51 protein-coding genes, 1 tRNA gene and 1 pseudogene are annotated in these 55,943 nt (G+C 72.1%); 23 read left to right on the forward strand and 30 right to left on the reverse strand.

Going from position 1 to position 55,943, the window contains the following annotated elements; genetic code table 11:
• Window positions 1–164: 164 nt before the first annotated feature.
• Window positions 165–839: a DUF461 domain-containing protein gene (locus tag ACIODU_RS23840; RefSeq protein ID WP_356432487.1), complete on the reverse strand. Its 675-nt coding sequence runs from the start codon at window positions 837–839 to the stop codon at window positions 165–167.
• Window positions 840–1,465: 626 nt separating this feature from the next.
• Between ACIODU_RS23840 and ACIODU_RS23845 the strand changes: the two genes are divergently transcribed.
• The 6 genes from ACIODU_RS23845 (at window position 1,466) to rlmB (ending at window position 6,869) form a co-directional block, all read left to right on the forward strand.
• The gene (locus ACIODU_RS23845) at window positions 1,466–1,948 is read left to right on the forward strand and encodes a CarD family transcriptional regulator (protein ID WP_006380568.1); all 483 of its coding nucleotides are present in this window, start codon (window positions 1,466–1,468) and stop codon (window positions 1,946–1,948) included.
• A 350-nt stretch (window positions 1,949–2,298) separates the two neighbouring features.
• A complete protein-coding gene (gene ispD / locus ACIODU_RS23850) occupies window positions 2,299–3,045 on the forward strand; it encodes a 2-C-methyl-D-erythritol 4-phosphate cytidylyltransferase (RefSeq protein ID WP_356432485.1) in 747 nt (248 codons plus the stop codon).
• Window positions 3,035–3,592 carry a 2-C-methyl-D-erythritol 2,4-cyclodiphosphate synthase gene (gene ispF / locus ACIODU_RS23855; RefSeq protein WP_401769813.1) on the forward strand — a complete coding sequence of 186 codons (558 nt, stop codon included), beginning with the start codon at window positions 3,035–3,037 and terminating at the stop codon, window positions 3,590–3,592. Before ispD ends, ispF begins: the two co-directional genes overlap by 11 nt.
• 186 nt (window positions 3,593–3,778) lie before the next feature.
• The gene (locus tag ACIODU_RS23860) at window positions 3,779–4,183 is read left to right on the forward strand and encodes a PPOX class F420-dependent oxidoreductase (protein WP_356432481.1); all 405 of its coding nucleotides are present in this window, start codon (window positions 3,779–3,781) and stop codon (window positions 4,181–4,183) included.
• 138 nt (window positions 4,184–4,321) lie between these two features.
• A complete protein-coding gene (gene cysS, locus ACIODU_RS23865; RefSeq protein ID WP_401769814.1) occupies window positions 4,322–5,725 on the forward strand; it encodes a cysteine--tRNA ligase in 1,404 nt (467 codons plus the stop codon).
• Between the two features lie 187 nt (window positions 5,726–5,912).
• Complete coding sequence (gene rlmB, locus ACIODU_RS23870; RefSeq protein WP_161309248.1) at window positions 5,913–6,869, forward strand: 23S rRNA (guanosine(2251)-2'-O)-methyltransferase RlmB; 957 nt, start codon at window positions 5,913–5,915, stop codon at window positions 6,867–6,869.
• Between the two features lie 1,068 nt (window positions 6,870–7,937).
• Here the strand turns inward: rlmB and ACIODU_RS23875 are convergent.
• Complete coding sequence (locus tag ACIODU_RS23875; RefSeq protein ID WP_401769815.1) at window positions 7,938–9,464, reverse strand: glycosyltransferase family 2 protein; 1,527 nt, start codon at window positions 9,462–9,464, stop codon at window positions 7,938–7,940.
• 172 nt (window positions 9,465–9,636) lie between these two features.
• Here ACIODU_RS23875 and ACIODU_RS23880 point away from each other — a divergent pair, with 172 nt between their 5' ends.
• Window positions 9,637–11,343, forward strand: a complete 1,707-nt coding sequence (locus ACIODU_RS23880) for a DoxX family membrane protein (RefSeq protein ID WP_401769816.1) — start codon at window positions 9,637–9,639, stop codon at window positions 11,341–11,343.
• A 237-nt stretch (window positions 11,344–11,580) separates the two neighbouring features.
• Here the strand turns inward: ACIODU_RS23880 and ACIODU_RS23885 are convergent, their stop codons facing one another.
• The 3 genes from ACIODU_RS23885 to ACIODU_RS23895 form a co-directional block, all read right to left on the reverse strand.
• Entirely contained in the window at window positions 11,581–12,366 is a 786-nt protein-coding gene (locus ACIODU_RS23885; protein WP_401769817.1) for an NDP-sugar synthase, read from the reverse strand.
• Between the two features lie 38 nt (window positions 12,367–12,404).
• Complete coding sequence (locus tag ACIODU_RS23890; RefSeq protein WP_356431467.1) at window positions 12,405–12,827, reverse strand: hypothetical protein; 423 nt, start codon at window positions 12,825–12,827, stop codon at window positions 12,405–12,407.
• A gap of 257 nt (window positions 12,828–13,084) precedes the next feature.
• Complete coding sequence (locus ACIODU_RS23895; RefSeq protein ID WP_161311568.1) at window positions 13,085–14,209, reverse strand: ABC transporter ATP-binding protein; 1,125 nt, start codon at window positions 14,207–14,209, stop codon at window positions 13,085–13,087.
• Between the two features lie 280 nt (window positions 14,210–14,489).
• Between ACIODU_RS23895 and ACIODU_RS23900 the strand changes: the two genes are divergently transcribed.
• Window positions 14,490–14,563, forward strand: a tRNA-Thr gene (locus ACIODU_RS23900).
• Here ACIODU_RS23900 and ACIODU_RS23905 read toward each other — a convergent pair.
• The 3 genes from ACIODU_RS23905 to ACIODU_RS23915 form a co-directional block, all read right to left on the reverse strand.
• Window positions 14,563–14,967 (reverse strand): hypothetical protein, encoded by a 405-nt coding sequence (locus ACIODU_RS23905; RefSeq protein ID WP_401769818.1) that lies wholly within the window; start codon window positions 14,965–14,967, stop codon window positions 14,563–14,565. The genes ACIODU_RS23900 and ACIODU_RS23905 overlap by 1 nt on opposite strands.
• A 748-nt stretch (window positions 14,968–15,715) precedes the next feature.
• Entirely contained in the window at window positions 15,716–16,663 is a 948-nt protein-coding gene (locus ACIODU_RS23910) for a 2-deoxy-5-keto-D-gluconate 6-phosphate aldolase domain-containing protein (RefSeq protein WP_401769819.1), read from the reverse strand.
• A 122-nt stretch (window positions 16,664–16,785) separates the two neighbouring features.
• Entirely contained in the window at window positions 16,786–17,271 is a 486-nt protein-coding gene (locus tag ACIODU_RS23915; RefSeq protein ID WP_356431461.1) for a MarR family winged helix-turn-helix transcriptional regulator, read from the reverse strand.
• Window positions 17,272–17,436: 165 nt separating this feature from the next.
• Between ACIODU_RS23915 and ACIODU_RS23920 the strand changes: the two genes are divergently transcribed.
• Complete coding sequence (locus tag ACIODU_RS23920) at window positions 17,437–18,675, forward strand: amidohydrolase family protein (RefSeq protein WP_401769820.1); 1,239 nt, start codon at window positions 17,437–17,439, stop codon at window positions 18,673–18,675.
• On the opposite strand, the pseudogene ACIODU_RS23925 reads toward ACIODU_RS23920, so the two are convergent.
• Window positions 18,638–18,895, reverse strand: a pseudogene (locus tag ACIODU_RS23925) (TetR/AcrR family transcriptional regulator); the annotation flags it as partial. The gene ACIODU_RS23920 and the pseudogene ACIODU_RS23925 sit on opposite strands and share 38 nt — an antisense overlap.
• On the opposite strand from ACIODU_RS23925, the gene ACIODU_RS23930 reads away from it, so the two are divergent.
• A complete protein-coding gene (locus tag ACIODU_RS23930; RefSeq protein ID WP_401769904.1) occupies window positions 18,855–19,418 on the forward strand; it encodes a hypothetical protein in 564 nt (187 codons plus the stop codon). The pseudogene ACIODU_RS23925 and the gene ACIODU_RS23930 sit on opposite strands and share 41 nt — an antisense overlap.
• Here ACIODU_RS23930 and ACIODU_RS23935 read toward each other — a convergent pair.
• A complete protein-coding gene (locus tag ACIODU_RS23935) occupies window positions 19,364–19,978 on the reverse strand; it encodes a cysteine hydrolase (protein ID WP_401769821.1) in 615 nt (204 codons plus the stop codon). The genes ACIODU_RS23930 and ACIODU_RS23935 overlap by 55 nt on opposite strands.
• Before the next feature lie 132 nt (window positions 19,979–20,110).
• Between ACIODU_RS23935 and ACIODU_RS23940 the strand changes: the two genes are divergently transcribed.
• From ACIODU_RS23940 to ACIODU_RS23950, 3 genes are all read left to right on the forward strand, one after another.
• Window positions 20,111–20,812, forward strand: a complete 702-nt coding sequence (locus ACIODU_RS23940) for a TetR/AcrR family transcriptional regulator (RefSeq protein ID WP_401769822.1) — start codon at window positions 20,111–20,113, stop codon at window positions 20,810–20,812.
• Between the two features lie 2 nt (window positions 20,813–20,814).
• The gene (locus ACIODU_RS23945) at window positions 20,815–22,059 is read left to right on the forward strand and encodes an FAD-dependent oxidoreductase (RefSeq protein ID WP_401769823.1); all 1,245 of its coding nucleotides are present in this window, start codon (window positions 20,815–20,817) and stop codon (window positions 22,057–22,059) included.
• A gap of 182 nt (window positions 22,060–22,241) precedes the next feature.
• Window positions 22,242–23,114, forward strand: coding sequence for an NAD-dependent epimerase/dehydratase family protein (locus ACIODU_RS23950; protein WP_401769824.1), 873 nt, complete (start codon window positions 22,242–22,244; stop codon window positions 23,112–23,114).
• A 110-nt stretch (window positions 23,115–23,224) separates the two neighbouring features.
• Here the strand turns inward: ACIODU_RS23950 and ACIODU_RS23955 are convergent, their stop codons facing one another.
• Both ACIODU_RS23955 and ACIODU_RS23960 read right to left on the reverse strand, forming a co-directional pair.
• Entirely contained in the window at window positions 23,225–24,211 is a 987-nt protein-coding gene (locus ACIODU_RS23955) for a hypothetical protein (RefSeq protein ID WP_401769825.1), read from the reverse strand.
• 241 nt (window positions 24,212–24,452) lie between these two features.
• Complete coding sequence (locus ACIODU_RS23960) at window positions 24,453–25,262, reverse strand: DUF899 family protein (RefSeq protein WP_401769826.1); 810 nt, start codon at window positions 25,260–25,262, stop codon at window positions 24,453–24,455.
• A gap of 239 nt (window positions 25,263–25,501) precedes the next feature.
• Between ACIODU_RS23960 and ACIODU_RS23965 the strand changes: the two genes are divergently transcribed.
• A complete protein-coding gene (locus tag ACIODU_RS23965; protein ID WP_356431445.1) occupies window positions 25,502–25,939 on the forward strand; it encodes a glutaredoxin domain-containing protein in 438 nt (145 codons plus the stop codon).
• A gap of 46 nt (window positions 25,940–25,985) precedes the next feature.
• On the opposite strand, the gene ACIODU_RS23970 is transcribed toward ACIODU_RS23965, so the two are convergent.
• Both ACIODU_RS23970 and ACIODU_RS23975 read right to left on the reverse strand, forming a co-directional pair.
• Entirely contained in the window at window positions 25,986–26,393 is a 408-nt protein-coding gene (locus tag ACIODU_RS23970; protein WP_401769827.1) for a GNAT family N-acetyltransferase, read from the reverse strand.
• Window positions 26,394–26,452: 59 nt separating this feature from the next.
• Window positions 26,453–26,872 (reverse strand): CPCC family cysteine-rich protein, encoded by a 420-nt coding sequence (locus ACIODU_RS23975; protein ID WP_401769828.1) that lies wholly within the window; start codon window positions 26,870–26,872, stop codon window positions 26,453–26,455.
• Between the two features lie 29 nt (window positions 26,873–26,901).
• Here ACIODU_RS23975 and ACIODU_RS23980 point away from each other — a divergent pair, with 29 nt between their 5' ends.
• Window positions 26,902–27,573 carry a histone deacetylase gene (locus ACIODU_RS23980; protein WP_356431440.1) on the forward strand — a complete coding sequence of 224 codons (672 nt, stop codon included), beginning with the start codon at window positions 26,902–26,904 and terminating at the stop codon, window positions 27,571–27,573.
• Window positions 27,574–27,715: 142 nt separating this feature from the next.
• On the opposite strand, the gene ACIODU_RS23985 is transcribed toward ACIODU_RS23980, so the two are convergent.
• From ACIODU_RS23985 to ACIODU_RS23995, 3 genes are all read right to left on the reverse strand, one after another.
• A complete protein-coding gene (locus ACIODU_RS23985) occupies window positions 27,716–29,716 on the reverse strand; it encodes an Ig-like domain repeat protein (protein WP_401769829.1) in 2,001 nt (666 codons plus the stop codon).
• A 128-nt stretch (window positions 29,717–29,844) separates the two neighbouring features.
• Complete coding sequence (locus ACIODU_RS23990) at window positions 29,845–31,680, reverse strand: MOSC domain-containing protein (RefSeq protein WP_401769830.1); 1,836 nt, start codon at window positions 31,678–31,680, stop codon at window positions 29,845–29,847.
• Window positions 31,681–31,780: 100 nt separating this feature from the next.
• Window positions 31,781–32,176, reverse strand: coding sequence for a CBS domain-containing protein (locus ACIODU_RS23995; RefSeq protein WP_356431434.1), 396 nt, complete (start codon window positions 32,174–32,176; stop codon window positions 31,781–31,783).
• 303 nt (window positions 32,177–32,479) lie between these two features.
• On the opposite strand from ACIODU_RS23995, the gene ACIODU_RS24000 reads away from it, so the two are divergent.
• Window positions 32,480–34,582, forward strand: coding sequence for a restriction endonuclease (locus tag ACIODU_RS24000; protein WP_401769831.1), 2,103 nt, complete (start codon window positions 32,480–32,482; stop codon window positions 34,580–34,582).
• 123 nt (window positions 34,583–34,705) lie between these two features.
• Here ACIODU_RS24000 and ACIODU_RS24005 read toward each other — a convergent pair whose 3' ends face one another.
• Window positions 34,706–36,112, reverse strand: coding sequence for an NAD(P)/FAD-dependent oxidoreductase (locus ACIODU_RS24005; protein WP_401769832.1), 1,407 nt, complete (start codon window positions 36,110–36,112; stop codon window positions 34,706–34,708).
• An 88-nt stretch (window positions 36,113–36,200) separates the two neighbouring features.
• On the opposite strand from ACIODU_RS24005, the gene ACIODU_RS24010 reads away from it, so the two are divergent.
• Together ACIODU_RS24010 and ACIODU_RS24015 are read left to right on the forward strand one after the other, a co-directional pair.
• Window positions 36,201–37,094: an aminoglycoside phosphotransferase family protein gene (locus ACIODU_RS24010; RefSeq protein ID WP_401769833.1), complete on the forward strand. Its 894-nt coding sequence runs from the start codon at window positions 36,201–36,203 to the stop codon at window positions 37,092–37,094.
• A gap of 105 nt (window positions 37,095–37,199) precedes the next feature.
• Window positions 37,200–37,733 (forward strand): GNAT family N-acetyltransferase, encoded by a 534-nt coding sequence (locus ACIODU_RS24015; protein WP_401769834.1) that lies wholly within the window; start codon window positions 37,200–37,202, stop codon window positions 37,731–37,733.
• Here ACIODU_RS24015 and ACIODU_RS24020 read toward each other — a convergent pair.
• The 4 genes from ACIODU_RS24020 to ACIODU_RS24035 form a co-directional block, all read right to left on the reverse strand.
• A complete protein-coding gene (locus ACIODU_RS24020; protein WP_401769835.1) occupies window positions 37,662–38,243 on the reverse strand; it encodes a Uma2 family endonuclease in 582 nt (193 codons plus the stop codon). The genes ACIODU_RS24015 and ACIODU_RS24020 overlap by 72 nt on opposite strands.
• A gap of 78 nt (window positions 38,244–38,321) precedes the next feature.
• Window positions 38,322–39,866: an MFS transporter gene (locus ACIODU_RS24025; protein WP_401769836.1), complete on the reverse strand. Its 1,545-nt coding sequence runs from the start codon at window positions 39,864–39,866 to the stop codon at window positions 38,322–38,324.
• Window positions 39,867–40,013: 147 nt separating this feature from the next.
• Window positions 40,014–41,012 carry a zinc-binding dehydrogenase gene (locus tag ACIODU_RS24030; RefSeq protein ID WP_401769837.1) on the reverse strand — a complete coding sequence of 333 codons (999 nt, stop codon included), beginning with the start codon at window positions 41,010–41,012 and terminating at the stop codon, window positions 40,014–40,016.
• A 133-nt stretch (window positions 41,013–41,145) separates the two neighbouring features.
• Window positions 41,146–42,342: a phytoene desaturase family protein gene (locus tag ACIODU_RS24035; RefSeq protein ID WP_401769838.1), complete on the reverse strand. Its 1,197-nt coding sequence runs from the start codon at window positions 42,340–42,342 to the stop codon at window positions 41,146–41,148.
• 141 nt (window positions 42,343–42,483) lie between these two features.
• Between ACIODU_RS24035 and ACIODU_RS24040 the strand changes: the two genes are divergently transcribed.
• Window positions 42,484–43,206, forward strand: a complete 723-nt coding sequence (locus ACIODU_RS24040) for a pentapeptide repeat-containing protein (protein ID WP_401769839.1) — start codon at window positions 42,484–42,486, stop codon at window positions 43,204–43,206.
• 248 nt (window positions 43,207–43,454) lie between these two features.
• Here ACIODU_RS24040 and ACIODU_RS24045 read toward each other — a convergent pair whose 3' ends face one another.
• Window positions 43,455–43,952, reverse strand: a complete 498-nt coding sequence (locus tag ACIODU_RS24045; protein WP_327236021.1) for a hypothetical protein — start codon at window positions 43,950–43,952, stop codon at window positions 43,455–43,457.
• Between the two features lie 123 nt (window positions 43,953–44,075).
• Between ACIODU_RS24045 and ACIODU_RS24050 the strand changes: the two genes are divergently transcribed.
• Window positions 44,076–45,452, forward strand: coding sequence for a M1 family metallopeptidase (locus tag ACIODU_RS24050; RefSeq protein ID WP_401769840.1), 1,377 nt, complete (start codon window positions 44,076–44,078; stop codon window positions 45,450–45,452).
• Between the two features lie 63 nt (window positions 45,453–45,515).
• Here the strand turns inward: ACIODU_RS24050 and ACIODU_RS24055 are convergent, their stop codons facing one another.
• Together ACIODU_RS24055 and ACIODU_RS24060 are read right to left on the reverse strand one after the other, a co-directional pair.
• Window positions 45,516–46,082 carry a GNAT family N-acetyltransferase gene (locus ACIODU_RS24055; protein ID WP_401769841.1) on the reverse strand — a complete coding sequence of 189 codons (567 nt, stop codon included), beginning with the start codon at window positions 46,080–46,082 and terminating at the stop codon, window positions 45,516–45,518.
• Between the two features lie 166 nt (window positions 46,083–46,248).
• Window positions 46,249–46,824 (reverse strand): TerD family protein, encoded by a 576-nt coding sequence (locus ACIODU_RS24060; protein WP_356431414.1) that lies wholly within the window; start codon window positions 46,822–46,824, stop codon window positions 46,249–46,251.
• A 209-nt stretch (window positions 46,825–47,033) separates the two neighbouring features.
• Here ACIODU_RS24060 and arfB point away from each other — a divergent pair, with 209 nt between their 5' ends.
• Entirely contained in the window at window positions 47,034–47,465 is a 432-nt protein-coding gene (arfB, locus tag ACIODU_RS24065) for an alternative ribosome rescue aminoacyl-tRNA hydrolase ArfB (protein WP_356431412.1), read from the forward strand.
• 98 nt (window positions 47,466–47,563) lie between these two features.
• Here the strand turns inward: arfB and ACIODU_RS24070 are convergent, their stop codons facing one another.
• The gene (locus ACIODU_RS24070) at window positions 47,564–48,169 is read right to left on the reverse strand and encodes a flavin reductase family protein (RefSeq protein WP_401769842.1); all 606 of its coding nucleotides are present in this window, start codon (window positions 48,167–48,169) and stop codon (window positions 47,564–47,566) included.
• Between the two features lie 303 nt (window positions 48,170–48,472).
• Between ACIODU_RS24070 and cdgB the strand changes: the two genes are divergently transcribed.
• Window positions 48,473–50,254 carry a diguanylate cyclase CdgB gene (gene cdgB, locus ACIODU_RS24075; RefSeq protein WP_161306787.1) on the forward strand — a complete coding sequence of 594 codons (1,782 nt, stop codon included), beginning with the start codon at window positions 48,473–48,475 and terminating at the stop codon, window positions 50,252–50,254.
• Between the two features lie 189 nt (window positions 50,255–50,443).
• Window positions 50,444–51,457: a carbohydrate-binding protein gene (locus tag ACIODU_RS24080; protein ID WP_401769843.1), complete on the forward strand. Its 1,014-nt coding sequence runs from the start codon at window positions 50,444–50,446 to the stop codon at window positions 51,455–51,457.
• A 44-nt stretch (window positions 51,458–51,501) separates the two neighbouring features.
• On the opposite strand, the gene ACIODU_RS24085 is transcribed toward ACIODU_RS24080, so the two are convergent.
• The 4 genes from ACIODU_RS24085 to ACIODU_RS24100 form a co-directional block, all read right to left on the reverse strand.
• Window positions 51,502–52,353, reverse strand: coding sequence for a class II fructose-bisphosphate aldolase (locus tag ACIODU_RS24085; RefSeq protein WP_356431404.1), 852 nt, complete (start codon window positions 52,351–52,353; stop codon window positions 51,502–51,504).
• Between the two features lie 111 nt (window positions 52,354–52,464).
• The gene (locus tag ACIODU_RS24090; protein WP_401769844.1) at window positions 52,465–53,439 is read right to left on the reverse strand and encodes a 1-phosphofructokinase family hexose kinase; all 975 of its coding nucleotides are present in this window, start codon (window positions 53,437–53,439) and stop codon (window positions 52,465–52,467) included.
• Between the two features lie 148 nt (window positions 53,440–53,587).
• On the reverse strand, window positions 53,588–54,745 hold the full coding sequence (gene nagA, locus ACIODU_RS24095) for an N-acetylglucosamine-6-phosphate deacetylase (protein WP_401769845.1): 1,158 nt from the start codon (window positions 54,743–54,745) through the stop codon (window positions 53,588–53,590).
• The gene (locus ACIODU_RS24100) at window positions 54,745–55,788 is read right to left on the reverse strand and encodes an ROK family protein (RefSeq protein ID WP_401769846.1); all 1,044 of its coding nucleotides are present in this window, start codon (window positions 55,786–55,788) and stop codon (window positions 54,745–54,747) included. Before ACIODU_RS24100 ends, nagA begins: the two co-directional genes overlap by 1 nt.
• Between the last annotated feature and the right edge of the window lie 155 nt (window positions 55,789–55,943).

The raw sequence follows: 55,943 nt of genomic DNA on the forward strand, positions 1-55,943 counted from the left end.
CCGCCGGCCCGGGGGCGCCCCCTGACGCGGGGGCCGGGTCGTGGGCCGGGTATTAACTAGCCCGCGGTCCCGCGCCCGGGCCCGCGGGCCCCGGGGGGCGGGGGTCGCGGGGGGCCCCCCCCCCGGCCGGGGGGGGCCGCCACAGCTGTGCGGTACGTACGGGCCTAGCCGGCCGAGCTGGACGCGGACGCCGAGTCCGACGGCTGCCCCGACTCGGGCTGACCGGATTCCGCGGGCGAGCCCGACTCCGTACCGGACGGGGACTCGGACGCGTCGGCGGCCGGTGACTCCGACGCGGACGGCGAGGCGGTCGCGGACGCCTGAGCGCTCGGGCCGATGCCCTCGAAGAAGCTCTTCGCGGGGACGACGAGGGCGCGCAGGCCCACGTCGCCGGTGTCGCTGAACGAGAAGACGACCGGCTGGGCGTTCCCGTCCTGGGCGGCCTCGCGGCCGTCCTCGATCACCGCGGAGGCGTTGCCCTCGCCGCCGAACCGCACCCAGCCGCCGTTGGGCGGCACGGTGACCGGGCCGCTGCCCTTGGCGGGGGAGAGCTTCACCGTCGCGCCGGTGCCCGGCAGCGTGATGGAGTCGAGGGTCTGCGCGGTGCGGCCGTTGTTGAAGACCGTGCCGGTGACGACCGCCGGGCCCTTCGCGTCGAGCTGGGGCTGGGTGACCAGGGTGGCGGCCTGGATGGTGATGTCACCGATCGAGGTGGCGGCGCTGTCCGGCTTGATGCCGAGCGTCTGGGCGTTGTTGCCCGCGCCACACGCGGTGAGCGAGGCAAGCGACAACACGAGGGCGGAAGCGGCGAACGTGCCGCGTCGAAGGCTGCGGCTCACGGCGGCGGCAACTCCTAGGACGTGTTGGGACGGAGGGGCGAGGACGGCTCAAGGTGTATCAGCGCGCTTAGGTTACCGAGGCGCCGACACCGCCCCGCACCCGACCCGCCTCCTGGGGGCACGGGTACGGTTCCGGCCCTCACGGCCGCATTCGATCGGCGTGTCCATGATGGTGTCCATGACGGTGTCCGTGACGGGGCCCGCAGCGCCCCGTTCCCGCCGCCGATCACGTGGTTTCGCGCGCTGTTCACATAACGCGGGTGATCAATTCCGGCCGCGGCCGCTGCACATTCCCCGGAATACCGTCCCGGAGCCGTGGTGATCAAATTCAGATTCCGCCGCACAGGTGATCGGCAGCCGAACGGAGTACCGGAAGTTCACCGTCTTGAATCAGGCAAATCGGGACGTTAGTACCCGCCTGGGGGTGTTGCGCGGTCGGTAACGGGCGCGTTTCCGCACGCCCGCGCAGCCGCTCCGACCTGCGAATACCCCGTTCCGGAAGCCGTCCGCAGCACGTCCCTGGCGCTGTTGTCAAGCCCCGAGATGCGCCCTGACCTGCGAAAACACCATTCAGAAGGAGCCATTCTCGTGTTATCCTGGATAGCCACGGAAGGGGTACCTGTCACATGACGTTCAAGGTAGGCGACACCGTGGTCTATCCCCATCACGGGGCCGCGCTGATCGAGGCCATCGAAACTCGCCAGATCAAAGGCGTGGACAAGACCTACTTGGTGCTCAAGGTCGCCCAGGGCGACTTGACGGTACGTGTCCCGGCGGACAATGCGGAGTTCGTCGGCGTGCGTGACGTGGTCGGTCAGGAAGGACTGGACCGGGTCTTCGAGGTGCTCAGAGCGCCGTACGCGGAAGAGCCCACGAACTGGTCCCGTCGTTACAAGGCAAATCTCGAGAAGCTCGCCTCCGGTGATGTGATCAAGGTCGCCGAGGTCGTTCGCGACCTGTGGCGCCGGGAGCGCGAGCGCGGACTCTCCGCAGGTGAGAAGCGCATGCTCGCCAAGGCGCGGCAGATTCTCGTGAGCGAGCTCGCTCTCGCGGAGAACACGAACGAAGACAAGGCCGAGGCTCTGCTCGACGAGGTCCTCGCGTCCTGAACGTGCGGCTCCAGTTCCACCACAACGTGCTCAGCCGCACCGTGCTCAACAGCAGTCAATGCCGTGGTGCCCGCTGACCAGCTCTGATCCGCTCTGATGGAGAAGCTGCGTCGCCGGGCGCTGCGGCATGTCCGTACACCCGCATCCCGTCCGACTCGGGTACCCGTCCCCCGTACACCCGCACCTGTCCTGGCGCGCGCCTGCCCGCCCCCGCGTGGGGTCGTACACCCACGCGCCGGGTGCGGCTCGCCTCGACCGTGTCACGGAAGGGGCCGGTCAAGGCGTCGCGCCCGGCACGCTCTGGCCATACCCATGTCGGCCGCGGACACAAACCTGCCGGAGTGCAACCGATGTCAGACGAAGCCAGCCCCCACCGCACCGCCGCGGTGATCCCAGCGGCAGGCCGGGGCGTGCGGCTCGGCCCCGGCGCCCCCAAGGCGCTCCGCACGCTGGGCGGCACGCCCATCCTGATCCACGCCGTCCGCGCGATGGCCGCCTCCCGCGCGGTCTCTCTCGTCGTCGTGGTCGCCCCGCCGGACGGCGCCGCCGGGGTCAAGCACCTCCTGGACGAGCACGCGCTGCCCGCCCGTACCGACTACCTCGTGGTGCCGGGCGGCGAGACCCGCCAGGAGTCCGTACGGCTGGGCCTCGACGCCCTGCCCCCGGGCATCACCACCGTCCTCGTCCACGACGCGGCCCGCCCGCTGGTGCCCGTCGACACCGTGGACGCCGTCGTCGAGGCCGTACGGGACGGCGCGCCGGCCGTGGTGCCCGCGCTGCCCCTCGCGGACACCGTCAAGCAGGTCGAACCGCGCGAGAAGGGTGAGCCGGAGCCGGTCGTCGCCACGCCCGAGCGGGCCACCCTGCGCGCCGTACAGACCCCGCAGGGCTTCGATCGCGCCACGCTGGAGCGCGCGCACCACACGGTGGCGGCGGTGGGGGAGGGCGCGACGGACTGCGCCGGTATGGTCGAGCGGCTCGGCACGCCCGTCGTGGTCGTCCCGGGCCACGAGGAGGCGTTCAAGGTGACCAGGCCGCTGGACCTGGTCCTGGCCGAGGCGGTTCTCGCCCGGAGGAGGGCCAACGATGGCTTCTGACGTACCCGTACCGCCGCGTCCCGCCGCGCCCCCGCAGCCGGTGGCGCCCCCGGACCCGCTCCTGCCCCCGCTCCTGCCGCGGGTCGGCGTCGGGACGGACATCCACGCCTTCGAGGAGGGCCGGGAGCTGTGGTGCGCGGGCCTGCTCTGGGAGAACGAGGGGCCCGGGCTGGCCGGCCACTCCGACGCGGACGTGGTCGCCCACGCGGCCTGCAACGCGCTGTTCTCCGCGGCGGGCCTCGGCGACCTCGGCGCGCACTTCGGCACCGGCCGGCCCGAGTGGTCCGGGGCGCCCGGTGTCACGCTCCTCACGGAGGCCGCCAGGATCGTCCGCGCGGAGGGCTTCGCGATCGGGAACGTCGCCGTCCAGGTCGTCGGGTCGCGGCCGAAGATCGGCAAGCGCAGGGAAGAGGCGCAGAAGGTGCTCTCGGCGGCGGTCGGCGCACCCGTGTCGGTCTCCGCGGCGACGTCCGACGGGCTCGGTTTCACCGGCCGCGGCGAGGGCCTGGCGGCGATCGCGACGGCGCTGGTGGTCCGTACGGCCTGATCGCGCGGCTCCCGTCGGCCTGTACGGCCCTGGTCGCGCGGCTCCCGTCCGTCCGTACGGCCTGATCGCGACGGTCCCGAAATACGCCCGCGCTCCCCGGAGTTGAGGGAACGTCGACATGCTCCACCCGTCAGCGGCACCATGCACAACCGAACCGGCACGCACTCACCAGGAGGCTCCCCCGCCATGTCAGCGACTCTCTCGGACGCGCTCAAGAAGGTCCTCGACGGAAACGTCTTCGTCAGCATCGCCACCATCCAGCCCGACGGCAGCCCCCAGGTGTCCCCGGTCTGGGTGAAGCGCGACGGCGACGACATCCTCATATCGACCACGCTGGGCCGCCGCAAGGAGCTGAACCTGCGCCGCGACCCCCGCGTCACCGTCCTGGTGCACCCGGCCGACGCGCCGTACAGCTACGCGGAGATCCGCGGGACCTCGACCCTCACCGAGGAGGGCGGCCAGGAGCTGATCGACGAGTTGTCGGTGAAGTACACGGGGAAGCCGTACGCCGAGCAGAACCCGAACTCCCACCTCGACGCCCCGCGGGTGGTCGTACGGATCACGCCCCGCAAGGTCGTCGGCGGCATCTGACCGGCCCGGCCGGCGGTCGGCCGGCGGTCGACCGACACCCGCGCCGACGCCCGCCCGCCGCGCGGGATTGTCACGCTTCGGTGACCCCGCGGCCCAAAGGGTCGCGGGGCACTACCCCGGGCGCACTACCCTTGTCGCGTGACTATTCGGCTGTACGACACCGGTGCCCGGCAGATCCGTGACTTCACCCCGCTCCGGCCGGGCTGCGTCTCGATCTACCTCTGTGGCGCCACCGTGCAGGCCGCGCCGCACATCGGCCACATCAGGTCGGGGCTGAACTTCGACATCATGCGCCGCTGGTTCGACTACCGCGGCTACGACGTGACCTTCATCAGGAACGTCACGGACATCGACGACAAGATCATCGCGAAGTCGGCCGACCAGGGCCGCCCGTGGTGGGCCATCGGGTACGAGAACGAGCGCGCCTTCAACACCGGCTACGACGTCCTCGGCTGCCTGCCCCCCACGTACGAACCGCGCGCGACCGGCCACATCCCCGAGATGATCGAGATGATGCGCGGTCTGATCGAGCGTGGTCACGCGTACGAGTCGGACGGCAACGTCTACTTCGACGTGCGCTCCTTCCCCGGCTACCTCCAGCTCTCCAACCAGGACCTGGACGACCTGCGCCAGCCCTCCGGCGAGGGCGAGACCGGCAAGCGCGACCAGCGCGACTTCGCCATGTGGAAGGCCGCCAAGCCCGGCGAGCCCAGCTGGGAGACGCCCTGGGGGCGCGGCCGGCCCGGCTGGCACCTGGAGTGCTCGGCGATGGCCCACAAGTACCTGGGCCCCGCGTTCGACATCCACGGCGGCGGCCTGGACCTGATCTTCCCGCACCACGAGAACGAGATCGCGCAGGCCAAGGCGTACGGCGACGAGTTCGCCCGGTACTGGGTGCACAACGCCTGGGTCACCATGAGCGGCGAGAAGATGTCGAAGTCGCTCGGCAACTCGGTGCTCGTCTCCGAGATGGTGAAGCACTGGCGCCCGATCGTCCTGCGCTACTACCTCGGGACCCCGCACTACCGCTCGATGATCGAGTACAGCGAGGAGGCCCTGCGCGAGGCGGAGTCCGCGTTCGCGCGGATCGAGGGCTTCGTGCAGCGCGTGGTCGAGAAGGCGGGAGGGGCCGTGGAGCCCGCCGCCGAGGTGCCGCCGGCCTTCGCCGAGGCGATGGACGACGACATGGGCGTTCCGCAGGCCCTCGCGATCGTCCACACGACCGTACGGCAGGGCAATTCCGCCCTCGCCGCCGACGACAAGGAAGCGGCCGTCGCCCGGCTCGCGGAGGTACGGGCCATGCTCGGCGTCCTCGGGCTCGACCCGCTCGACCCGCACTGGTCCGGCGGTGAGGCCGGCCGGGGCGAGGATCTGCACGGCGTGGTCGACACCCTCGTACGCCTGGTCCTGGACCAGCGCGAGGCGGCCCGGGGCCGTAAGGACTGGGCCTCGGCCGACGCCATCAGGGACCAGCTCCAGCAGACCGGCCTGGTCATCGAGGACGGCCCGTCCGGCCCCCGCTGGACGCTGGGGCCACGCTGAACCCCGTCCCCACGAGGGCCATGAGTGTGCCGCCCGGGCCACTGGGCGGCACACTTGGCCGGCCGTTCGGTTGGCCGTTCTTCCGTACGCTGTTACACATATGAATGCCGCGTACGCCGCGTACGCCGTCCGGAGCACGACGAAGCACCACGCAGAGCACCTCTGAAAGCAACGAAACAGGTAGGTCATGGCCGGGAACAGCCAGCGCAGGAACCGCCGCACGTCCAACAAGAAGGGCGCGCAGGTCGGCAGCGGTGGCAAGCGACGCCGCAGCCTGGAAGGCAAGGGACCGACGCCGCCCGCGTCCGCACGCAAGGGCCATGTCCAGAACCGCGGCGCCAACGCCAAGGCCAAGCTGACCGCGCGCCGCCAGGTCGCCCGCCGGGGCGGCAAGGGCACGAGCGAGATGGTCGTCGGCCGCAACCCGGTCTTCGAGGCGCTGCGCGACGGGGTGCCGGCGTCGATGCTGTACGTCCAGCAGTTCATCGACAACGACGAGCGCGTCCGGGACGCGCTCCAGCTCGCGGCGGACCGTGGGGGCATCCACCTGATGGAGGCGCCCAAGCCGGAGCTGGACCGGATGACGAACGGCCTGAACCACCAGGGCATGGTGCTCCAGGTCCCGCCGTACGAGTACGCGCACCCGGACGACCTCGCGACGGCCGCCTTCGACGACCACGAGGACCCGCTGATCGTGGCGCTGGACGGCGTCACCGACCCGCGGAACCTGGGCGCGGTCGTCCGCTCCGTCTCGGCGTTCGGGGGGCACGGGGTGGTCGTTCCGGAGCGGCGCGCCGCGGGGATGACGGCGGGCGCGTGGAAGTCCTCGGCGGGGGCGGCGGCGCGGACGCCGGTGGCCCGCTGCACGAACCTGACGCGCACGCTGGAGGCGTACCGCAAGGCGGGCCTCACGATCGTGGGGCTGGCGGCGGACGGGGAGGCGGAGGTGGGCGACCTCGCGGCGCTCGGGGGCCCCGTGGTCATCGTGGTGGGCAGCGAGGGCAAGGGCCTGTCCCGCCTGGTCGGCGAAACGTGCGATTTCCGTGTCCGGATCCCGATGCCGGGGGGCGCGGAGTCTTTGAACGCGGGGGTGGCGGCGGGGGTGGTCCTGTACGAGGCGTCGCGCCGCCGGGCGTCGCGCTGACGGGCTTGTCTTCACGCCGGACGGGCGTCTGCGCCGCGGTGGGCGGCGCGGCGTCTTGCTTGTCCTCGCGCCGGACGGGCGTCTGCGCCCAAGTGGTGGGCGCGGCTTCCTGCTTGTCCTCAATCGCCGGACGGGCTTGATTGTGCCCGCTGCGGGCCGGTGGCGCTGGTGCGGGTTATTGCCGGGGGCCGGTCAGGGGTCGTGTCCTGCACTGCATGTTTTACGTCGCGTGCGACCGGTCGTTCAGTTAACCGGGGCCATGCGACACAAAACACGCTTTACGTTCCGGACACGACCCCTGCCCGTCCCCCTTCCAGGCCCGCGTCAAGACAACCGACGGCCCGTCGGGCGTGGGCGGGACAGGGGTGTCCCGCACCCGGGGGCAACCCGGGCCCGCAACCCGGAGACGCCTCCAGCCCGTCCCGACGCACCCCCAGCCCGCCCGGACGCCCCTCAAGCCCGTCCGGCGATTGAGGACATCGTTGACCCGCACCCATCACCGGCGCGGAGGCCACCATCCACCCGGCCCCGACGCACCCCCGGCCCGCCCGGACGCCCCCTCCAGCCCGTCCGGCGTTTGAGGACATCCGTAACCCGCGCCCGCGCACCGCGCAGGGGCACCATCCGGCCCATCCAGCCTGTCCGGCGCTTGAGGACAATCAGTGAGCCGCGCTCGCGCCCCGGGCAGCAGGGACCCCGGAGCGGCGGGGCCGTTCAGTTCACCCTCGGCGTGAGGGGGGTGGGGTCGGAGGAGGTGCGTGTGTCCGGACGTAAAGCGTGTTTTGTGGCGCATGGCTACCGTTACGCAAAACAAGACCTTGCACGCGCCGTAAAACATGCAGTCCGGACATACGTGCCTCCGGAGGCCCCGCCCCCCGTCACCACGACACACCCAGCCCGTCCGGCGTTTGAGGACAAGTAGTAAGCCGCGCCCGCGCCCCGGGCAGACGCACAAACAAGCCCGTCCGGCGATTGAGGACAAAGAAGGAAGCCGCGCCCCCACCGGGGCGCAGACGCCCGTCCGGTGCGAGGACAAGCAGAGACGCCGCGCCCACCGCGAAGCGAGGGTCACCGGGCCAACGCCCTCCGCACACGCCGCCGCACCCGCACAAGCAGAGGCGGCCCCGACCGCTCCCGCAACACCGGCGCCGAGCCATCCTCGATCGTCAAGGACAACGAAAGCTCCGTCTCCTTCGTCCACCCACAGCTGACGACCCGCGCCTTCACCTCCCAACGCCCAGCGTTACGCCCCGCGTTGATCGCCTCCGGCGCGAGGCGGGCCACCGTGTGATGGACCACCCGAAAGGCGCCCGACGCGCCCGACGCGCCCGGCCCACCCGGCCCACCCGCAACCAGCGGAACGCGCTCCACCCTCGTCGTCGACGGCAGCACGAACTCCTCGCCCCCGCCACCCCGTCGCCGTACCAACAGATCCATCCGCGCCGACCGCAGCCGCGCGGTCACGTCCAGGACCTCGGCGGACACCCCGGTCACCGGAGGGGACAGCGAGTCCCCGTCCTCCGTATGCAGGAACGTCAACGGACCCTCCGCGCCGAACAGTTCGCCCGTCGCCGTGATCTCCAGCTCCCCGGTCACCCGGGCCGACGCCTTCACCCGTACCGCCGACTCCCAGCGCGCCAGCTCCCGTACCGCGTCGGGCCTGCCCTGCTCGACCAGGGCGACCACCGCCCGCTGCGGCGCCGGCAGCCCCGCCGCGACGCCCGGCGCGAAGCGCTCGGCCAGGGCGGACCGTACCTCCGCGAAGAACTCGTCGCGCCACGCGGCCGGCGCGTCGAGGTAGCGCGGCGCGGTCAGGCGCCCGACCATCTCCACCCGCAGCCAGCGCCGGTGCAACCGGTCCCGCAGCGCGCCCGGCTCGGTGTGCGCGTCCACGATGTCCAGCGCCTCGCGCAGGTTGCGGAAGTACCCGGCCGGATCGAAGGGCCGGAAGCCCGCGTTCGACGCGTCGGGGCGGGCGATGTGGACGTAGCAGACGTAGTCGGAGAGGACCGAGATCCGCTCGGCGAGGAAGTACGCGGCCGTCACGAAGACATGGTCCTCCAGGCGCCGCTTCCCCTCGGGGAAGCGCAGCCCGTGGTCCATCAGGAACGACCTGCGGAACATCTTGTGCGGGGTGAGGCTGTCGATCAGCGGCGCCGTCGCGAGCGTCGCCCGCGGATGGTTGCGCCGGAACAGCTCCTTCGGCACGCCGCGCCCCCGGCCCGCCATCTTGCCGATGACGATGTCCGCGTCGTTCTCCTCGGCGTACGCGTACAGCCGCTGGAGCGCCTCGTCCCCGAACCAGTCGTCGTTGTCGGCGAACTGGACGTACTCGCCGCGCGCCCGTTCGATCCCGATGTTGCGCGGGCGCGACGGCCAGCCCGAGTTGGGGATGTGGACGACGCTGATGTGCGCGTGCGCGGCGGCCAGCGCGTCGAGCCGCTCGCCGGTGCCGTCCGTGGACCCGTCGTCGACGAAGATCACCTCGAACTCACCTGCGGGCATGGTCTGTCGCAGTAAGGAAGCGATCAGTTCCTCGATGTGGACGCCCGGGTCGTAGACGGGGACGACCACACTCACCTTGGGGGTACTCATGCGTGCCTCTCGGAAGAAGACCTCAACTCTGCCCGAACCCGCCCACAGTCGCGAATCAGATGACTTGTCCGACCTTGATCCACCCTGAATCCCCGCCGCCTGATGATCTTGACGGGTCTCGGACATTTCGCGCGCGTCAAGGCAGTGTCCTAAACACAGGTCACTCGGTTAGATGAGTGTGGACACCAGAACGCCCCGGCCCGGGTTCGACGATCAGCCCCCGCTGAGCATGCTCAAGGTGGATTCCGATCCCGCGCAGGTCATCGTGAACCACGCCAGCTTCCGGGTGAAGCTCGCATCGCCCCAGCGCGCCGCCGTCGTCCGTCCCTTCACGGACACCGCGCGCATCCCCGCCATGAGCGGCGCCCCCGCCGCCGGCGGCGCGCGCCGTCGTGCGCCCGTCGTGTGGAGCGGCAGGTCCGAGCCCGGTGACCCCGGAGCGACCGGACTCCTCCAGGCCGTACGGAACTCCACCGCGGCCAGGACCTCCGGGGCCGTGCGCGCGGGCGGCACCTACGAATCCGTACCCGAAGGGGGGTACGAGGGGTACGACACGGGCGCCACGCAGGTCATCCCCCGCGTCGACCTGGACGACGGCGCCACGACCCTGACGCCCGTCGTCGGCGGGGGCCGGGGTGCGGGCGGCCGGCCCGGCGGCCGCACGGGACCCCTCCTGCCGCCCATGCGGCAGGCGGTCGGCGCCTACGACGCGCCGTCCGGGCACGCGTTGTCCGAAGAGGAGCCGTACGACCTCCTCGACCCGGACGACGACCGCCCGCGCGCCCAGCGCCACGGCGCCGACACCGTCCGGCACGCGTACTACCCCGGCCGCCGGATGAACCTGGGCGTGGTGCTCCTCCCGCTCCGCGTCTTCCTCGGCTTCATCTCGATCTACGCCGGCATGGGCAAGCTGTGCGACCCCGTCTACTTCGACGGCGGCGAGCGCGGCTCGATGGTCAAGTGGCTGCACTCGCTGCACCCGTGGGCGCTCGCGGAGCCGCTCAGGGACTTCGCGCTCTCGCACCCCGTGGGCGCGGGCCTCAGCATCGCGTTCCTCCAGATCGTCGTCGGCGTCCTGACCGTCCTCGGCCTCTGGCAGCGGGTCGCGGCGTCCTTCGGCGCGGTGCTCTCGGCGGCGCTGCTGCTGACCGTCAGCTGGCGGACCGTACCGGCGTACGACGCGCCGGACATCATCTACCTCGCCGCCTGGTCGCCGCTGATCATCGCGGGCGCGCCCGTCTACTCCGTGGACGGCCGCCTCGCGGGCGAGGCCTGGCGCCGGCTCGGCCCGCGCTCGGAGATCTGGGACCTGCGGCGGCGCGTGCTGCGCCGGGGCGCCGTCCTGGCGTCCGTGGTGATCGGTCTGACCTTCCTGATCGGTTCGGTGCTCGGCGGAGCCGTACGGTCCTCGGACATGGTGACCGTGCCGGGGCCGAACGACGACCCGGTGAACCAGCTGCCCGGCGTCCCGCTCCCGCGGGAGTCCAGCGGCCGCGCGAGCGCGTCGGGGACTCCGTCGGGCGACAGCCGTACGTCCGACAAGTCGGCGGAGCCGTCGGCGACCCGCTCCAGCGCCCCCGCGGCGCGGGAGTCCGCACCGGCGCGTACTCCGGCGCGCGAGACGGCGAGCGCGGGGAGCGGGCAGAACAGCGGCCAGCAGCAGCCGAGCCAGACCCAGGGCACCGGCGCCGTCCCGCCGCGCACGTCCGAGCAGGCGCCTCCGGCCCCGCCCACCAGCCAGGGCCCGTCGTCCAGCGGCAGCACGGGCGACGGCAGCAGCGGGGGTACGGGGGGTACGGACGGCGGTTCGTCCACGACCGGCGGCTCGTCGTCGGGCGGGACGGGGGCGCGGAACCCGATCGGGGGGTTGCTGGGCTGAGGGCCCGGCGCGGGACGCGCAGGGAGACGTAGAGGTACGAGAGACGGTCCGGTCCGGGACAACGCGGCTTGAGGGCGGCGGAGTTCCGGACCGGACCGTCTCTTGGTGTGTGGCGGCCCGTGGTGGGGGCCCGGGGTGGCGGCCCGGGGTGAGGGTCCGCGAGGGGCCGTGGAGGGCTTCAGGGCGGTGCGGGAGGGGGCCTTGGGGGCCTTTGGGGGTACGGGGCGGGCCTGGCCCTTACAAGGGCGCTGAGCCCCCCGTACCGCTTCCGGAGCCCGAACCGCTCCCCGCCCCCGCGTCGCTGCCGGCACCGGCCCCCGCGGCCAGCTCCTTCGCCGCCTCCGTGAGGTCCTTCGCGGTGTCGATCGCCCGCCAGTACGCGCCGTTCGGCAGCGGATAGCCGGCCAGTATGCGCTCGCGGGCGAGGCGCGGGAACGTCGTACGTTCGTGGTCGCCGCGGTCCGGCAGCGTGGCGACGAAGCCGGGGGAGAACACGTACACACCGGCGTTGATCAGATACGGCGACGGTGGCGACTCGATGAAGTCGAGGACGTGCCCGAACTCGTCGGTCTCGACGGCCCCCCAGGGGATCCGGGGCCGGGCCAGGGCGAGGGTGGCGGTGGCGTCCCGCTCCGCGTGGAACGCGGCCATGTCACGCAGCGAGAAACGTGTCCAGATGTCGCCATTGGTGGCGTACCAGGGCTGCCCGGGCTCGGGCAGCCGCGCGGCGGCGTACTTGAGGCCGCCGCCGCGCCCGAGCGGTTCGGGCTCGACCACGGTGGTGACGCGCAGCGGCAGATCCGCCGAGGCCAGCCATTCCTGGAGCACTTCGGCGAGATGACCGCACGACACGACGGCGTCGGTCACCCCCTCCGCGGCCAGCCAGGCGAGCTGATGGCCGATGATCGGGGTCCCCGTGCCGGGGATCTCGACCATCGGCTTCGGACGGTCGTCGGTGTACGGGCGAAGCCGCGACCCCTGGCCGCCCGCCAGGACCACGGCCTGCGTCGGATACGTATGCATGCCGTGAACGATATGCGGGGCGGTCGGGGAGGCGGCGGTCAGCTCCCCGCGGTCTGCTGGGACACCCCGTACGCGAAGGACGTGTCACAGACGGGTCGCGAGAAGGACTGCGCCCGGGTGGGGCCGTAGTGCGCCACGGCGGCCCGGCCGAGGGCCCGCGCGATCGAGACGCAGTGCTTCGCGAGCGACGGGCGCTCCTCCACCTGGCGCTGGAGGTGGGTCAGGGCGATCCCCGGGTCCTTCTCCTGGAGTTCCACCAGGAGCTTGTCGCGGAGTACGTCCTGGGGGGCGCGGGACTTGGCCCGTACCGAGGCGGTGTCCGAGGCGGCGGTCAGGACCTGCGACTCGGTGGTGCTGGTCGCCCACGGAACACGGGCGACCGCGAGGGTCCCGGAGAGCACCAGGACGACGGGCAGTACGAGAGCGAGAGTTCGGCCGATACGGCGGGCAGAGTGGGTCACGCAGGCGAGCGTAGCGGCCAGTAATGATTTGGCGACATTTAGTCACTCACTCGGGGGACGGTTCGACGGGTCCTTTCGAATCGGGGGTTGACGCGGCCTGTCCGAAATGACGTGTGTGCCGGGGTATTTGTGCGGAAACGCGGACGGCCCCGCACCGGAGTGCGGGGCCGTGCGGAGGAATTCGGAGGGCGGAGCGGGGCGGGCGAGTCAGCTCACCCCGCTCTTCTCATCCCGCTCTTCTCATCCCCTCTCGTTCCTCAGTTGCTGAGGCGCTCGCCGGTGGAGGAGGAGAAGACGTGCAGCTCGTCGGGGCGGGGGACGACGTGGAGCTTGGTGCCCTTGTCGGGGACGGCGCGGCCGTTGACGCGGACGACCAGTTCCTTGGTCTCGCCGCCGACCTCGGCGGTGCCGTAGACGAACCCGTCGGCGCCCAGCTCCTCGACGACGTTGACGGTGACGGCGAGGCCGGCCGGCGCGTCCTTGGAGAGGGTCTTGGCGCTGTCGGCCTCGGCGGCGAGGTCGAAGTGCTCGGGGCGGACGCCGACCGTGACGGTCTTGTCGCCCTTCTCCGTGGCGGCGGAGAGCGCCTCACGGGAGACGGGGACGACGCTGTTGCCGAACTTCACGCCACCGTCGGTGATGGGGACCTCGACCAGGTTCATGGCGGGGGAGCCGATGAAGCCGGCGACGAAGAGGTTGGCGGGGCGGTCGTACATGTTGCGCGGCGAGTCGACCTGCTGGAGCAGCCCGTCCTTGAGGACCGCGACGCGGTCGCCCATGGTCATGGCCTCGACCTGGTCGTGGGTGACGTACACCGTGGTGATGCCGAGGCGGCGCTGGAGCGAGGCGATCTGCGTACGGGTGGAGACGCGGAGCTTGGCGTCGAGGTTCGACAGCGGCTCGTCCATGAGGAAGACCTGCGGCTCACGGACGATGGCGCGGCCCATCGCGACACGCTGGCGCTGACCACCGGAGAGCGCCTTCGGCTTGCGGTCCAGGTACTCGCTGAGGTCGAGGATCTTCGCGGCCTCTTCGACCTTCTTGCGGATCTCCGCCTTGTTGACGCCGGCGATCTTGAGCGCGAAGCCCATGTTGTCGGCGACGGACATGTGCGGGTAGAGCGCGTAGTTCTGGAACACCATGGCGATGTCCCGGTCCTTCGGGGGCAGGTGCGTGACGTCGCGCTCGCCGATGCGGATCGCACCGCCGTTGACGTCCTCGAGACCCGCGAGCATGCGCAGGGAGGTCGACTTGCCACAGCCGGAGGGCCCGACGAGCACGAGGAACTCGCCGTCCGCGACGTCCAGCTCCAGCTGGTCGACGGCGGGCTTGGTGGAGCCGGGGTAAACGCGGGTGGCCTTGTCGAATGAGACGGTTGCCATGGTGATGTGTCCCCTCACCGGCAGGAACGTGCCGGACGATCCGAGTAAAGGTGTGGATGGGTCTAGTCCACCTGAGTGAACTTGGGGTGACGCTACCCCGCGCCCACGCATATGTCAGTAGATGCAGCCACCATTTTTCCCACGCCTCCCCCCGCTCCCTCCGAACCCCACCCCCGGCCCCGGCGCCCTCCCCTCCTCCCCCCACCCCAATCCTGTGGCTGCCCCCCACCCCCGCTGTGTAGAGTGAGCCCCGCCTCGCGCGTCCCTGACGTGCGCGAAGGCCTCCTTAGCTCAGCTGGCCAGAGCAACGCACTTGTAATGCGTAGGTCGTCGGTTCGAATCCGACAGGAGGCTCACTTGCAAGCCCAGCTCAGACAGCGTCTGAGCTGGGCTTTTTTGTTCAATGGATACGGCGCAGACGCCGCGCGCGGGCGCTCGGCCGGCCGCAGTCTCAGTCCTGGTTCCGGCTCGTTCAGGATCGTGCCGGCGGTGTGTCGGCTTCCGTCCTCTCCACTCTTGATACGTTCAACCAGCTCGTTCGCAATGCGCCGAAGCGGCGGCGTGTACGGAATGGCCTCAGCGGCAGAGTGCGCCGCGTTGTGCATATCGCTCAGAGGGACCATGCCGTAATTCGCGACGTCCTGCACCTTAAACCCGTGCTCGCGTGCGATTTGTACCAGCAGCCGGTCCCGGTCAAGCCAGTCACTCTCAACCGCTTCGGTGATCAACCGGTGGTCTTCTGCGTGTTCCTTGTTCACAACCCCTCCGACTTCCCGTGCCCTTCTGAGCTCTTCAAGCTAGCGTGCTGGGCCCGCGATCCAGAGCGGTCTGGCGAGATGGGCGTAAGACACCCGCGATCTTCCGTACTGCATGTGAAGCGAGGTGTGCCGGTCGCAGTTTTTCTTCATATTGGCCCCCGCGCCGGTCGGGCGCATCTGTGCCTGGGCTCCTGCCGGGGTCGGGTCAATGCTCCGTCCCAGGGGGCCCGGGGCGCCTGGACTGGCACGGCTGTCCTGGAAGGAATGATCACAAGTGCGACCCGCGCGATTACAGGCACTTCATCCTTGACCTGGCCAAGAACAGCGCCGGTGTGACCCGCGTGCAGACCCTCGCGGATGCGGGGGACGCCACCCACCCGTTCGGGGTGGCTTGGGCCGACGCGGCCCGTTGCCGCGCGTGGCGGGGTGCGGGGCGGTCTCGCCGTTCCCGGTTTCGTCTGCGGGCCTTCGGGCACCTTGGTGGCCACGAGGACTGGGGGAGCGGCCGGTAGCACCCCATGGACGTCGCCTACCTCTACGCGGGAGGCGGCCCGATCAGCGGGAGGGCAATATGTCGTACGGTCAGTTACTGGCCAAGGGAGCCGGGGAGGGCACGCCACCCTTCTGGATGATTGCCATCGCCGTGGTCGTCATCGTCGGCGTGGCGTTCCTGGCAAGCAGGGCGCGCAAGAGGTAGTCCCAGCCGCGAGACGCCCACGCGGCCTTTGTGGGTACGGCGTCGACCGCCTTACGCGTGGGCCTTCCGTGCCTGGACGTAATACCGCGCGTAGCCTACGTACGCCTCTGTGATGGAAGCGCGCGTCTCGTCGCGGGTTGACTGCCCGTGGACGTAATTCTCCAGGGCCTCCCACCAGACGCTCCGGCCGATGGCGAAGCCCATGAATCCCTCGACGGGTGCCGCGATCTCCAGCCAGTGGTCCAGCTTCTCCCTGGGGGCGTGACGGCCCAGGACGACGCAGCGCGCGTCGCGTCCGCCTCGGCGGGCGGTACGGGCCACGGCCTCGGCGTCCTCGCGGGTCTCCAGGCCCTCCACCTTCCAGATCGCGGGTTCCACGCCCCGGTCCTGGAGGTACTCCATCACCCGTACCGTGGCCGCGCCGCGCAGTTCCTTGTCGTACCGGTCGCTGGAGCCGCCGACCGTCGCGAGGTCGGCCTCCGTAGCCGGTACCAACAGTTCGAGGATGAGGCTCCGGCCCGCGGAATTTCCCCAGGAAACCACCCGGGCCAGCCGCTCGGCCTGCGCGTTCCGGTCGGATTCCTCGAAGCCCGGATTGTCGCGTACCAGCACCTTCGAGAACGCGGCCGGGAAATACTCGGCGTGCTGCTGCCAGGCGTCTCCGTATTCGAAATGGAACCAGTCCTGGCCGCTCTCCTCGATCGGCATGGCCAGGTCGATCTTCCCGGTCCGCACCGCCAACTCCGCCGCGGTCGCCCCGTAGCGTTCGTCGATGAGCAGGCCGGCCCGGGTCGATTCCGGGAAATGCGGCAGGGCGTCCAGGACCGCTTCGTACACCAGGAGTTTGTCGCCGGCGATTCTCGCGGCCTGCGACGGAGTTGGGGCGGCGGTCAATCCGTAGAGGTCGGTTTCCAGGCTTGCCCGGTGGTCCACGGCGCAGATCAGGAGATCTTCATGCCTCGGCGTGTTCGCGGGATCGTTCTGCGCGGTCCAGGACAAAGAAATCCCTCCTCGCTTTTACGCCCCTTGCATTTTAACCGGGCGCGGGACGGCCCGCCACGGAAGCGGAACCGGGGAGTACCGGGGCTGTCCGACGACGATCACCGAGGGCGCGGCTGGAGTCAGGACGGGGTACGCGTGCCCAACTCCGCGGCCGCCTCCGCGTAGTCGACCAGCAGCCGGGCGAACTCGAGGCGTTTGGCCTGGGGCCAGTCGCGGGTGATGTGCTCGAAGGCCTGGCGGTGCTGGCTGCTGAAGCGGTCGCGCAGGGCGATGCCCTCGGGGGTGAGAAGGAGCACCGTACGGCGGCCGTCGGTCTGGGAGGCGGCCCGTACGAGGAGGCCGGCGCTGATGCAGTCGCTCACCATCCGGCTGGCGACGGAGGAGTCGACGGTCAGCTGGTAGGCGATGCCGCCGACCGTCATCTCGCCGTCGGCCTCGTCGACGACGTTGATGACCTGGTTCCGTGCCATGTCCTTGCGCGTGACCGGCGGGTCGACGTCCACCAGGGCGGTACGGCGCCGCAGCCGGGCGAATGCCGCGCCGACCGCGTCCAGCAGTGCGTCGTCCTGAGTCTCGTTCTGCCCGGTCTCGTTTCCCCTGGTCACTTTGACACCTTAGTCCCAGGTCGCTGTCGAACGCAATCACATGCAACAATGCATGCATCTGCGTTTCGCATAAGACCTGCGTTTCGCAGAAGACCGGCAGGAGGCCGGTGGGTGCCGGGAGACCCGGTTCACCGCGACGGATCGACAACGACGGGAAACATCCCCATGAGCACAACGGCCATCATCAACGCGCGGGTCTTCGACGGGGACCGGCCCCTGGAGGCGACCACCGTCGTCTTCGACCGCACCGGGATCCTCGCGGTGGGCGGGGAGGCACCCGCCGGGGCGGAGATCGTGGACGCCACGGGCGGGACGCTGCTGCCCGGCCTGATCGACGCGCACGTGCACACCAACGAGCAGGCTCTCGCCCTGGACCTGCGGTTCGGTGTGACCACGGCGCTGGAGATGCAGGGCAACCACACCGCCGGGAACCGCGCGCACATCACGGAGAACGACGCGGTGGCCGACATCCGCTCCTCCGGGTTCGCCATCACTCCTCCCGGGGGGCACCCGAGCGAGCTGTTCCCGGAGGGTTTCCGCCCCGGGCCGCCTCCCGGTGCGCGCGGCCCCAAGCCGTCGGAACCGGCGCCCCTGATGCCGTTCTCCACCACCCCCGAGGAGGCCGTCGCCTTCATCCCGCAGCTGGTCGAACGCGGCTCGGACTACATCAAGTTCATGGTGGACGACGGCTCGGTGGAGGGTCACCCGGGTCTGCCGATGCTGGACCGGGCAACCCTCAACGCGGGTGTCGCCGAGGCCAAGAAGCACGGCATGCTCACGGTCGCCCACGCGCTGACGATCGAGGCGACCCGGATGTCGATCGAGGCGGGCGTCGACGGTCTCGTCCACCTGTTCATGGAGGGCCCGCACACCGAGGAGATCATCACCCTGATCCGCGACGCCGGTGCGTTCGTGGTGCCGTGTGTGGTGCTGAACGCCTCGATGATGGGCATCACGGGCGACGAACTGGCCGACGATCCGCGGGTGGCGTCGCGTCTGGACGAGCAGTGGACGAAGACACTGCGCAGCAGCTTCGGCCACTACCCGCAGGGCAAGCTCAGCGATGTGTTCGGATCGGTGCGGGCGCTGCGGGACGCGGGGGTCGACCTCCTGGTGGGTACGGACGCGTCCGCGCCGTTCGAGTTCCTGGGCGGTCTGGCCCACGGGGCGAGCGTCCACCACGAACTCCAGTACCTCGTCCGGGCCGGTCTGACCCCGGTGGAGGCGCTGCACGCGGGGACCTCGGTCACCGCCCGCCGCTTCGGGCTGACCGACCGGGGCCGTATCGCCGAAGGCCTGCGCGCCGACCTCCTCCTGGTCGACGGCGATCCCACCCGCACGATCTCCGACAGCCTGTCGATCCGCGAGGTGTGGCGCCGGGGAGCCAGGCAGCACCGGCGCTGACCCGGGCGAGGGCGTCGGTGTGGCGCAGCCACCTGGCCTGGACGTAGTCGCGCAGCGCCGGGGGGATCGACCGGCCCGGGGGGCGCTCGCGTACGGCGGCGAGCAGGCGGGCCTCCTGATCGGCGTCCTCGTCGAAGACGAGGGCTTCCTTGACGGGGAAGTGCTTGAAGAGGGTGGTGGTGGACACGTCCGCGGCGTCCGCGATCTCGTGGATGCCGACGTTGATCCCCGTTGTCGGCGCCGCGTTCCTCACCGCCGGGCTCGGTCTGCTGTCCACCATGGACACCGGCACCTCACTGCTGCTGACCAGCCTGTACATGATCCTCGTCGGGACCGGCCTGGGCTTCACCACGCAGATGGCCGGCACCATCGCGCAGAACAGCGTCGCCGTGCGCGACATGGGTGCGGCGATGAGCTCGTCCAATCTCTTCCGCACCCTGGGCGGATCCCTCGGCGTCGCGGTGTTCGGCTCGCTGTTCACCCGCGCCGTCCAGTCCCACCCGCCCACCGGTGCTCAGGACGCCTACCTCACGGCGGTCGCGAACGGCACCGGCCGCGTCTTCCTGACCGGCGCGATCCTCTGCGCCCTCGCCTTCGTCGCGTCGCTCTTCGTCATCGAGGTTCCGCTCCAGAAGGCCGGGCCGCCCGCGCCCGCCGCCGACGCGCCCGTCTCGCCCGCGCCCGGCGGTCAGAGCCCGGCGATGACGTCCGACGAGGTCATGGGGAGGGAGAACATGGGGTAGTCGTACGTGATCGCGTTGTCGTGTTCCTCCTGGGACGTGGCGGCGACGCAGTCCGGGAGCGTGATGACCCGGTAGCCGTTCTCGTACCCGCTGCGCATCGTCGACTCGACACAGCAGTTGGTGAGGAAGCCGCCGAGGATGATCGTGTCGATCCCCTTGTTCCGCAGGATGAAGTCGAGGTTCGTGCTCGCGAACGTGTCGAGGCCGCGCTTGCCCTCGATCACGATGTCCCCCTCGGCCGGGGCGAGGTCGTCCACGATCGCCGCGCCCCAGCTGCCCTTGACGAACGCCGACCCGTCCACGACCCCCTTGAGGATGCCGTACGGGTGCCGGGACAGTTCGCCGTAGCCGGGGGCGAAGGTGATGGGCGCGTGCATGACCGTGACGCCGGCCGTCCGCGCGGCCGCGGCCAGGGTCACGGTGTTCGCGAGCATCCCGGTCTTCTCCATCACCCCGGCCACGGCGCCGTGGAGCACCCCGCCCTCGCTGGTGAAGTCGTTCTGGTACTCGATCAGGACGAGCGCGGTCTTCGCCGGGTCAAGGCGGAAGGTCTCGGACATGACGGCTCCTCGGTGAGCTGAAACACATCAGCGGCAGGGACAGCCTGCCCGACAAGGGGAGCAATCAGTCCGAGGTGGGCGCAAGGCTGGAACGAACTTGTTCGTGACGAACATGTTCGTTATGGTCGGGGGGTGACTTCACGTGAATCCGCACCCCGTAGCCGCCGTGAGCGGCCCGCCAAGGCCGCACTCACCTATGAGGGGATCGTCGCCACCGCCGTCGGGCTCATGCGGGCCGAGGGGCTTCAGCGCGTCACGATGCGGCGGCTGGCCCAGGAGCTCGATACCGGGGCCGCGTCGCTGTACGTGTACGTCGCCAATACCGCCGAGCTCCACGCCGCGATCCTGGAGGAGCTGCTGGGGGGTGTGGACCTGCGGCCCGTCGGGGCTCGTGACGGTGGGGGCTGGTGCGACCGGCTCGTGTCCGTGCTCGGGTCGTACACGCGGGTGCTCTTCGAGCACCCCAGCCTCGCCCAGTCCGCCCTGGTCGCCCGGCCCTCCGGGCCCCACTACCTCGCCCTCGTCGAGGCGATCCTCGCCCTCCTGCACGAGGGGGAGGTGCCCGACGCGCAGGCCGCCTGGGGGGTGGACGTGCTGTTGCAGGTCGCCACCGCCACCGCCGCCGAGCAGTCCGTCCGCGACCGGGCCGCCGACGCGGAGGCCGAGCACGACAGGCTCGTCGCCGCGCTGCGTGACGTCAGTGCCGTCACCCATCCACGGATCGCCGCCCTCAACACCGCGCTGCTCTCCGGCTCCCACGAGCAGCGCCTGGCGTGGATCTTTCGCATGGTCATCAACGGGGCCAGGAGCACCCCGGTCACCACGGAGGCATGAGCATGAACTTCAGCTTGAGTGCGAGTACGCATCACCCCATCGCGATCGTCGGCGCCGGCCTCGGCGGGCTCACCCTCGCCCGCGTCCTGCACGTGAACGGCATCGACGCGGCCGTCTTCGAGCTGGAGCCCGACCGGTTCGCCCGCACCCAGGGCGGCATGCTCGACATCCACGTCGAGTCCGGGCAGGCCGCCCTGCGCGCCGCCGGGTTGTACGAGGGGTTCCTGGCCCGGGTCCACCCCGGCGGCGAGACCCTGCGCGTCTACGACCGGCACGCCCGGCTCGTACTGGAGGAGAAGGACGACGGCGAGGGCAGCCGTCCCGAGGTCGACCGGGGTGACCTGCGCGACCTCCTGCTGGACTCGCTCCCCGAGGGGACCGTGCGCTGGGGCGCCAAGGTCACCGGCGCCCGGCCGCTCGACTCCGGGCCGCTCGGCACCGGGCCGCGAGGAGACGGGCCGCTCGCCTCCGGGCCGCGAGGAGACGGGCAGCACTCCGGGCGCCACGAGGTCACCCTCGCCGACGGCACCACCTTCACCACCGACCTCCTCGTCGGGGCCGACGGCGCCTGGTCCCGCGTCCGCCCCCTCCTCTCCGACGCCCGCCCCGCCTACACCGGCGTCTCCTTCGTCGAGCTGGACCTCCTCGACGCCGACACCCGCCACCCCGAAAGCGCCCAGCTCATCGGCGCCGGCATGTGCTTCGCCCTCGGCGACAACCGGGGGTTCCTCGCCCACCGCGAAACCGACGGCAGCCTGCACCTCTACGTCGCCCTGCGCGCCGCCGAGGACGTGCTGTCCGCGATCGACTTCACCGACGCGGACGCGGCCAAGGCCGCCGTACTGGAGCACTTCGAGGGCTGGGATCCGGCTCTGCGGCGGCTGGTCACCGACGCCGACACCCCGCTGGTGCCCCGGCTCATCCACGCGCTGCCCGTCGCACACCACTGGCAGCGGACCCCCGGCGTCACCCTGCTCGGCGACGCCGCCCACCTGATGTCCCCCTTCGCCGGGGAGGGCGCCAACCTCGCTATGATCGACGGCGCAGACCTGGGGCGGGCGCTTGCCGCGCACCCGGGGGACGTGGAAGCCGCGCTGGCCGCCTACGAGGCCTCCCTCTTCCCGCGCGCCGAAAGCACCGCCCGCGCATCCGCGAAGAGCCTCGACACGATGTTCGACGACCGGGCGCCGCAGCCGATCGTCGACATGTTCGCCGCCCTCGCGTCGTCGCGGCAGGACACCCCCTAAGGCGTGTCCGCGCCGCCCGGTGCGTTCCTTCGGGTGGTCATCGGCGGCTTCGGCCGGGTGACCGGGGTGCCGGGCCCCCCGGCGGTGCACGATGGGCGACCGCGCCGCCCCTCGTCGGCCGTGAGGCCGGGGCCGGGGCCGGGCGGCTCTTCCGGGCAGCACCGACCAGAGGACTGATCCCCATGCGTGTCTTGGTCGCGGGCGCCACCGGTGCGGTGGGCCGACTCCTCGTACCCCTGCTGCTGGACGCCGGACACCAGGTCACCGGCGTCTCCCGCACCCTCGCGGGCACCGAGCGGGTACGGCGCCAGGGCGCCTCGGCGGTCCAGGCCGACGCGCTCGACCCCGCCGGTCTGCGGCAGGCGGTGACCGCCGCCGCGCCCGACGCGGTGATCCACCAGCTCACCGACCTGACGGACGCCGACGGCGCGGCGACCGACCGGCTGCGCAGGGAAGGCACGCGCAATCTGGTGGACGCGGCCCACGACGCCGACGTGCACCGGATCGTTGTCCAGTCGCTCGCCTGGGTGTACGCGCCCGGGGACAAGCCGGCCGACGAGTCCGTACCGCTCGACCTCGGGGCGGCGCAGCCGCGCGGCGCGATGGTGGAGGGGGTACGGGTGCTGGAGGAGACGGCGGCGGAGATCGACACCGCGGTGCTGCTGCGGTACGGCGTCCTGTACGGCCCCGGCACCTGGTACGCGCCGGGCGGCGCCGTGTCCGCGGCCCTCGGGGGTGACCGGGAGGCGCGTTTCCTCGGGGACATCGAGGCGGATCTGTCGGTGAGTTCGTTCGTCCACGTGGCCGATGCCGCGCGGGCCGCCGTCGCCGCCCTCGCCTGGCCTTCCGGGCCGGTGAACATCGTGGACGACGAGCCGGCGCGGGGCCGCGCGTGGCTGCCGGTCCTGGCCGCCGCGCTCGGGCGGCCTGCGCCGGGGCCCGCGTCGGGACAGCGGAGTTGGGCGCGGGGGGCGTCCAACGAGCTGGCGCGCTCGCGGGGTTGGGAACCGGAGTACGCGTCCTGGCGGACGGGCTTCGCGGCGCAGGAGACGTGACGGTTCGTCGGGCAGCGGGAAACACCGAGGGGTGCGGCGGATGATCCGCCGCACCCCTCGTCACACTGACACCGCCGTCAGCGGGCCCTCATGGGGCCGTCAGCGGGCCGTCAGTGCGAGCGGACCGCTCCGCGACGCCGCATGAAGAAGAGGACTCCGCCGCCGACGGCGAGCAGGGCCGCCGCACCCGTGGCGGTCGCGATGACGTTGCCGCCGCCCGTCTCGGCGAGGCCGCCCTGGGCGCTGCTGGACGTCGAGACCACCGGCGACGCCGACTCGGACACCAGGGCCGAGGTGGACGCGCTCGGGGACGCCGACTCGGCCTCCGTGGGCGAGACCGTTCCGGGGGCCGTGGTCGGGACGGTCCCGGGCGCCGTGGTCGACGGCGTCGTGTCCGGGGTGGTCGTCCCGGGCGGCGTCGTCGCGGGGGTCGCGGCGGGGGGCGGGGTCTGGGCCGGGGTGGGCGTCGGGACGGGCTGCGCGGTGCAGTTCTTCGTACCGCCGTTCCAGGACGCGATCAGCTTGTCCTTGATGACCGGACGGTCGGGGCCGATCGGCAGGTCGCCGTGCTCGAAACCGTCGTTCGCGTCCTTCTTCCCGTCGAACTTGACGCTCCCGCGGTAGAGGTCGACCTGCGCGAAGCAGCCGACGTCCGGGACGGCGATGTCGAGGGTGTCGGTCGCGTTCTGCTTCACGTTCACGGTGTCGAAGTCGTGGAAGACCTGCTCGCCGGAGGTCGCCCACGTCGGCCCGAACGTACGGTACGAGGCGAGCGAGGCCGTGCAGGCCTCGGCGTCACCCGCGGCGCGGACCTTGACGTGCACCTTGCCGTCCTCGGACGGCTTGAGGTTGAGGTCGTCGACCTGGACGGAGGCCTTCCAGGCCAGGCCGTCGAGGGAGAACTCACAACGGTCCGTCGCGGTCTTCACACCGGCGCCCGTCCCCGGCTTGTAGTCCGAGGGGTGACCCTTGTCCCAGCCGTTGCCGCCCGGGCAGTCGCCCGCGTACGCGGACGTGGCGGCCACGGCGGACAGGGCGACGGCCGCGGCGCTGACCCCCAGCAGACGCCACACGGTGACATGACTCGCTCTGGGCATGAAGAATCCAATCCTGGCTTCGCGAAGCCCGGCGCGGGCACGCGGAAAGGCGACGCCTCCCAGAGGGACACAGCCTCTCGGGAGGGCACACTGATGCCGCGCAGGGCCGGATGGTCGAGGGCGCCCGGGAACCGCGGTGGGGTCCCCGGCGCACATCAGGCATCGTGGTTCCTGCGGTACGGGCGTGTCAACTCCCGTCACACCGCTCACACTTCACTGGTCAGGGAGGATGCCGGGCGGGTCAGTGGCAGGAACCGTGCCGGCCGAGGGTTTCCACGGGCGTGGCGCCGGGCCGGGTCCACTGCGGTACGGGGCGGCTCGTCGGACCCCAGGTGGCGACGCCGTCGGCGTCCGACCGCCAGTACCAGCACGCCTCGTGGTCCACGGCCGGGCCCGGCGCCGGGTGCCCCTCGGGGCGGACCTCGGGGTGCTCCTCCCACGCCTCGCCCCGGCCGTGGGGCGTCATGTCGAGCAGGGCGAGGGACCCGATGACCGGTTCGTTGCCCCGGCCCGTCGTGGAGTAGGTGAGGAACACGCGGTCGCCGTCGCGCAGGAAGGCGGTGAGGTATCCCATCGCGCCGCCGACCGGCTCCGCCACGTCGCGTACCGAGTACCAGGGTTCGGTGTAGCCCATGAACGCGACGAAGGACGCCACCTCGTCCCAGCGCCCCGTCGTCAGCACGGCGTACGAGACACCGCGCGCGTTGAGGTAGACGGCGTCCTTCACGTGCCAGGCCGTGGTGGTGCAGCCCTCGCACTGGCCCTGGTGGGGGGTGTCGTCGTACCACATGTGCTTGTAGACGACGAGTTCGTCGCGCCCCTGGAACAGGTCCAGGAACGGTACCGGCCCGTCGGGCCCGACGACCTCCACCGACCCGTCGACCTCCACCCTCGGCAGCCGCCGGCGGGCCGCGGCGATCGCGTCGCCCTCATGGGTGTGCGCCTTCTCACGGACCAGCAGCTCGTCACGGGCCGCCTGCCAGGTGGCGAGGTCGACGACGGGCGGCCTGCCGGGGAGGCCGTTGCCGGGGTCGCGGGGGGTGGTGGTCATGGGATCCTCCGGGGTGGGTGGTGTCGGTCCGGGGGCGGTACGGCACGAGCCACGACGTCACGACGGACACGGTGTCGTACAACCCTCACCGGAACAGACTGGCCATCCGGCCGAAACTCATCGCACCCGCCACGCCCATGCCCACTTCACGCCCACGCGGCACCCCCGACGGGACCACTCCACGCCCACGCCCACGCCCCCTCCCGCGATCGCGTGGCGAGTCGATAGCCTGCGTCCTCATGACGCGCGCATGGATGCTGCCCACGCTGCTGGTGCTCTGCGGATCGGCCGTCGCGGCCGGACTGGCCCTCCGGGGGAGCCCCTGGGGAGCCGCGGCGGCCCTGCTGGTGTTCCTGCCGCTCGCGGGCGCGCACTCGCCCCTGGTGTTCCCGAGGTCGATCGGCGCCCTGGAGGCCCAACGCCGCAGCGCGGAGGACGGCCGGCCGGTCGTCTTCTGGCGGTCGGGCTGCACGTACTGCATGCGCCTGCGCCTCCGGCTGGGCCGGGACGCCCGCCGGGCGCACTGGGTCGACATCTGGCGCGATCCGGACGGCGCGGCGGTGGTGCGGGCGGCCAACGGCGGCGACGAGACCGTCCCGACGGTCGTGGTGGCGGGCCGGTCCCGTACCAACCCGGACGTGGAGTGGGTACGGGAACAGCTGTCTTCCTCCGCGTGACGGTGAGCGGTGAGCCGCGAGCGGTGAGCCCGAGCCCCCGGTCCGGTCACAAGGCGATCAGGCCCGCCGCCGACGGCCGGAAACCGCAGGCGTCGAAGTAGAAGGACCGCAGCTTCTCCTCGAAGTCCACGTGCAGCCAGTCGCATCCCGCCGCGCGGGCACGGTCCGCGGCCGTCCGGACCAGCGTGGCGCCCACTCCCCGCGAACGGTGGCGCCGCGCCACGACCGTATCCAGGACAAACGCGTGGACTCCGCCGTCCCAGGCCACGTTGACGAAGCCGATCAGGTGGTCTCCGTCCCGGGCGCAGACCCAGCCGAGGCTGTGACGGCGCAGCCGCGCGTGCCAGTCGGCGGGGGCCGCGGAGTCTCCCGCCCGGGGCCCGAATCCCTCGGCGTGCAGCGCGCCGAGAGCCGCGTTGTCGAAGTCGCCGCGCCACTCGTACGTGATCGTCATGATCCGAACGTAGTGATCCCCCGCGGGCGGGCACCAGACGGGATTCCGGGGCGGGCCGCTCAGTGTGCTCCGGGTGCTCCCGGCCGGAGGCCGCGGCGCCAGAAGGTCGGTAACCACCAGCACAGCACGGAGAGGTCCTCCGGCCAGGGTGTACGGTCCTCCGTCTTCGCCTCCTCCAGGCCCTTCCAGTCCTCGAAGGAGTCCCGCGACGGGTCGATGGGACGCCAGGCCGGGTCGAGCGTCTCGTTCTCCGCCGGGGAACGTACGTACCGCTTGCCGTGCTCGTCGCACGCGCCGAAGTCCTGGAAGTTCCGCTGGGCGTCCAGCAGCGATATGCGGTTGGCGCCGCCGGGCATCGAGGGCCAGCGGAACTGCGCGCCGTCGTCCTCCCAGAAGCAGATGGGACAGATCTCGTGGGAACCGGGCATCTCGTCGAGGACGCGATGGCCGCAGCAGGGGCAGGGGTATGGATTTCTCACCAGCGCAGTCTGAACCCGGTGGGAGCCCCATGGAGCGCCTTCGCGTCATCGAGCGGACGGGGACCGCCCGTCACCCGTCCCCGCGCCGCGTCTGGTACCTGGCGTACGGCTCCAACATGGACCTCGGCCGGCTCGCGTACTACCTCGCCGGCGGCCGCCCGCCCGGGGCGGCCAGGGCGTACCGGGGCTGCCGCGACCCCCGGCCGCCGGAGCGGTCCGTGCCGGTGGAGGTCCCCGGCGCGGTGTACTTCGCCACCGAGTCGTCCGTGTGGGGCGGTGGCCGGGCCTTCTACGATCCGGACGCGCCGGGGCGCGTGCTGGGCAGGGCGCACCTGGTGACGGCCGGGCAGTTCTCGGACATCGCCGCGCAGGAGATGTACGGGGAGCCGGGCACCGATCTCGACCTGGCCGAGGTGGTGAGCGCGGGCGGCGGGCGGGTGGTCCGGGGCGAGGGCCGTTACGAGACGCTGGTGTGCCCGGGCGCGCTCGACGGGGCGCCGGTGGTGACGTTCACGGCGCCCTGGGGTGCGGGGGACGTCGAACCGAACGCCCCGTCCGCCGCGTATCTGGCCTTCCTGGGGAAGGGCCTGCTCGCCACGGGCGCGTGGGACGCGGAGACGGTGGTGGCGTACCTGGCGGCGTGTTCCGGTGTGTCCGGGCGGTGGACGGAGCGCGGGATCAGGAGCCTGGTGGACGGGTAGCGGCCGCCGCGCCCGTGACGGCGTCCTGGCGGCGGTCTACGCCGCGACGTACCCGGCCCGGGGCCGCGGTCAACGTCGAACGGTGTCCCGGACCTCGTTCGTTCCGAGGTCCGGGACACCGTCATGCATCAGCGCCGAGCGCCTACTTGGTGAAATACAGGTACTGCCACGCCCCGTACGTCGACGAGTTCACACTGTCCCCCGACGAACCGTTGATGTACGCCGACCGCACCCGGGCGCGGATCCCCGCCCCGCCCTTGCCGGGGCCGCCCAGCTTCACCGCCGACTTCCCGTTGCCGCCCAGCGCGAAGTACTCCGGGTCGCCCGCCGGGTACCACGAGCCGCCCGAGTAGACCTGGAGCTCGAACCGCTGGTGGCGGCCCTGGTAGTAGCTCATGGTCGTGGTCAGGAGCGGGTCGCTGGTCTCGCGGAACCAGTAGTACTTCGTGGAGCCGATCGTCCCCGTCCTGTAGTGCTTCGAGACGGCCGTGGAGATCTTGACCTTGGCGAACCCGGTCGACTTGACCGACTTTGACGCCGAGCGCGCGTCGCCCGCGAAGACGGCCGTGAGGGTGGTGTCACGGGTCATGTCCACGGTGACCGACAGGTTGCCCTTGGAGTTGACCTTGCCGGTCTTGACCAGCCGCTTCGGCTTGTCCGCGCCGAACGGGTCCGCGTAGATCTCGACCGTGCGGCTCTTGTACGTCGCGCCGAGGTGCGCGGTGAAGGAGACGTCCGCGCCGTACGAGTAGAGCTTGCCGTTGTTGTTCAGCGTGAGGCTCGTCGCGGTACGCGAGACCTCCACGGTGTCGGACGCCGAGACCTTCGTGTGCGTCGCGTCACCCGCGTACGCCACCGCGTACTTCACCTTGCCGCCGGCCGGCGGGGTGTCCGCGAAGGCGAAGGAACCGTTCGCCGTCGTCTTCACTCCGGGCAGTACCTTGCCCTTGGGTGAGTCGATGTCCGTACGCGTCACGGTCAGGGCCGTACCCGCCGGAAGGGCCTTCGCCGAGGTCAGCTTGCCGGTGACGGTGAGCTTCTTCGCGCGGGTCGCCTTGGCGGGGGCGGAAACGGTCAGCTTGGGCACGTACTTGGTGGGGTCGGTGTACGACCGCAGTGTGTACACGCCGTTGCTGTTCTGCGAGACGGCGAAGATCCGGCTGCCGTCCGGGGCCCAGGCCAGCGCCCCGTCGACCTGGGTGTCGCCGCCGCTGTCGTTGCCCGTGTTCCCGTACTCGTACTCACGGATCGGAGTGGTGGAGCCCTGCTCGTAGAGGTGCAGGTCCGAGCCGTACCAGGAGCTGGTGCCCGACGCGACCGTGCCCTTCGGGCCGATCGCGACCGAACTGCCGTAGTCACCCGACGGGTAGCGGCGCAGCTCGTGCAGATCGGTCGTGGAGTAGGCAGGGTTGTAGTACGGGTAGCCGGCGGCCGTGACCACCTCCGTGCCGTCGGGCGAGATGTCGAGGTCGCGGAGGTTGCTGCCCTCGTTGCCCGGGTTGCCGTCGAGGACCCGCAGCACCGCGCTGCCGGACGTCACGTCGTACAGCGCGACCGTGCTCTGCCCGCGTTCGCCCACGGCCAGCAGGCCGGGCGCGGCCGGGTCGGAGCCGAGGAGCGGCGGCAGGTACGACGACAGGTCGCCGTCCTGGTCGAGTGCCACGACCGGCTCGGCCCCGGACAGGTCGAGCGAGCCGAGGTTGCCGGCGGAGTCCAGCCCGTACCCGAACCAGAGCTTGCCGCCGGCGACGGCGAGGCTCCGCGGGTTCTTGGCGTCGCCGAGGGTGTACTCGGCGGCCTTCGTGTACGTGGCCGTGTCCACCGACACGATCCGGTTGGCGGCCCCGACAGCCGCGTAGACCTGACCCGAGTCGGCCGAGAGGGCCAGGCCGTCGACGCCCGGCAGACCGGTGACGGTCTTCTGGACCGTACCCGCGTAGTCGGTGACGACGAGCTTGCCGCCGGTCGGGTCCGAGACGTAGACGCGCTGGTGGAGACCGTCGACCAGGACGTCTCCCGCGGACTTCAGGGAGAGGGTCTTGGCGGAGTCTGCGGCGGCAGGGGCCGCCGTGGCCGCGACGAGCGCGGCCGAGCTGAAGAGGACCGCGAGCGAGGTCGCGGCCGCGAGGGTGCGCGTGCGCACAGTGGTGATTACCCCCCAGGTAATGACCGCATCAAATCACCCGCGGATCGCGGGGAGCGGTTGGTGTCACCCTAGGGCACGGGTCCGACAGCAGGGCAGTGGGTTTCCGGGGAAGGGGTTCGCGCTGGTCACAGGTCCAGCACGATGCCGTCCCTCGGACGCGAGCAGCAGATCAGCACGTCGCCCTCGGCCGGCGGCTCGACCGGGTCCGGGTCGTACGCGACGCCCCCGGACAGCAGGGCGCTCTCGCAGTTGTGGCAGACGCCGGTACGGCAGGACCAGCGGGTCGGTACGTCGCACGCCTCGGCGAGTTCGAGCAGGCTCGCGTACCGGGGGTCCCAGGGCACGGTGAGGCCGCTGCGGCTGAACGACACGTCGGGACCGGGAGTCGCGGGAGGTTCGGGGGGCGGGTGCGGGTCGTGCTGCTCCGACGGGTTCACCCCGGGGTTCAGCGCGGCCCCCGCGCCGAACGTCTCCATGTGGATCCGGTCGGGCGCCATCCCGTACCGGGTGAGACCGGCGGTGAGGTCGTCCATGAATCCCACCGGGCCGCACAGGTACGCGTCGGCGTCGGTCGGCAGTCCGACACCGCGGAGTGTGTCGGCGGAGAGGCGGCCGGGGGTGGTGTAGTCGACGCCCCGACGGTCGTGGTCGGCCGGGCGGCTGTAGCAGATGTACGCGTGGCTCGCGGGGAGCCGGTCCAGCAGCGCGCGGCTTTCGGCGGCGAAGGCGTGTTCGGCACGCTCGCGAGCGCCGTGGAGCCACCAGACCTCGCGGGGGGAGGCCGTACCCGTACCCCTGGATTGATCCCCGCCCCCGTCCGCCAGCGCGTGCAGCATCGCGAGAACCGGTGTGGCGCCGACCCCGGCGGACGCCAGCACCACCGGGCGTTCGCCGTCGGCCAGGAAGAACGTGCCGCGCGGCGCGGCCACGTCGAGCGTGTCGCCCACCCGTACCGTCGTGTGGATGAGCGTGCTGGCGGCGCCGTGCGGCTCCTGTTTCACACTGATGCGGTAGCGGCCGTCGCCGGGGTCGTTGGAGAGCGAATAGCTGCGGATCAGCGGAGAACCCACACCCCCGGGGCTCCCGGGATCCTCCGGACGCAGCCGCAGCGTGACGGACTGGCCGGGCAGCCACGCGGGCAGCCGGGAGCCGTCGGGGGCCGACAGGGTCAGGGAGAACACACTGTGGCTCTCCTCCCTGATCGCGTCGACCCGCAGCGGCCGGAAGCCCGCCCACGCGGGCGGCGGGCTGCTCGCGGCCGCGGTCAGCCCGGTGTTGCCGGACGAGCCCGCCGGGGCGCCGCCGGCCTCCTCCTTGGCGGACTGCTCCTTGAGGCTCCGCAGCGAGGCCTGCCAGCCGGGACTCAGCGCGGAGAGGCGCAGGGCGCGGTCGAGGTCGTCCCTCGGGTGCCCCGGCAGGTAGAGCAGGGAGTCGATGTCCGCGACCGTCATCCCGCCCGGCCCGTCGGCGACCTTCACGATCTCCTGCCCCGCCTCGATCTCGCCCTCGACGACCACGCGCATGTAGAAGCCGGGCCGCCGGTGCGACACGAGCAGGGCCGCCATCCGCGGCTCCTCCATCCGCAGGCCCACCCGGTAACAGGTCACGCGGGGCTGGCTGACCTCGAAGACCGCGTCGCCGATCCGGTACCGGTCACCGATGCACACCTCGTCGTCCGGCAGCCCGTCGACCGTGAGGTTCTCGCCGAACTGCCCGGTCTCGATGCGGTCGCGGCCCAGGTGCTTCTCCCAGTGGCGGTACGAGTCGGTCTGGTACACCAGCACCGCGCGGTGCACGCCGCCGTGGCCCCCCAGGTCGCCCTGGCCGTCGCCGTCGATGTTCAGACGGCGGGCCATGCGGGGGCCGTCGACGGGGTACTTCCAGACTCCGGTGTGCACGGTACGGCCGTGCCACGGGACGTCCTGGGGCATGCCGACGTTCATGGATGCCAGCGTGGCCACGTCTCTCGCCTCCCTCGCTCCCGCTTGCTCGGTGGTCGGTGATCGGTGCCGGTGGCCGGTCCCGGTGCCGGACCGCGGTCATCGGCCTCGGTGGTCGGCCTCAGTGATTGGCCTCGGTGCGGCTGAGGGCGATCAGCACCTCCTGGGCGTGCGGGGTGTCCGCGATGTCCCCCAGCGTGAGCACCCCCACCAGCCGCCGTTCCTCCACGACGGGGATACGGCGGACCGAGTGCGCGCTCATGAGGTCCGCCGCCTGGCAGACCGACATCTCGGGGGTCACCGTCACCAGGTCCCCCGAGCAGGCTTCGAGCGCCGTGGCGACACCCGCGAGCGTCCCCTCGGCGGTGATCCGTACGGCGATGTCACGGTCCGTGACGAGCCCGTGCAGTTCGTCGCCCGAGGTGACGAAGACACAGCCCACGTCGGAGTCGCGCATGCAGGAGGCCACCGAGGTGAGCGACATGTACGGCGGGACGGTGACGGGTTCGCGGCTCATCCGATCGCGTACGAGGTGGGCCGCGACTGCTCGATTGTGGTGCATCGAGGGCTCCGCTCGGACTCGACGGACGGGGACGCTGTCCTGTCCGGGAGGGGACAGCCGTCCTTACCAGCATGGAACAGCCGCCGGGGATCCGCATCCGCGGTGGGATCCCTTGTTCGGCGTTCGGCCCGGGAAATTTCACGGGTGCGGGTCCCCGAGCCGTCAGGTCCGGGAGACTGGTGGTTTCTGGGTGTGTTTTCTGGGTGTTTGTGGGCGGGGTCCGGGGACGGGCGGCCCCGTGGGGAGGGGTGTGACCGTATGAGTCGTCGTTCCAGCGGACTGATCGGGGTCTGGGCCGAGGCGCAGCGGCAGCAACAGCGGCAGCGGGAGGCGCAGGAGCGGGCGGCCTTCCGGCAGCAGCGGGACGCGGAGCGGCAACAGCGGGCGTACGCGCGCGAGGTGGCGCGGTACGGCCGGGAGCAGCAGGCGGAGTACCGGCGGCAGCGGGAGGCCGAGGCGCGGCGCCGTACGGAGGAACTCGACGCGCGCGTCGTGGTGTTGGAGGGCCTGCTGGCGTCCGGGTGCCGGGCGCCCGCCTTCCGTACGTCCGCGCTGGCCCGGGTGGAGGAGATCGAGCCGTTCGCGCCGGGGCAGTTGGCGTATCCGGTGCCGCTGCCGGATCCGGCGCGCTACCAGCCGCAGGCGGGCGGCTGGACGGCCGGGCGGCGCGCGGCGGCGCAGCAGGAGGCGCAGGCCAGGTACGCGCACGATCTGCGTGCGGCGCAGCAGGCGGAGGGGCACCGGCTGGAGCAACTGGCCGCGTACCGGCGGCAGTACGACGCGTGGGCGCACGGCCGGCTGGCGGAGGTGCGGGCGCACAACGCGGGGGTCGCGGCGACGGTGGAGGCGTTGCGGGCGGGGGATCCGGAGACGGTGGTGGAGTACTTCTCGGCGGCGCTCTACGCGTCCACCGGCTGGCCGGAGGACTTCCCGCGCCAGGTGTCGGCCGCTTTCGACCGCGGGGCGGGGCAGTTGGCGCTCGACTGGGAGCTGCCGGGGTACGCGGTGGTGCCCGAGGTGAAGGCGGTACGGTTCGCGCCCAGCCTGGACCAGGACAAGGAGACGCCCAGGCCGGTGACGCAGCGACGGGCGCTGTACCGCGCGGTGTTGGCGCAGTGTGTGCTGCTGGTGCTGCGCGACCTGTTCGCGGCGGACGAGTTCGGTACGGTGCGGTCGGTCGCGCTGAACGGCTTCGTGGACGACTTCGATCCGGCGACGGGGCACCGGGCGCAGGTGTGTCTGGCGTCGGTGCTGGCCGAACGGGACGCGTTCGACGGCCTGAACCTGGAGCTGGTCAGCGCGGTGGACTGCCTGACGGAGGGGTTGCGGGGGCAGTTGTCGGCGCGGCCCGACCAGCGGGCGGCGGTACGGCCGGTGCGGCGGCCGGACGAGGTGGGCTCGGGGGTGGTGTCGCACGGGGGCGGCGAGGAGCCCGACCTGCTGGCGATGGATCCGGTGGAGTTCGAGAGCCTGGTCGCGGAGTTGTTCCGGGCGCGGGGGATGCGCGCGGTGATGACGCAGCGCTCGAACGACGGCGGGGTGGACGTGGACGCCCTGGACCCGGACCCGATCAGCGGCGGCAAGATCATCGTGCAGGTGAAGCGGTATCGCGGGACGGTGTCGCCGAGCGCGGTGCGTGACCTGTACGGCACGGTGCAGGGCGCCGGGGCGAACAAGGGCGTGCTGGTGACGACCTCGGGCTTCGGGCCGGGCTCGTACACCTTCGCCAACGGCAAGCCGCTGACGCTGATCTCGGGCACGGAACTGGTGGACCTGCTGCACCAACACGGTCTGCGGGGGCGGTTGGGGGACGGCGCCGCCGTACCGACGTCCGCCCCCACCTCCGGCACCCCCGGCGACACGCCGCCCGGCCAGGACGACTTCAACACGCTGGGCATGACATGGGCGGGGACGGTGGCCCTGGACGTGTGCGCGCTGGTGTGCCGGGGGAGCCGCGTCCTGAGCGACGACCACTTCGTCTTCTTCAACAACGAGCGGACACCGGACGGTTCGGTCCGGATGGTCCCCGCGGCGGCGGGCGACCGGGCCGCGATACGGGTGGCGTTCGACGCCCTCCCGACGGCCGCCGACCGGCTGGTGATGGTCGCGGCGGTCGACCCGGTGGTGAACCCGGAGGCGGACCTGTCGGGCTTCACCGAGGCCGGCATCCGTCTACGGGACCGCGCGGGCGCGGAGTTGGACCGCCTGGACGTCTCGGACGGCCGCCCCGGGGAGACGGCCCTGGTCCTCGGCTCGTTCCGCCGGCGCGCGGGCGGCGACTGGGACTTCGTACCGGGCGGGAAGGGCTACCGGAGCGGACTGGGCGGCCTGGTGGGGGACTTCGGGATCGAGACGGAGTAGCGAAAGCGGGGGGGGGTACGGCTTCCGGCGGCACGGAACAGCGGAGGGGTACGGCTTCCGGTGGCGACGCACGGGGTCCAGCCACCAGAAGCCGTACCCCCTCCGCTCACCGCCCCCTCGACGTCACCGCCCCGACAGCCGGTCCGCCACCCGCGCGATCGGGTCCGTCGTCGTGCTGCGGGCCGTCGACTCGCGGCGGTCCGCCGTGCGGTAGGCCGCGTACATGCCGTGGACGCCCAGCCACCGGAACGGCTCCGGCTCCCACGCCCGGACCTTGTGGTTCACCCACGGGAGCGTGGTCAGTTCGGTCGCGCCCGACTGGCCGGAGTCCTGTTGCACCAGGTCCCGCAGGGTCCGGGCGGCGAGGTTGGCGGTGGCGACGCCCGAGCCGACGTAGCCGCCCGCCCAGCCCAGGCCCGTGGTGCGGTCCAGGGTGACGGTCGCGCACCAGTCGCGCGGCACGCCGAGGACCCCCGACCACGCGTGGTCGATGTGGGCGCCGGCCGTGGTCGGGAAGAAGCGGACCAGGATCTCGCGCAGCGCCTCGACGGTGGCGGGCCGCGTGCGGCCGTCGTTGTCCGTCCGGGAGCCGAAGCGGTACGGGTGCCCCCGCCCGCCGAGCGCGATCCGGCCGTCCGCCGTGCGCTGCGCGTACATGTACGCGTGCGCCATGTCGCCCAGCGTCTCGCGCCCCTCCCAGCCGATGGTGTCCCAGACCTCGTCGGACAGCGGCTCGGTGGCGATCATGGAGGAGTTCATGGGGAGCCAGGTGCGGCGGGAGCCCTTGATCGCGGCGGTGAAGCCCTCGGTGCAGCGCAGGACGTACGGGGCGCGGACCGTCCCGTACGGCGTGACCGCGTGCTTCGGCCGGATCTCCGTCACCGGCGTCGACTCGTGGATCGTCACGCCCAGCGCCTCGACGGCCGCCGCGAGCCCCGTGACCAGCTTCACGGGGTGCAGCCGGGCGCCGTGCGGGGTCCAGGTGGAGCCGACGGCTCCGGTGACGCGGATCCGTTCCGCCGTCTCGCGGGCCCCGCGCAGGACCCGGTCGGTCTCGCCGAACGCGACCTCCGCCGCGTGGAACGCCTGGAGACGGGCCAGCTGGGCGGGCGTGTGGGCGACTTCGAGGACGCCGCCCCGGTGGATGTCCGCGTCGATCTTCTCCTCGGCGGCGGCGCGGACGACCTCGTCCACGGTGTCGTTCATCGCCCGCTGGAGCCGTACGGCCTGGTCGTGGCCGTGCAGCCGCGCGTAGCGGTCGCGGCCCGCGATGCCGTTGTACAGCCAGCCGCCGTTGCGCCCGGAGGCGCCGTACCCGCAGAACTTCGCCTCCAGCACGGTGATGTTGAGGAACGGGACGGCCTTCTTGAGGTAGTACGCCGTCCACAGCCCGGTGTACCCGCCGCCCACAATGCAGACGTCGGCGGTCGCGTCGCCCGGCAGGGGCTCGCGGGGCGCGGGGACGCCGCCCTCCGCGTACCAGAAGGAGATGCCGCCGTTGACGGTCGGGCTGCGCTTCGTCGTGCTCATGGGCCTGTTCATACGCCTGAGCCGTCGTCCTTGTCCATGCTTGTCCGCGCTTCCCTGGGCTTCTCCACGTGGTCGTAGGCTTCTTCCCGTGATCGAGATCCCGGAGGAGCTGGCCCGTACCCAGGCGAAGGCCAATGGGGAAGCGGGCCGCGCGTTCGTCGCGGGGCTGCCGGACCTGGCGGCGGAGTTCGTGGCGCGGTGGGAGCTGCGCCTGACCGGGCCCGCGATGTACGGCGTGTGCGCGCTGGTGCTGCCGGTGGAGCGGGCGGACGGCACGGCCGCGATGCTCAAGCTCCAGCTCCTGGACGACGAGTCCGTGGGGGAGCCGGTGGCGCTGCGGCTCTGGGAGGGCGCCGGTGCGGTACGGCTGCTGCGCCACGATCCCGTGACCGGCGCGATGCTCCTGGAGGCGCTGGACTCGACGCGGGACCTGTCGGGGGTGGAGTCGCGGGAGGCGGTGCGGATCATCGCGGAACTGCTGGCGCGGCTGACGGCGGTCCCGGCGCCGCCGGAGGTACGGAGCCTCGGTGACGTGGCCGCGCGGATGCTGGAGAACGTACCGGCCCTGTCTGCGCGGCTGCCGGACGCGGCGGAGCGGGCCCTGCTGCGGGACTGCGCGGCGGCGGTGCGCGAGGTGGCGGGGGAGCCGGGGGACCGGCTGCTGCACTGGGACCTGCACTACGAGAACGTACTGGCGACCTTTCCCGGCGACCCGCGCGGCCCGTGGCTGGCGATCGACCCCAAGCCGCTGTCCGGCGACCCGGGCTTCGACCTGATGCCCGCGCTGGACAACCGCTTCGACGCGGCGGAGACGCGGTGGCGCTTCGACCTGATGACGGAGGTCCTGGACCTGGACCGGCAGCGGGCCCGGGCCTGGACGCTGGGCCGGGTGCTCCAGAACAGCCTGTGGGACGTGGCGGACGGCGAACGGGCCCTGCACCCGGACCAGGTGTCGGTGGCGCGAGCCCTGCTGACCCGCTGAGACGCGTGACCCGCTGAGACATGTGACCCGCTGAGACGTGTGCCCCGCCGAGACGTGACCGGGCCCGCGTGCCGCCCGCCCACCCCCACCGGGCAAGCTGTCCCCATGATTCGTACCGCCGCAGCCGCCGACGTCCCGGTGATCCACACGATGATCCGCGAGCTGGCCCTCTACGAGAAGGCCCCCGACGAGGCCCGCGCCACCGAGGCCCAGCTCCACGAGGCCCTTTTCGGCGAGCACCCGGCGGCGTTCGCCCACCTCGCGGAAACCCCCGACGGCGAACCGGCCGGCTTCGCGCTCTGGTACCTGAGTTTCTCCACGTGGCGCGGCGTCCACGGCATCCACCTGGAAGACCTGTACGTACGCCCCACCCACCGAGGCTCCGGCCACGGCAAGGCCCTCCTGACCGAACTGGCCCGCCTCTGCGTGACCCGCGGCTACGAACGCCTCGAATGGTCGGTCCTGGACTGGAACACGCCCGCCGTGGACTTCTACCGTTCCCTCGGAGCCGTGCCGATGACGGGCTGGACCACGAACCGGCTGACGGACGACGCGCTGGTCAGGCTCTCAGGTGCGCCGGGGCGGGGTGAGCTTCGTGAGGTCGAGGGTGATCTCGAAGGGCACCGCGAGGCGGAGTGAGTCTCTGAAGATGCCCATGGGCACGTAGGTGGCGGTCGGCTCGTCGAGTTCGTAGACGTGGACCACCGGAGATCCGTCCTCGTCCTCGATGCGCCAGTAATGCGGAATCCCGGCCTTCGCGTACTTGAGGAGTTTGACCGTGCGGTCCCGGTGGGCGGATTCGGGGGAGACGACCTCGATGACGAGCTGTACCTCGTCGGGAGAGAACCAGGTCCGGTCGCCGTCGTAGTCGGCCGTCGTCACCAACAGGTCCGGCTCGGGCCGGTTGCGCTGATCGAGCTTGATCGTCATCTCGCGGCCCACTCGGGTGTCGGCGGGCACCTGCTCCATGAGGGCGACGGTGAGGACCGAGATGAGGTGGCCGTGCCACCACCGCTGCGGCGACATCATGAAAACGAGTGCTCCGTCGATCAGCTCGGTGTGGCGGGGGGCCTCCGGCAGGTGGTCCAGGTCCTCCGCGAACCAGCCTTCCGCGCGCGGCGGGCGCATCCAGTCGGGCAGGGCGGTCATGGGACAAGCTTAGCGATGTCGCCGGTCAGGAGGAGGCCGTCGTTCGGGTGGTCCTCCCGAGGGATGACCGGCGCGTGACTAGACCGCCGCGCCCGGAGCGTCCGCCGCGCCGTTCGAGCCCATCGAGCGGGGCGACTTGGCGTTGATCAGGGCCGCGCCGATGATCGCTGCCGCCAGGAGGATGATCGCCGCCCAGGCGATCGCCACCGTGAAGCCGTGGACCGTGCCCTGGTCCACGATGTGGGACCTCTCCGCCGGGGTCAGGCCGCCCTTCCGGGCCGCCGCGGCGAGGTGCGCCGTCAGGTACGTCGTCGTGCTGGTCGCCGCGATCGTGTTCAGCAGGGACGTACCGATGGAACCACCCACCTGCTGCGCCGTGTTGACCGTCGCCGACGTGACGCCCGAGTCCTGCTGGGCGACTCCGGAGGTCGCCGTCGAGATGACGGGCAGGAACGTCAGGCCCAGGCCGAAGCCCAGCAGGATCGTGCCCGGCAGGATGTGCGCCGGGTAGCTGGAGTGCGTGTCGATGAAGGTCAGGGAGTACATCCCGCCCGCGCTCAGCAGCAGCCCGGGGACCAGGAGCCAGCGCGGCGCCACCAGGGGGAGCAGGCGGGCCGAGATCTGTGTCGAGCCGATGATGATGCCCGCCGACAGCGGCAGGAAGGCCAGGCCGGCCTTGATCGGCGAGTACCCGAGGATGTTCTGGAGGAAGAACGTCAGGAACAGGAACGCGCCGAACAGCCCGATCGTCGTCAGCGCCATCACGAGGACCGAACCGCCCCGGTTGCGCTCCCTGATGATGTGCAGCGGCAGCAGCGGGCCGGGGGACTTGGTCTGCCACCACGTGAACGCGGCCAGCAGCACGACCCCGATGCTCAGCACCGTCAGGACCTCCGTGGACGTCCACCCGTCCGACTCCGCCTGGCTGAACCCGTACACGATCGCCACCAGCCCACCGCAGCCGAGGATGACCCCGGGGATGTCCAGATGCGCGTCCTTGGTGCCCGCCCGGTCCTTGAGCAGCATGAAGGCGCCGATGACGGCGAGGAGGGCGATGGGGACGTTCACGTACAGGCACCAGCGCCAGCTCAGCCACTCGGTGAGGATGCCGCCGAGCAGCAGCCCGATCGCGGAGCCGCCGCCCGCGATGGCGCTGAAGATGCCGAAGGCCTGGGCGCGTTCCTTGCCCGCGGGGAAGGTCGTGGTGAGGAGAGACAGCGCGGACGGCGCCAGGACGGCGGCGAAGACACCCTGGAGCGCGCGGGAGAGGAAGAGCATCTCCTGCCCGGTGGACGCGCCGCCGATCGCGGAGGAGCCGGCGAAGCCGATGAGCCCGATGATGAACGTGCGCTTGCGGCCGACGAGGTCCGCGATCCGGCCGCCCAGGAGCAGGAGACCACCGAAGGCCAGGGTGTACGCGGTGATCACCCACTGGCGGTTCCCGTTGCTGATGTGGAGGGCGCGCTGGGCGGAGGGGAGGGCGATGTTCACGATCGTCGCGTCGAGCACCACCATGAGCTGCGCGGTCGCGATGACGGCCAGGGCCCACCAGCGGCGCGGATCCGGTTCGTCCGCGGGGACGCCCGAGGCGCCGGCGGGGCCGGGGGTCGACGGATCGCTCATCGAGATCTTCCTTCGCAGTGGACCTCTGCTGGCATGGCTCAGCTCAGAACACCACGAAACGGCCTGTTTCGCCCCTCGGTGAAGGAGGGGGTACGTACCGGCGCCGGACCCCTGTACCGGCGCCGGTACGAGCTTCGCGGACGCCCCCTACGGCTCCAGTACGACCTTCCCCATCGTCGCCCTGGTCTCCAGCGCCCGGTGCGCCGCCGCCGCCTCGGCGAGCGGGAAGCGCTGTACGGCGGGGCGCAGCCGGCCGGCCGCCGCCTCCGCGAGGGAGCGCTCCTCCAGGACCCGTACGTCCCCGCCCACCTTGCTCAGCATCACGGGGCCGAGGACGGACTCGGAGGTGATGGACCTGGCGGCCAGTTCCTCGTCCGTGAAGGTCAGAGGGGAGCCGTTGTGCGGGCCCTCACCCGACCAGCCGAAGACCACGTGCCGGCCGCCCTCGGCGAGGAGGTCGACGGCGGCGAGGGCGGTGGCGCCGCCCACGGAGTCGAAGACGACGGTGGCGCCGCGTTCGCCCAGACGGCCGCGCACCCGCCCGGGCCAGTCGGGGCGCGTGTAGTCGACGGCGAGGTCGGCGCCGTTGCCGGTGACGGCCGAGACCTTCGCGGGGCCGCCCGCGAGGCCCACGACGGTGGCGCCGAGGTTCTTCGCGTACTGGACGAGGAGCGTGCCGATGCCGCCGGCCGCCGCCGTGACCACGGCGACGTCGCCGGGGCCCAGGTCGGTGAACTGGAGGATGCCCATCGCCGTACGGCCCGTGCCGATCATCGCGACCGCCTGGGCCGCGTCGAGGTTCGACGGGATCTCGTGCAGCCGGGCGGCGTCCGTGACGGCCAGTTCGGCGTAGCCGCCGGGGACCATGCCGAGGTGCGCGACGACCGGCCTGCCGAGCCAGCCGGGGTCGACGCCCGCGCCGAGCGACTCGACCGTGCCCGCGACCTCGCGGCCGGGGATCGTGGGCAGCTCGGCCGGGGCGGGGAAGGGGCCCGGCATGCCCTGGCGCAGGGCGGTGTCCAGCAGGTGCACCCCGGCGGCGGCGACGGCGACACGGACCTGGCCGGGGCCGGGGACGGGATCGCCGGTGCTCTCGTACGTGAGGTTCTCGGCGGGGCCGAAGGCGTGGAGGCGGACGGCGTGCATGGCGGGCTCCCTGGGGGCGGGGGTGGTCGGGTGCGACCGGTGGTTCCCGGTACGACCGGTGATCTGGTACGGCCAGCCTCCGACGTCAAGCGCGCTTGAGGTCAAGGGCGCTCAAGGGCAAGCGTGCTCAGGGTCAACGACGCTTGACGTCAACGGCCGCGGGGTCCTGCGCGGACCCGCGCCGTACGGACAGCCGCTTCACCGCCAGCGCGGCCGCCGTGATCCCGCTGTTGAACGACACCTCCGACAGCACCCCCGGCGCCGCCACCTGATCGCCCGCCAGATACACCCCGTCGCCCCGCTCGATGCGCGGCCGGTCCCGCCATGTCGTGCCCGGCAGGTCCACCGCTCCCGTACGCCCGGTCGCGAGGGAGTCGCGGCGCCAGGTGACGCGCTCGCGCCAGCCCGGGAACCCCAGGTCGAGCAGGTGCTCGGCGCGCGCCGTCCCCTCGTCCTTGGACGCGCCGGGCCCGACCGGGAACTGCCCCTGGAGCAGCTGCTCACCGGCCGGCGCCAGGGACGGGTCCTGCGCCGTGAACCGTTCCAGCCACGCGGGGGCGTCCAGCCCGGACACGATGTACGGATCGCCCCGGCGCGTACGCAGCGCCAGGTCCAGCAGGACCGTACGGCCGCCGGTCCACCGCAGGCTCTCGTCACCGAGCAGCCGGCGCGCGGCGTCCAGGGAGGTGGCGACGATGACGGGCCCGTCCTCGGGCAGGCTCTCGACCCGGGCGGCCGTCTCGATCCGTACCCCCAGGTTCCAGGCGCGCGCCGCCATCCGGTCGACGACCTGGCCCCAGCCGCCGACGGGGAAGCGGGCCTCCGGCGGAACGGCGGTGGCCCGGCGCAGCCGCTCCTGGACGAACGCGGCGGAGAGCGAACCGGGATCGTGGTGGAAGAGGGCGACGGCGACGTAGTGCGCGGCGGCGCGGGCCGCCTCCGGACCCGCGACGGACGTCGCCCAGGTCAGGAAGTCGGCGTCCACCGGAGCGTGGGCCGTCCCGCGGAGGGCGAGCTTGAACAGCCCGAGCGGCGGGGTCCGGCGCAGGACCCCGCCCCGGTGGAAGAGGAAACGGGAACTCTCGCGCAGGGGCGGCAGACCGGCGGCCGGGCCGAGCAGGCCCCGCCGCTCCAGCCAGGCCCGGTGCGGCCCGCGCCGGTAGAGCGCGTGCGGCCCGTCGTTGGTGCGGTACGGACCCTCGGCGGTACGGGCGCGTCCGCCGAGGGTGTGATGGGCCTCGTGCAGGGTCACGCGGGCCCCTGATTCGGCGGCGGTGATGGCGGCGGTCAGTCCGGCGAGACCGCCTCCGACGACAGTGATGCGATCCATGGCTGCTGCTCCCCGTTCCCGGTCGTGGTTCTCGGTCCTGCTCGGTTCTTCGCGTCCTCCTACGGATGTGACGGTCGCGGGCCCCCGAGATGTGACATCGGGGAGGGGGGCGTTGTCAGTGGGGTGCGTCACCCTGGGGACATGGTGCGGAAGACGGCGAAGGCGACGAGCGGGACGAGGACGACGAAGGCCGCGAGGGGCGGCCCGGTGGCGAGGCGGCCGGAGGTACGGCTGCCTCCCCTGGTGCCGTACGACGAGGGCGGCGGCCTTGAGCCGGACGGGGACTACGACGGGCTGGAGTTCAAGGAGGTCGACCTGGCGGGGCAGGAGGGGCCGGGCTCGCGGTTCATGGACTGCGCGCTGCGGGAGTGCGGCCTGGACGGGACGGAGCTGGCCCGCGCGCGGTTCATCGACTCCGTGCTGAGCGGTGTACGGGGGGTGGGGACGGACCTGTCGGGGGCGTCGCTGCGGGACGTGGAGGTCCTGGACGCGCGCCTGGGCGGGACGCAGCTGCACGGGGCGGTGCTGGAGCGGGTGCTGTTCCGGGGAGGGAAGATCGACTACCTGAACCTGCGCAACGCCCGCCTCAAGGACGTCGTTTTCGAGGGCTGCTTCCTGGTGGAGCCGGATTTCGGGGGCGCGGTGCTGGAGCGGGTCGAGTTCCGTGACTGCGTGCTGAGGCGGGCGGACCTGAGCGGGGTGCGGATGACCGACGTCGACCTGCGGACGGTGGCGGAGCTGGACATCGCGCGGGGGCTGGACCGGCTGGCGGGGGCCGTCATCAGCTCGGTGCAACTGCTCCAGCTGGCACCGGCGTTCGCGGCGCAGATCGGGGTGCGGGTGGAGGACACGCCGGGGCCATAGCGCGACATCACGAAGGCCCCGACCCGGGGGGAGGAGTCGGAGCCTTCGGTGTGCGTCCGGAGCACGGCCTTGCGGTGGGGGGAGGAAGCGGTTGCGTGCTTCCCGGCCATTGCCCCGGCAATCTTCGTCTGCCCGACCCCGGGGGATGTACGCCTGCGGATCCGCGAAACGATGGGTGGGCTGTGTGGTCACTGTGTCGTGAAGGTGTGACGCACCAGGTCAGCGCCCGACGGGCGAGGGGCGGCGGATCAGATACGGGGGAACCGCGACTGGAGGTCCCAGACGATCGGGTTGTCGGCAAGGCCCTCGTGCAGGTCGGAGAGATCGGCGATCAGATCGTGCAGGAAGTCCCGCGCCTCGCGGCGCAGCAGCCGGTGCCCGAAGGTCAGCGGAGGCTCGTCGCCGGGCATCCAGTCGGCCTCCACGTCGACCCACCCGAACCGCCGGGCGAACAGCATCCGGTCCGCCGACTCGGTGAAGTCCAGCTCGGCGTATTGCGGCTTCGCCGCCCGCGCGCCCCGCGGATCGAGGTCGAGCTGCTCGACGATGTCGCACAACGCCCAGGCGAAGTCGAGCACCGGCACCCATCCCCAGGCTGTGGACACTTCCCGGTCCGCCTTGGTGTCGGCGAGATAGACGTCCCCGCAGAACAGGTCGTGCCGCAGCGACCGTACGTCCGCCATGCGGTAGTCGGTCTGCGGAGGATCGGGAAAGCGCCGTGAGAGGGAGTAACCGATGTCAAGCACGCGCCCGATGGTGTCACGCCCCTTCACCCACCCGGCCCCGGGATGCGACGGCCGGTCCGCCACCGGCCCGCGAGCGCGGCCCGAACGCCGGAGCCGGGGGCGGGCGGCGCCTAGCATCGGCGGATGCGTCGGTACGTGGTTTCCTCGGTGTCTGTGGTCGCCCTGGTGGGGCTGGTCGGTGGGTGTGGCGGGGGGAACGGAAGCGCGGGGCCGGATGCGGGCGGGGGGCGTGGGGTGGGGGATCCCTATTTTCCCGGGCTCGGGAACGGGGGGTACGACGTGTCGCACTACGGGCTCACCCTCGACTACGTCCCCGCCACCCGGCACCTCGACGGCACCGCCGTCATCACCGCGCGCGCCACGCGGAAGCTCACCGGCTTCCACCTCGACCTCGCCGGGATGGACGTCGCGTCCGTGACCGTGGACGGGCGGCGGGCCGTCGTCGGCCGTGACGGTACGGAGCTGGTCGTGCGGCCGCCCGAGGCGCTGGGGCGCGGGGAGGCCTTCCGTACCGTGGTCAGGTACTCCGGCGTCCCGCGCCGCATCACCGACCCCGACGGGTCCGCCGAGGGCTGGCTCGCGTCCGGGCGGCGGGCGGTCGCGCTGGGGGAGCCGACCGGGTCGATGGTGTGGTTCCCCGGCAACCACCACCCCGGCGACAAGGCGGCCTACGACCTCGCCGTCACCGTGCCCGCCGGCACCGAGGCCGTCTCCAACGGCGAACTGGTCGGCCGGCGGACGAGCGGCGGCCGGACCGTGTTCCGCTGGCGGAGCACCGCGCCGATGGCCAGTTACCTCGCCACCCTCGCCATCGGCCCGTACCGCGTGCACGAGGTGAAGGGGCCCCTGCCCCTCTATACCGCCGTCGATCCCGGCGCGGGCAAGGCGGGGGCCCGCCTGGTCGCCGCGCTGCCCGGGATCCTGGCCTGGGAGGAGAAGATCTTCGGCCCGTACCCCTTCTCCTCCGCCGGTGTGATCATCGGGCGCAGGGCCGACGCCGGATACGCCCTGGAGACTCAGACCCGCCCCTTCCTGCCCGGCCCGACCGACGTCAGCACGCTGGTCCACGAGCTGGCCCACCAGTGGTTCGGCGACTCCGTGACGCCGGAGTCCTGGCGGGACATGTGGCTCAACGAGGGCTTCGCGACGTACGCGGAGTGGCTGTGGGCGGCGGACCACGGGGGTGCGCCGGTGGCGGAGAATTTCACCGAGGCGTACGACGACGAGGAGAACTGGGCCTTCCCGCCCGCCGATCCGCCCACCGCCGCCGACCTCTCCGAACCGCCGGTGTACGGGCGCGGCGCGATGGTCCTCCAGCGGGTACGGGACGCGGTGGGCGACGCGACGTTCTTCCGGATCGTACGGGGCTGGGCGCGGACGCACCGTCATGGCAACGCCTCCACCGCCGACTTCACGGCGTACGTGGAGAAGGAGTCAGGACGGGACCTGTCAGGGGTCTGGGACAGCTGGCTGTACGGGGACGGCAGGCCCGGGCGGTAGGCGCGGACGGTGGGCCGGGACGGCAGGCTCGGAGGGCAGGCCCGGCTCGCAGAGGGCTGACGCTCACAGCGCCTTGCGCAGGACGAGGCACCGGTGGCCCCGCCGCCGGTCCGGGCGGCGGCCCGTCTCCTCGTACCCGAGCGCCGTCCAGAAGGCGGTGGCCCCGGTGTTGGCCTCCGCGACCGAGAGCCCGACGCCGCTGTGCCCGGCCGCCCGGAACCGGTCCTCGACGCGCCCGGCCAGCGCCCGCCCGTACCCGGAGCGCCGCTCGCGGCCGTGCACCATCAGCAGGGCGATCCAGGGGTCGGGGTCCGGTACGGGGTCGGGTACGGGCTCCGGTACGGGGTCGGTCCCGGAGGGGGCCGGCACCTGGTCCGGGTCGTGGGCCAGGACCACCGCGACCGCCACGAGCCGGCCCGCCGAACGGGCCAGCAGCACCTCCGCGTCCGGGTGCGCCAGATCGTCGGCGAGCGAGACCGCGACGTCCTCGGGGCGGATGCGCGCCGGGTCCGGGAAGTCCCCGCCGAGCTGCTGGAACGCGCGGTCCGAGGCGTAGAAACCGGCCAGCTCCGTGAGCAGTTCCCCGGGCAGCGCGCGGGCCTCACCGGCCGTCACCACATCGACGATCATGCGGGCAGGCTACCGGCGGCGCGGCTGCCGGCGGCCACCGCCGCGGGGCCGTACGGACGCACGCGGGGCGGACACGGGGAGCCGGGCCCCACCGGGTGGGCCCCCGAAAACGCCGGTGGGCCCCCGGCCGAAGCCGGGGGCCCACCGGGCGTGACGGAGATACGGGTCAGAGGTTGACGCCGAAGTCCGTGGCGATACCGACCAGGCCCGAGGCGTACCCCTGGCCCACCGCGCGGAACTTCCACTCCGCGCCGTTGCGGTACAGCTCGCCGAAGACCATCGCGGTCTCGGTGGCGGCGTCCTCGCTCAGGTCGTAGCGCGCCAGCTCCGCGCCGCCGGCCTGGTTGACGATGCGGATGTACGCGTTCCGCACCTGGCCGAAGTTCTGGCTGCGGGTCTCGGCGTCGTAGATGGAGACCGGGAAGACGATCTTGTCGACCTCGGGGGGCAGGCCCGCCAGGTTGACGTTGATCGCCTCGTCGTCGCCGTCGCCCTCGCCCGTACGGTTGTCACCCGTGTGGACGATCGTCTGGTCCGGCGTCGACTTGTTGTTGAAGAAGACGAAGTGGCCGTCGGAGACGACCTTCCCGGCCGCGGTGACGGCGATCGCCGAGGCGTCGAGGTCGAAGTCGGTGCCGGTGGTGGTACGGACGTCCCAGCCGAGGCCGACGGTGACAGCGGTCAGGCCCGGTGCCTCCTTGGTGAGCGAGACGTTGCCGCCCTTGGACAGGCTTACAGCCATGGGATGTCCCTTTCGTTGTCGTGTGCGGGCTTCGAGCTGTCCCGAAGTTACCGTCACCCCGCATAACGCAGGCAGAGGACCGGGAGGTTCCACACCTCTTTACTTTCTTTACCCGAAAGGGTCTCCGGACGCGGTCTCCGTAGCTCCCCCGCGGCTTCCCGCGCCGAAAAGAGGGTGACGGAACCCCGCCGGCACGGGACCATGGGGGCATGTCCGGGCCCTCGTACGTCATCCGCGGTTCGGTCTCCCTGCCGGAGGCCGAGCTCATGTGGCGTTTCTCGCGCTCCTCGGGCCCCGGCGGCCAGCACGTGAACACCAGCGACTCCCAGGTGGAGCTGCGCTTCGACCTCGCGAAGACGGAGGCGCTGCCGCCGGTCTGGAAGGAGCGGGCGCTGGAGCGGCTGGAGAGCCGGCTGGTCGGGGGTGTGATCACCGTACGTTCGTCGGAGCACCGCTCGCAGTGGCGCAACCGCGAGACGGCGGCCGTCCGGCTCACGGCGCTGCTGGCGGAGGCGACGGCCCCGCCGCCCCGGGCGCGGCGCAAGGGCAAGATCCCGCGCGGGATCAACGAGCGCAGGCTCCGGGAGAAGAAGCAGCGAGCGGAGACGAAGCGCGGCCGCACGGGCCGCGACTGGACCTGACGGTCCTGGTCGGTTCTGGCGGCCGAAGCCGGACCTGGCGGTCCACGCCGGACCCGACCGCCCCACCCGGACCCGGCGGTCCACGCCCGCCCCCGCCCTCAGCCCCGCCCCAGCGTCCGGTACTTCCCCTGGAAGTACGTCAGCGGGCCGCCCTCCACGCTCGGCAGCTCCGCCGTCAGTACCCGTCCGATCACCAGCGTGTGGTCCCCCGCGACCACCCGTTGTTCCGTCCGGCACTCCAGCACCGCCAGCGCCCCGCCCACCAGCGGCGCCCCGCTCACCTCGCCCCGCCGGTACGGGATGTCCTCGAACAGCAGCCGGTCGCTGATCCGCCCCTTCATCGCGAAGCGCCCCGCGATGTGCCGCTGGCTCTCCGCCAGGAGGGACACGCCCCACAGCGGCTGCTCGTCCAGCAGGTCGTCCATCCGTGAGCCGTTCCGTACGCTCACCAGCACCAGCGGCGGGTCCAGGGACACGGACAGGAACGCGGTCGCCGTCATCCCCGCGTCCTCGCCGCCGGGACCGTCCGCGCTCAGTGCTTCCTCGTGGGCCGTCACCAGCACCACTCCCGCCGCGAGCCGGGACAGGGCGGCGCGGAACTCGTCGTTGCTCACCCCCTCAGGATGGGGGACGGGAACGGCCCGGGGCGCACGGGAATCGGGCCCCGGTGCGGGAGGCGTCGTAGGAGGGGTCGTCTGGGACACGCGGAAGACGCTAATCTCTGCTCTCCCCCCGCCGCATCGGGCCAGGGGACCAGCCAGGTCCTAGGACCAGGCGTCGCGGTCGCCGAGATACCCTCGCGATTTGCTATCAGAAAAGAGTGGAGCGCCGGTACCAGGCACTCCGCCCGGTTCGTCACATGATGTGACTTGGGTCACAGTGGTGAGTATTTGTTGACCCTGTGTACCGGGTGCACAGCTCGCTGTGATTCAGTGACTGGGGACCGTGCAACACGAGAGCCGATGAGAATCCTGGAGTTGCTGTCGAGGTCTCGGGGAGAGCGAACGATGGAGACCGAGTCGGAGCCGTATGTCCGCCTTGCGACCCTGCGTCAGCTGCATCAGGCTGTCGCCGAACTCAACACGGCCCGAAGCCTGGCGGACACCTTGCAGACCGTCGCCGACGGCATCGTCAAGGGGCTCGGCTACGAACTCGCCTGCGTCAACGTGGTCCAGGCCGACGGTGACCTCGTCGTCGCCGCCTTCGCCGGGAGTGCCGCCGCCGAGGCGCTGATCACCGGCCGCGTCGGCTCCCGCGCCTCCTGGGAGCGCCGGCTCGTGATGGGCGAGTCCTGGGGCTCCCTGCGGTACATCCCGCACACCGAGGGCTGGGTCCTGCTGGAGGACGACGTCCCCCAGTGGCACACCGAGGGCCCCGACCCCCGCTTCGAGGACGAGTGGCACCCCGCCGACCGGCTCTACGCGCCGATGTACGCGTCCGGGAGCGGCAACGACCTCCTCGGCGTCATATCCGTCGACCGGCCGCGCGGCGGACGCCGTCCGGGCGCCTGGGGCCGCGAGGCGCTCCAGATGTACGCGTCCCAGGCCGCCATTGCGATCAGCAACGCTCGCCTGCGAGCAAACATGCAGCGCGCCCTGGTCCGCCTGGAGCGTGAACAGGCCGCCCTGCGGGCCAGCGAGGAGTCCTTCCGCCAGGCCTTCGAGTACGCGCCCAGCGGCATGGCCATCGCCGAGATGGGCGGGGACCAGCACGGCCGGCTGCTGCGCACCAACGACGCGCTGTGCCGGCTGCTCGGCCGCCCCGCCTCCGCGATGCGCCGCTACTCCTTCTCCGACATGGTCCACCCCGAGGACATCGGCACCCTCCTCCGTACCTCCGCCGAGGGCGGCCGCGCCGAGCTGCGCCTGGCCCGCCGCGACGGCTCGTACGTCTGGGTCTCCCTGCGCAACTCCGTCGTCGCCGACACCACCGACGGCCCCCGCTTCCTCCTCACCCACGTCGAGGACATAGAGGAGCGCAAGAGCCGCGAGCTCCAGCTCGCCCACCGCGCCTCGCACGACTCCCTGACCGGCCTGCCCAACAGCGCGGAGCTGCGCGCGCGCCTCAGCGCCCGCCTCTGTTCGCGGCCCCACGCGATGCGCGAGACCGCGGTGGAGGCGCTGGACAAGGCGTACGGCGGGTACGACGGCATGGTCCGGTACGAGCCCAGTTACGAGGCGAGCGACGGGTACGACGGCCGGGACACCCGCGACACGTACGAGCCGTACGAGACGTACGAGAGCTACGAGGGGTACGACGGCTACAGCGAGACGGCCGGCGAGCGCGGCGGCCTGCGGGCCGGCGGCTTCGCGCCGCCCGGATCGCCCCTCGACCACCACGTGCACATGATCGCGCCGGGCGACGTGGCGGGCGACGGCACCGACGACGGCACGAAGGGCCTCGCCGTCCTCTTCTGCGACCTCGACGGCTTCAAGTCGATCAACGACCGGTTCGGCCACAACACCGGGGACGCCGTGCTGATCGAGGTCGCGCGCCGGCTGACCACGGGCGTACGGGACGGGGACACGGTCGCCCGCCTCGGCGGTGACGAGTTCGTCGTCCTGGCCGACGGCCTGGGTGCCGCCGACGCCGCCGACCTCGCGGTCCGGCTGCGCAACGCGATCATCCCGCCGATCCGGGTGGACGGCAGGGCGGTCCGGGTGGGCGCCAGCTTCGGCATCAGCTGGGCGAGTTGCGGGATGTCGGTCGAGGAGGTCCTCCAGTCGGCGGACCAGCGCATGTACATCGAGAAGCGGTCGCGGAACAAGGTGCACCGCAGGGCGGGCTGAGGCGCGCGGGCCCTGGTCCGCCCCGGGGCGGGACGCCGTTCGGGACAAGGCCGGGACATCTTCGCGATGCTTTGTTCACCCGGGCCCGGAAGGCTTGGCGCCGGGCCGAGCGCCGTCGGGGGGCCCGTTCATTCGAGGTAGGCTCGGTCGGTCGGCGACGCTGGCGAGATGGTGAGGAGTGACCCAGGGATGACGGCCGGGAACAACGGCGCGAGCACACCCGAGGACGACGATCCGTTCGGCTATCTGTACGAGGACGGACAGGCGGCGGCCGCCCAACAGCGACGGCAGGGGGGGTACGGATACCCCGGTCCGGCGTCCCAGCCAGGTGTACCGCGGACGTCGTACAACCAGGTCAGAGCGGTGGGCGAGCGCCAGTACGGCCAGCAGTCGCAGGTCCCTCAGCAGCAGGGGTACGGCCAGCAGCAGCAGTACGGCCAGGCCCCCTACGCCGGTTACGGCCAGCAGCCGAACGGCCCCGCGCCGGCCGGCCCGTACGGCGCCCCGGCGGCTCCGCACGCCTCCGAATCCACCAGCCGTGTGCCGCTCCAGCGCGGCGGCGGCCGGGGTCGCGGCTCCAACGGTCCCAACACCAAGGGCCTGCTCATAGGCGCGGTCGCGGTGGTCGCGGTGGTCGTGATCGGAATCACAGCGGCCCTCGTGTCGAGCGGCGGCGACGAGGACAAGAACAACGACGCGGCCCCGACGGCCGCCCCGAGCGTCGGCGAGTCCGAGCAGCCCAGCGAGAAGCCCAGCCAGGAGGCGGGGAAGAAGCCGGCGGAGCTGCCCAAGCAGGACGCGGCGACCCTCCAGCTCACCCCTCCGGCGGCGGTGGCGTCCGACATCCCCGGCGCGAAGGGCACGAACGGCGCGTACGTGTCGCTGAACGGCGCCGGCGCGGCGGCGACGTGGAAGGTGGACGTGCCCAAGGCGGGGGCGTACACCCTTTTCGTGACGTACGGCGTGCCGGGCAAGGACGCCAAGACCTCACTGTTCGTCAACAGTGACGAGCGGCGCGACATCAACATGAAGAACTTTGCGAACGCCCCCGAGGGTGCGTGGGACAAGGGCTGGACGGTCACGTACGCGTACGTCGACCTCGACAAGGGATCGAACACGTTCAAGATCTCCTGCGAGCAGGGCGACCAGTGCGAGACCGTCCTCGACCAGCTCGAACTGAAGGCGGGTCAGGTCAAGCGCTGAGGCGCGACACTCGCTGACGTGGTGTCACGCCCCGACGCGGGCCGTCAGGCGCCGATCACCCGCAGGAACCCCGCCACCGTCCCGGTCATCGCCTCGCGAGCCGGGGCGAGGTATTTCCGGGGGTCCACGGTCGCCGGACGCGCCGTCAGGTGGTCCCGTACGGCGGCGGTGAACGCCGAGTTGAGCGCCGTACCGACGTTGATCTTGACCATCCCGGCGGCGATCGCCCGGCGGATCTCGTCGTCGGGGACACCGGACGAGCCGTGCAGGACGAGCGGTACGGACACGGCTTCGCGCAGGGTGGCGATCAGGGTGTGGTCGAGGGCGGCGGTGCGTGCCGTCATCGCGTGCGACGAACCGACCGCGACAGCCAGCGCGTCCACCCCCGTCTCGGCGACAAAGACGACCGCCTCCGCCGGATCCGTACGGACACCCGGGGCGTGCGCGCCGCGCGGCGGTTCCCCGTCCTTGCCGCCCACGGCGCCCAGCTCGGCCTCCACCCAGACGCCGTGGTCGTGACCCCACCGCACGGCCTCGGCGGTGGCCTTGAGGTTCTTCCCGTACGGCAGCTTCGAGGCGTCGAACATCACCGAGCTGAACCCCTCGGCGGGCGCGGCCCGCAGCAGCTCCGCCGACTCGACGTGGTCGAGGTGCAGCGACAGCGGTACGGAGGCGGCGCGGGCGACGGCGCTCGCGGCGGCGGCGACGGCGCCGAGGCGGCCGCCGTGGAAGGCCACCGCGTTCTCCGAGATCTGGAGGATCGCGGGGATCCCCGCCCGCTCGGCCCCGGCGGCGATCGCCTCGGCGTGCTCCAGGGTGATGACGTTGAAGGCGGCGACGCCGTGTCCGGCGGTCGCGGCGGCGGTGATCAGCTCACCGGTGCTGACGAGTGGCACAGGGTCTCGGTTTCCCGGGCCGGGGGCCCGTCGTACGTGGTGCTGTCCGGCTGTCCGGTGGTGGGAGGGGCATGAGGGGGCGGGCTCGCCGCGCGGCATGAGAGGGCGGGCTCACTGCGCGGGCTGTTCCGTCACGCGTACCTGTGACAGCAATTCGCCGTACGTCACCGCGTCGAACTCACCCGCCACCGGGGACAGGACCGTCGCCGTGGACAGGGCCACCGCGCGGGTGAGGCGGGCCGGCCACGGAAGGCGCTCCACCAGCGCGGAGAGCAGGCCCGCGACGGCCGAGTCGCCCGCGCCCGTCGGGTTGCCCTTGGCCGGGGCCGGCGGACTCGCCCGCCAGACGCCGTCCGCCGTCGCCGCCAGCACGCCGTCCGGGCCGAGCGAGGCGACCACCGCGTGGGCGCCCCGGCGCCGGGCGTCGCGGGTGGCGCGCAGGGGCTCGCGGGAGCCGGTGAGGCGGGCGAGTTCGTCGGCGTTGGGCTTCACCAGGTCGGGGCGGGCGGCGATGCCGCGCCGGAGCGGTTCGCCGCTGGTGTCGAGGAGGACGGGCACCCCCGCGCCGCGCGCGGCGCGCACCAGATCCGCGTACGCCCCCACGTGGATGCCGGGCGGCAGGCTGCCACAGAGGGCCACCGCGTCCGCGACGGCGAGCAGTTCCTCGTACCGGGCCAGGAAGGTGGCCCACTCGGCGGGCGAGACGACCGGTCCCGGTTCGTTGAGCTGGGTGGTGTCGCCGGTCGTCTCGTCGACGACCGCGATCGTACGGCGGGTGGCACCGGCGATCGGCACGAGCGCGTCCACGGGCGGGGCGAAGACTCCGGGCGCGTCCGGGGAGGAGGCGGGGCCCCGCGGGTCGGGAGCGGCCGGCAGCAGCTCGCGCAGGACGTCGCCCGTCCGGCCGCCCGCGAACCCCGTCACCACCGTCTCGTGGCCGAGCGCCGCCAGCACCCGCGCCACGTTCAGTCCCTTGCCGCCCGGCCGCTCGATCACCTCGCTCACGCGGTGCGTGGCGTGCGGGACCAGGCGGGGCGTGCGGTACGTGATGTCGAGCGCGGTGTTGAGCGTGACGGTCAGAATCACCTGCCATACCCCCCGAGAACGCGCCTGTCCGGTCGATTACCGGGGTGATCATGTCAAAAAGAAGGCGGCAGGCCCAGACCCCGGGCCGACCGCCTCCCTGATGGCACGTGACGACACGCTCATGACGGCGTATCGACTGATCGCTCGATCAGCCCAGTTGGGGCGGTTCGATCACCCATTCGCCTCGGCGCAACACACCCTTGACCGCGAATTCCGCGTCCAGGACGACCAGGTCCGCGTCCTTGCCCGGCTCCAGCGAACCGACCCGGTCGTACACGCCCAGCAGCTTCGCCGGGTTGGCCGAGATCGCCCGCACGACGTCCCCGACCGGCAGCCGGTCCACCGTCACGGCCCGCCTGAAGGCCGTGTCCAGGGTCAGCGTGGACCCGGCGATCGAGCCGCCCTCCACCAGCCGCGCGACACCTTCCTTGACCTCCACGGCCAGCGGGCCGAGCTGATACAGCCCGTCGCCAAAGCCCGCCGCGTCCATCGCGTCCGTGATGAAGGCGACGCGGCGCGCGCCCGCGCGGTGGAACGCCAGCTCCAGCGCGGCCGGGTGCAGGTGGGTCCCGTCGTTGATCAGCTCGACGGTGACCCGCTCGTCCTCCAGCAGGGCGGCGATCGGCCCCGGCGCCCGGTGGCCGATCGGCGGCATCGCGTTGAAGAGGTGCGTGGCCACGGTCGCGCCCGCGTCGATGGCCTCGACGGTCTGCTCGTACGTCGCGTCCGTGTGCCCGATCGCGGCGATGACGCCCAGCTCGGCCAGCAGCCGTACGGAGTCGATGCCGCCCGGCAGTTCGGTCGCGAGGGTCACCATCCTGACCGTGCCGCGCCCCGCGTCGACCAGCTTCCGTACCGCGGCCGGGTCGGGGTCGCGCAGCAGCTCCTCGCTGTGCGCGCCCTTGCGGCAGGGCGAGATGAACGGGCCCTCGAAGTGGATCCCGGCCAGATCGCCCTGCTCGACCAGCTCGGAGAGGATCCCGGCGCGCTGGGCGAGGAAGTCCGCCTCGCCCGTCACGAGGGAGGCGACGAGGGTCGTGGTGCCGTGCTCCAGGTGCGTACGGACGCCCTTCAGGACCTCGTCCACGGAACCGGACGTGAACGAGGCGCCGCCGCCACCGTGGTTGTGCATGTCCACGAAGCCCGGCACGACCCAGTGGCCCGACAGATCCAGCGATACGGCGTCGGCGGGGGCGTCGGCGGTGATCCGGCCGCCCTCGACGATCACCCGGCCGCCGTCCACGATGCCGGTGGGCAGCACCACTCTGCCCCCGGTCAGAACGGTGCTCTTGGCGCGTGCGGCCATCAGGCGGATACCTCCGTGGAGAGACGGTCGGATCGGCCGGAGCCGTCGGAATGATCGATGCCGGCGCCGTGGCCGGAGGCGGTGCCTGTGTCCGTGCCTGCCGTGCCGTCCTCCCCGCCGCCGGAACCCGCCAGCAGGTCCCACGCGAGGAGCCCCGCGCCCAGGCAGCCCGCGGTGTCCCCGAGGGCCGCCGGCACGATCTCGGGGACCTTCTGGAACGTCACGCGCCGCTCCACCGCGTCCCGCAGCGGCGCGAACAGCGTCTCCCCGGCCTCCGCCAGCCCGCCGCCGACGATGAGCGTGCGCGGGTCGAGCAGGGTCAGCGCGGTGACCAGCCCGGCGGCGAGCGCGTCGACCGCGTCCAGCCACACCCGTACCGCCGCCTCGTCCCCCGCGTCCACGGCCCGCGCGCAGTCCGCGGCGTCGGCCGCCGGGTCGCCGCTCGCGGCCGCCCAGGCGCGCGTCACGGCGGCGGCGGAGGCGATCGCCTCCATGCAGCCGCGCTGGCCGCAGCCGCACTCGGGCCCGTCGGGGCGGACCACGACGTGGCCGATCTCGCCCGCGTACCCGTGCGCCCCGGCCTCGATGGTGCCCTCGATGCCGATCGCGCCGGCGATGCCGGTGCCCAGCCCCACGAAGAAGAACCGGTCCGCGCCCTTGCCCGCGCCCAGCCGCCCCTCGGCGAGGCCGCCGGTGCGTACGTCGTGGCCGAGCGCGACCGGTACGCCCCCGAGGCGCTCGCCGAGCAGAGCGCGCAGCGGTACGTCCCGCCAGCCCAGGTTCGCCGCGTACACGGCGGTTCCGCTTTCGGCGTCCACGATGCCGGGGACGGCGACCCCGGCCGCCACGGCGCTCTCGCCGAAGTGCTCGATTCCGTACGCTCGGAGGTCGGCGGCGAAGTCGAGAATGGTCCCGACGACCGCGTCGGGCCCGCGCTCCCGGTCGGTGGCCCGCCGCGCCTCGTACAACAGCGCGCCGTCCGCCCCGACCAGGGCGGCTTTCATACCGGTGCCGCCCACATCGAGGGCGATGACGTGTCTCACAAGAACAGTCTCGCGCGTAGACCCTTGAAAGGTCTAGTCCACTGGCCTGGATTGTTGCGTGTCCATACAAACGCCTGACGGCGCCCCGGCCTTGAGAGATGCCCGGTTGAGACGTTGCCGAAGCGAAACCCCGCAGTTGTGGACCTTAAACCTCC

This window comes from Streptomyces sp. NPDC088261 (genome assembly GCF_044740805.1).
GTDB lineage: Bacteria > Actinomycetota > Actinomycetes > Streptomycetales > Streptomycetaceae > Streptomyces.

Bases quoted from the DNA above. Each gene is read 5' to 3' on its own strand.
- ACIODU_RS23845 (WP_006380568.1), top strand. From the start codon at position 1,466: ATGACGTTCAAGGTAGGCGACACCGTGGTCTATCCCCATCACGGGGCC.
- ispD (WP_356432485.1), top strand. From the start codon at position 2,299: ATGTCAGACGAAGCCAGCCCCCACCGCACCGCCGCGGTGATCCCAGCG.
- ispF (WP_401769813.1), top strand. From the start codon at position 3,035: ATGGCTTCTGACGTACCCGTACCGCCGCGTCCCGCCGCGCCCCCGCAG.
- ACIODU_RS23860 (WP_356432481.1), top strand. From the start codon at position 3,779: ATGTCAGCGACTCTCTCGGACGCGCTCAAGAAGGTCCTCGACGGAAAC.
- rlmB (WP_161309248.1), top strand. From the start codon at position 5,913: ATGGCCGGGAACAGCCAGCGCAGGAACCGCCGCACGTCCAACAAGAAG.
- ACIODU_RS23875 (WP_401769815.1), bottom strand. From the start codon at position 9,464: ATGAGTACCCCCAAGGTGAGTGTGGTCGTCCCCGTCTACGACCCGGGC.
- ACIODU_RS23880 (WP_401769816.1), top strand. From the start codon at position 9,637: ATGAGTGTGGACACCAGAACGCCCCGGCCCGGGTTCGACGATCAGCCC.
- ACIODU_RS23885 (WP_401769817.1), bottom strand. From the start codon at position 12,366: ATGCATACGTATCCGACGCAGGCCGTGGTCCTGGCGGGCGGCCAGGGG.
- ACIODU_RS23895 (WP_161311568.1), bottom strand. From the start codon at position 14,209: ATGGCAACCGTCTCATTCGACAAGGCCACCCGCGTTTACCCCGGCTCC.
- ACIODU_RS23920 (WP_401769820.1), top strand. From the start codon at position 17,437: ATGAGCACAACGGCCATCATCAACGCGCGGGTCTTCGACGGGGACCGG.
- ACIODU_RS23935 (WP_401769821.1), bottom strand. From the start codon at position 19,978: ATGTCCGAGACCTTCCGCCTTGACCCGGCGAAGACCGCGCTCGTCCTG.
- ACIODU_RS23945 (WP_401769823.1), top strand. From the start codon at position 20,815: ATGAACTTCAGCTTGAGTGCGAGTACGCATCACCCCATCGCGATCGTC.
- ACIODU_RS23950 (WP_401769824.1), top strand. From the start codon at position 22,242: ATGCGTGTCTTGGTCGCGGGCGCCACCGGTGCGGTGGGCCGACTCCTC.
- ACIODU_RS23955 (WP_401769825.1), bottom strand. From the start codon at position 24,211: ATGCCCAGAGCGAGTCATGTCACCGTGTGGCGTCTGCTGGGGGTCAGC.
- ACIODU_RS23960 (WP_401769826.1), bottom strand. From the start codon at position 25,262: ATGACCACCACCCCCCGCGACCCCGGCAACGGCCTCCCCGGCAGGCCG.
- ACIODU_RS23965 (WP_356431445.1), top strand. From the start codon at position 25,502: ATGACGCGCGCATGGATGCTGCCCACGCTGCTGGTGCTCTGCGGATCG.
- ACIODU_RS23970 (WP_401769827.1), bottom strand. From the start codon at position 26,393: ATGACGATCACGTACGAGTGGCGCGGCGACTTCGACAACGCGGCTCTC.
- ACIODU_RS23980 (WP_356431440.1), top strand. From the start codon at position 26,902: ATGGAGCGCCTTCGCGTCATCGAGCGGACGGGGACCGCCCGTCACCCG.
- ACIODU_RS23995 (WP_356431434.1), bottom strand. From the start codon at position 32,176: ATGAGCCGCGAACCCGTCACCGTCCCGCCGTACATGTCGCTCACCTCG.
- ACIODU_RS24000 (WP_401769831.1), top strand. From the start codon at position 32,480: ATGAGTCGTCGTTCCAGCGGACTGATCGGGGTCTGGGCCGAGGCGCAG.
- ACIODU_RS24005 (WP_401769832.1), bottom strand. From the start codon at position 36,112: ATGAGCACGACGAAGCGCAGCCCGACCGTCAACGGCGGCATCTCCTTC.
- ACIODU_RS24015 (WP_401769834.1), top strand. From the start codon at position 37,200: ATGATTCGTACCGCCGCAGCCGCCGACGTCCCGGTGATCCACACGATG.
- ACIODU_RS24020 (WP_401769835.1), bottom strand. From the start codon at position 38,243: ATGACCGCCCTGCCCGACTGGATGCGCCCGCCGCGCGCGGAAGGCTGG.
- ACIODU_RS24025 (WP_401769836.1), bottom strand. From the start codon at position 39,866: ATGAGCGATCCGTCGACCCCCGGCCCCGCCGGCGCCTCGGGCGTCCCC.
- ACIODU_RS24030 (WP_401769837.1), bottom strand. From the start codon at position 41,012: ATGCACGCCGTCCGCCTCCACGCCTTCGGCCCCGCCGAGAACCTCACG.
- ACIODU_RS24035 (WP_401769838.1), bottom strand. From the start codon at position 42,342: ATGGATCGCATCACTGTCGTCGGAGGCGGTCTCGCCGGACTGACCGCC.
- ACIODU_RS24040 (WP_401769839.1), top strand. From the start codon at position 42,484: ATGGTGCGGAAGACGGCGAAGGCGACGAGCGGGACGAGGACGACGAAG.
- ACIODU_RS24050 (WP_401769840.1), top strand. From the start codon at position 44,076: ATGCGTCGGTACGTGGTTTCCTCGGTGTCTGTGGTCGCCCTGGTGGGG.
- ACIODU_RS24055 (WP_401769841.1), bottom strand. From the start codon at position 46,082: ATGATCGTCGATGTGGTGACGGCCGGTGAGGCCCGCGCGCTGCCCGGG.
- ACIODU_RS24060 (WP_356431414.1), bottom strand. From the start codon at position 46,824: ATGGCTGTAAGCCTGTCCAAGGGCGGCAACGTCTCGCTCACCAAGGAG.
- arfB (WP_356431412.1), top strand. From the start codon at position 47,034: ATGTCCGGGCCCTCGTACGTCATCCGCGGTTCGGTCTCCCTGCCGGAG.
- cdgB (WP_161306787.1), top strand. From the start codon at position 48,473: ATGGAGACCGAGTCGGAGCCGTATGTCCGCCTTGCGACCCTGCGTCAG.
- ACIODU_RS24080 (WP_401769843.1), top strand. From the start codon at position 50,444: ATGACGGCCGGGAACAACGGCGCGAGCACACCCGAGGACGACGATCCG.
- nagA (WP_401769845.1), bottom strand. From the start codon at position 54,745: ATGGCCGCACGCGCCAAGAGCACCGTTCTGACCGGGGGCAGAGTGGTG.